The organism is Candidatus Edwardsbacteria bacterium RifOxyA12_full_54_48, assembly GCA_001777915.1.
In the GTDB taxonomy this organism is placed as follows: Bacteria; Edwardsbacteria; AC1; order AC1; family EtOH8; genus UBA2226.
The window spans coordinates 1-57671 of sequence record MFFN01000008.1 but is presented as its reverse complement, the minus strand read 5'-3'; the positions used below and the strand labels follow the sequence as shown (position 1 = coordinate 57671).

General features: G+C 57.5%; 49 protein-coding genes and 2 tRNA genes (1 of these 51 running past the window's edge). 13 read left to right on the top strand and 38 right to left on the bottom strand.

Annotated features, from left to right (window positions below; translation table 11 throughout):
• From A2273_11300 to A2273_11285, 4 genes are all read right to left on the bottom strand, one after another.
• Positions 1-691, bottom strand: partial view of a hypothetical protein gene (locus A2273_11300; protein ID OGF06145.1) — the 5' portion only. 350 nt of this gene lie to the left of the window's left edge; only the first 691 of its 1041 coding nucleotides appear in the window; its start codon is at positions 689-691; the stop codon falls past the left edge of the window.
• The gene (locus tag A2273_11295; protein ID OGF06144.1) at positions 688-1866 is read right to left on the bottom strand and encodes a hypothetical protein; all 1179 of its coding nucleotides are present in this window, start codon (positions 1864-1866) and stop codon (positions 688-690) included. The genes A2273_11300 and A2273_11295 overlap by 4 nt, the downstream gene beginning before the upstream one ends.
• 7 nt (positions 1867-1873) lie before the next feature.
• Entirely contained in the window at positions 1874-2074 is a 201-nt protein-coding gene (locus A2273_11290) for a hypothetical protein (GenBank protein OGF06143.1), read from the bottom strand.
• A gap of 328 nt (positions 2075-2402) precedes the next feature.
• A complete protein-coding gene (locus tag A2273_11285) occupies positions 2403-2603 on the bottom strand; it encodes a hypothetical protein (GenBank protein ID OGF06142.1) in 201 nt (66 codons plus the stop codon).
• Between the two features lie 2 nt (positions 2604-2605).
• On the opposite strand from A2273_11285, the gene A2273_11280 reads away from it, so the two are divergent.
• Genes A2273_11280 through A2273_11260 form a run of 5 tightly spaced genes read left to right on the top strand, consistent with a single transcriptional unit; the run spans position 2606 to position 9238 of the window.
• Positions 2606-4771: a hypothetical protein gene (locus A2273_11280; GenBank protein ID OGF06141.1), complete on the top strand. Its 2166-nt coding sequence runs from the start codon at positions 2606-2608 to the stop codon at positions 4769-4771.
• Complete coding sequence (locus A2273_11275; GenBank protein ID OGF06140.1) at positions 4768-5844, top strand: UDP-N-acetylglucosamine 2-epimerase; 1077 nt, start codon at positions 4768-4770, stop codon at positions 5842-5844. The genes A2273_11280 and A2273_11275 overlap by 4 nt, the downstream gene beginning before the upstream one ends.
• Positions 5841-7118, top strand: a complete 1278-nt coding sequence (locus A2273_11270) for a hypothetical protein (protein OGF06139.1) — start codon at positions 5841-5843, stop codon at positions 7116-7118. Before A2273_11275 ends, A2273_11270 begins: the two co-directional genes overlap by 4 nt.
• A gap of 19 nt (positions 7119-7137) precedes the next feature.
• Positions 7138-8250, top strand: a complete 1113-nt coding sequence (locus tag A2273_11265) for a hypothetical protein (protein ID OGF06138.1) — start codon at positions 7138-7140, stop codon at positions 8248-8250.
• The gene (locus A2273_11260; GenBank protein OGF06137.1) at positions 8243-9238 is read left to right on the top strand and encodes a hypothetical protein; all 996 of its coding nucleotides are present in this window, start codon (positions 8243-8245) and stop codon (positions 9236-9238) included. The genes A2273_11265 and A2273_11260 overlap by 8 nt, the downstream gene beginning before the upstream one ends.
• 2 nt (positions 9239-9240) lie before the next feature.
• Here the strand turns inward: A2273_11260 and A2273_11255 are convergent, their stop codons facing one another.
• Complete coding sequence (locus tag A2273_11255) at positions 9241-9696, bottom strand: SsrA-binding protein (GenBank protein ID OGF06136.1); 456 nt, start codon at positions 9694-9696, stop codon at positions 9241-9243.
• A gap of 52 nt (positions 9697-9748) precedes the next feature.
• Here A2273_11255 and A2273_11250 point away from each other — a divergent pair.
• A tRNA-Leu gene (locus tag A2273_11250) sits at positions 9749-9835 on the top strand.
• A 45-nt stretch (positions 9836-9880) separates the two neighbouring features.
• On the opposite strand, the gene A2273_11245 is transcribed toward A2273_11250, so the two are convergent.
• The 16 genes from A2273_11245 to A2273_11170 all read right to left on the bottom strand — a co-directional run bounded on the left by A2273_11245 (position 9881) and on the right by A2273_11170 (position 27365).
• A complete protein-coding gene (locus A2273_11245) occupies positions 9881-10258 on the bottom strand; it encodes a hypothetical protein (protein ID OGF06135.1) in 378 nt (125 codons plus the stop codon).
• 18 nt (positions 10259-10276) lie between these two features.
• A complete protein-coding gene (locus A2273_11240) occupies positions 10277-11308 on the bottom strand; it encodes a hypothetical protein (GenBank protein OGF06213.1) in 1032 nt (343 codons plus the stop codon).
• 386 nt (positions 11309-11694) lie between these two features.
• Positions 11695-14487, bottom strand: a complete 2793-nt coding sequence (locus A2273_11235) for a hypothetical protein (GenBank protein OGF06134.1) — start codon at positions 14485-14487, stop codon at positions 11695-11697.
• The gene (locus A2273_11230; GenBank protein OGF06133.1) at positions 14487-15203 is read right to left on the bottom strand and encodes a hypothetical protein; all 717 of its coding nucleotides are present in this window, start codon (positions 15201-15203) and stop codon (positions 14487-14489) included. The genes A2273_11235 and A2273_11230 overlap by 1 nt, the downstream gene beginning before the upstream one ends.
• 102 nt (positions 15204-15305) lie before the next feature.
• On the bottom strand, positions 15306-15977 hold the full coding sequence (locus A2273_11225; protein ID OGF06132.1) for a rhomboid family intramembrane serine protease: 672 nt from the start codon (positions 15975-15977) through the stop codon (positions 15306-15308).
• Positions 15978-15993: 16 nt separating this feature from the next.
• Entirely contained in the window at positions 15994-18051 is a 2058-nt protein-coding gene (locus A2273_11220; protein ID OGF06131.1) for a hypothetical protein, read from the bottom strand.
• Between the two features lie 119 nt (positions 18052-18170).
• Entirely contained in the window at positions 18171-18587 is a 417-nt protein-coding gene (locus A2273_11215; protein OGF06130.1) for a hypothetical protein, read from the bottom strand.
• Between the two features lie 81 nt (positions 18588-18668).
• A complete protein-coding gene (locus A2273_11210) occupies positions 18669-19007 on the bottom strand; it encodes a diguanylate cyclase (GenBank protein OGF06129.1) in 339 nt (112 codons plus the stop codon).
• 23 nt (positions 19008-19030) lie between these two features.
• Entirely contained in the window at positions 19031-19723 is a 693-nt protein-coding gene (locus tag A2273_11205; protein ID OGF06128.1) for a hypothetical protein, read from the bottom strand.
• Between the two features lie 54 nt (positions 19724-19777).
• Complete coding sequence (locus tag A2273_11200; protein ID OGF06127.1) at positions 19778-22246, bottom strand: DNA gyrase subunit A; 2469 nt, start codon at positions 22244-22246, stop codon at positions 19778-19780.
• A 16-nt stretch (positions 22247-22262) separates the two neighbouring features.
• The gene (locus tag A2273_11195) at positions 22263-22595 is read right to left on the bottom strand and encodes a hypothetical protein (GenBank protein ID OGF06126.1); all 333 of its coding nucleotides are present in this window, start codon (positions 22593-22595) and stop codon (positions 22263-22265) included.
• 83 nt (positions 22596-22678) lie between these two features.
• Complete coding sequence (locus tag A2273_11190; GenBank protein OGF06125.1) at positions 22679-24580, bottom strand: DNA gyrase subunit B; 1902 nt, start codon at positions 24578-24580, stop codon at positions 22679-22681.
• Between the two features lie 41 nt (positions 24581-24621).
• A complete protein-coding gene (locus A2273_11185; protein ID OGF06124.1) occupies positions 24622-24918 on the bottom strand; it encodes a hypothetical protein in 297 nt (98 codons plus the stop codon).
• 7 nt (positions 24919-24925) lie between these two features.
• The gene (locus A2273_11180; protein ID OGF06123.1) at positions 24926-25672 is read right to left on the bottom strand and encodes a hypothetical protein; all 747 of its coding nucleotides are present in this window, start codon (positions 25670-25672) and stop codon (positions 24926-24928) included.
• Positions 25672-26133, bottom strand: coding sequence for a DNA mismatch repair protein MutT (locus A2273_11175; GenBank protein ID OGF06212.1), 462 nt, complete (start codon positions 26131-26133; stop codon positions 25672-25674). The genes A2273_11180 and A2273_11175 overlap by 1 nt, the downstream gene beginning before the upstream one ends.
• 131 nt (positions 26134-26264) lie before the next feature.
• Positions 26265-27365: a hypothetical protein gene (locus tag A2273_11170; protein ID OGF06122.1), complete on the bottom strand. Its 1101-nt coding sequence runs from the start codon at positions 27363-27365 to the stop codon at positions 26265-26267.
• 339 nt (positions 27366-27704) lie between these two features.
• Here A2273_11170 and A2273_11165 point away from each other — a divergent pair.
• Positions 27705-27781, top strand: a tRNA-Val gene (locus A2273_11165).
• A 247-nt stretch (positions 27782-28028) separates the two neighbouring features.
• On the opposite strand, the gene A2273_11160 is transcribed toward A2273_11165, so the two are convergent.
• The gene (locus A2273_11160) at positions 28029-29111 is read right to left on the bottom strand and encodes a hypothetical protein (GenBank protein OGF06121.1); all 1083 of its coding nucleotides are present in this window, start codon (positions 29109-29111) and stop codon (positions 28029-28031) included.
• Between the two features lie 482 nt (positions 29112-29593).
• Between A2273_11160 and A2273_11155 the strand changes: the two genes are divergently transcribed.
• The 4 genes from A2273_11155 to A2273_11140 all read left to right on the top strand — a co-directional run bounded on the left by A2273_11155 (position 29594) and on the right by A2273_11140 (position 37040).
• Complete coding sequence (locus tag A2273_11155; protein ID OGF06120.1) at positions 29594-31765, top strand: hypothetical protein; 2172 nt, start codon at positions 29594-29596, stop codon at positions 31763-31765.
• A gap of 89 nt (positions 31766-31854) precedes the next feature.
• Positions 31855-32229, top strand: a complete 375-nt coding sequence (locus A2273_11150) for a hypothetical protein (protein ID OGF06119.1) — start codon at positions 31855-31857, stop codon at positions 32227-32229.
• Positions 32230-32248: 19 nt separating this feature from the next.
• A complete protein-coding gene (locus tag A2273_11145) occupies positions 32249-34891 on the top strand; it encodes a hypothetical protein (GenBank protein ID OGF06118.1) in 2643 nt (880 codons plus the stop codon).
• A gap of 55 nt (positions 34892-34946) precedes the next feature.
• Complete coding sequence (locus A2273_11140) at positions 34947-37040, top strand: hypothetical protein (GenBank protein ID OGF06117.1); 2094 nt, start codon at positions 34947-34949, stop codon at positions 37038-37040.
• A gap of 60 nt (positions 37041-37100) precedes the next feature.
• Here the strand turns inward: A2273_11140 and A2273_11135 are convergent, their stop codons facing one another.
• The 9 genes from A2273_11135 to A2273_11095 form a co-directional block, all read right to left on the bottom strand.
• Complete coding sequence (locus A2273_11135) at positions 37101-37805, bottom strand: hypothetical protein (GenBank protein OGF06116.1); 705 nt, start codon at positions 37803-37805, stop codon at positions 37101-37103.
• The gene (locus tag A2273_11130) at positions 37798-38742 is read right to left on the bottom strand and encodes a tRNA dihydrouridine synthase DusB (GenBank protein ID OGF06211.1); all 945 of its coding nucleotides are present in this window, start codon (positions 38740-38742) and stop codon (positions 37798-37800) included. The genes A2273_11135 and A2273_11130 overlap by 8 nt, the downstream gene beginning before the upstream one ends.
• A 74-nt stretch (positions 38743-38816) precedes the next feature.
• The gene (locus tag A2273_11125) at positions 38817-39845 is read right to left on the bottom strand and encodes a hypothetical protein (GenBank protein OGF06115.1); all 1029 of its coding nucleotides are present in this window, start codon (positions 39843-39845) and stop codon (positions 38817-38819) included.
• A 60-nt stretch (positions 39846-39905) separates the two neighbouring features.
• Positions 39906-41222: a glycine dehydrogenase (aminomethyl-transferring) gene (locus A2273_11120; protein ID OGF06114.1), complete on the bottom strand. Its 1317-nt coding sequence runs from the start codon at positions 41220-41222 to the stop codon at positions 39906-39908.
• Between the two features lie 36 nt (positions 41223-41258).
• Positions 41259-41645: a glycine cleavage system protein H gene (locus tag A2273_11115; GenBank protein ID OGF06113.1), complete on the bottom strand. Its 387-nt coding sequence runs from the start codon at positions 41643-41645 to the stop codon at positions 41259-41261.
• A gap of 194 nt (positions 41646-41839) precedes the next feature.
• Entirely contained in the window at positions 41840-42940 is a 1101-nt protein-coding gene (locus A2273_11110) for a glycine cleavage system protein T (protein OGF06112.1), read from the bottom strand.
• A 216-nt stretch (positions 42941-43156) separates the two neighbouring features.
• The gene (locus A2273_11105; protein OGF06111.1) at positions 43157-43540 is read right to left on the bottom strand and encodes a hypothetical protein; all 384 of its coding nucleotides are present in this window, start codon (positions 43538-43540) and stop codon (positions 43157-43159) included.
• Between the two features lie 98 nt (positions 43541-43638).
• On the bottom strand, positions 43639-46551 hold the full coding sequence (locus A2273_11100) for a hypothetical protein (protein ID OGF06110.1): 2913 nt from the start codon (positions 46549-46551) through the stop codon (positions 43639-43641).
• An 82-nt stretch (positions 46552-46633) separates the two neighbouring features.
• On the bottom strand, positions 46634-47407 hold the full coding sequence (locus tag A2273_11095) for a hypothetical protein (GenBank protein ID OGF06109.1): 774 nt from the start codon (positions 47405-47407) through the stop codon (positions 46634-46636).
• A gap of 100 nt (positions 47408-47507) precedes the next feature.
• Here A2273_11095 and A2273_11090 point away from each other — a divergent pair, with 100 nt between their 5' ends.
• Positions 47508-47990, top strand: a complete 483-nt coding sequence (locus A2273_11090; protein OGF06108.1) for a hypothetical protein — start codon at positions 47508-47510, stop codon at positions 47988-47990.
• A 74-nt stretch (positions 47991-48064) separates the two neighbouring features.
• Here the strand turns inward: A2273_11090 and A2273_11085 are convergent, their stop codons facing one another.
• From A2273_11085 to A2273_11070, 4 genes are read right to left on the bottom strand one after another with little or no spacing between them, the layout of a single operon-like run.
• On the bottom strand, positions 48065-49576 hold the full coding sequence (locus A2273_11085; GenBank protein ID OGF06107.1) for a D-alanyl-D-alanine carboxypeptidase/D-alanyl-D-alanine-endopeptidase: 1512 nt from the start codon (positions 49574-49576) through the stop codon (positions 48065-48067).
• Between the two features lie 59 nt (positions 49577-49635).
• The gene (locus A2273_11080) at positions 49636-51057 is read right to left on the bottom strand and encodes a hypothetical protein (GenBank protein OGF06106.1); all 1422 of its coding nucleotides are present in this window, start codon (positions 51055-51057) and stop codon (positions 49636-49638) included.
• A gap of 36 nt (positions 51058-51093) precedes the next feature.
• On the bottom strand, positions 51094-52515 hold the full coding sequence (locus tag A2273_11075; GenBank protein ID OGF06105.1) for a hypothetical protein: 1422 nt from the start codon (positions 52513-52515) through the stop codon (positions 51094-51096).
• 5 nt (positions 52516-52520) lie between these two features.
• Positions 52521-53591 (bottom strand): hypothetical protein, encoded by a 1071-nt coding sequence (locus A2273_11070; GenBank protein OGF06104.1) that lies wholly within the window; start codon positions 53589-53591, stop codon positions 52521-52523.
• Position 53592: 1 nt separating this feature from the next.
• Between A2273_11070 and A2273_11065 the strand changes: the two genes are divergently transcribed.
• Positions 53593-53850, top strand: coding sequence for a hypothetical protein (locus A2273_11065; protein ID OGF06103.1), 258 nt, complete (start codon positions 53593-53595; stop codon positions 53848-53850).
• Here A2273_11065 and A2273_11060 read toward each other — a convergent pair.
• The 3 genes from A2273_11060 to A2273_11050 all read right to left on the bottom strand — a co-directional run bounded on the left by A2273_11060 (position 53834) and on the right by A2273_11050 (position 56732).
• Positions 53834-54928, bottom strand: a complete 1095-nt coding sequence (locus tag A2273_11060) for a 6-phosphofructokinase (GenBank protein ID OGF06102.1) — start codon at positions 54926-54928, stop codon at positions 53834-53836. The two genes, A2273_11065 and A2273_11060, sit on opposite strands and share 17 nt — an antisense overlap.
• Positions 54925-55206: a hypothetical protein gene (locus A2273_11055; protein ID OGF06101.1), complete on the bottom strand. Its 282-nt coding sequence runs from the start codon at positions 55204-55206 to the stop codon at positions 54925-54927. The genes A2273_11060 and A2273_11055 overlap by 4 nt, the downstream gene beginning before the upstream one ends.
• A 380-nt stretch (positions 55207-55586) precedes the next feature.
• Complete coding sequence (locus A2273_11050) at positions 55587-56732, bottom strand: hypothetical protein (protein ID OGF06100.1); 1146 nt, start codon at positions 56730-56732, stop codon at positions 55587-55589.
• Between the last annotated feature and the right edge of the window lie 939 nt (positions 56733-57671).

Below are 57671 nucleotides of genomic sequence, written 5' to 3'. Positions count from 1 at the left end.
GCTCCAGGGCCTTTTTATCCCGGCCGTAATCGGTGTAGATCCACAGCAGGGCGTTCTGCCCCATCACCCGGGAGTAGCGCCCCTTCTCGACGGCGGTGATTATCTCCGAGACCCCCTGTTCCCGGGCATCCCCGATGAAGGGCAGCCACTTTAAAAGGCTGGTGGCCTTGGTCCGGAAATAATGATAGGAGCCTATTCCTATGTATGCATCATATAGCGTTGAGTCTATTTCCCGGGCCTTTTTGAAATCGGCCACCGCCTTCAGGCCGTTCCGGAAGGCCGCCAGGTATTTGCCCTGCCGGGCATCCCAGGCCGCGATGTAGGAGAAACTCCCGCCCCTGACAAAATAAGCCCAGGCATCCCCGGGATCATCGTCCAGGGCCAGGTCGCAGAGCATGATGGCGCTGTCCACGGAATTTTTGTAATACCTGTGCCAGAAATCGCTCTCATAGGCCGACATCCTGGTCTGGTACAGCCCGGCCTTGAAGAAATACCCGGCCGGGTTTTTGGGGTGGTCCCGGATGAAGGAATCGAATATCACCACCGCGCTGTCGTAGTCGCCCTGGTAAAGGATCTCCAGCCCCTGGTCTATCCGGCCGTCGAAGTCTTGGGAGATGCCGGCCCTCAGCTCCGCCGCCGACAACAACAGAGATGCCAGGAATGCAATGATTATGATCTTGATCTTGCTCACAGCAGGTGCCTTCCCAATAATAAGATCCCCGGATCGGACTTGATGACAGTTTTGGCCACATCTATGGGATTTATCCGGGCCGGATCCTTCCCGGCCAGGATATTGACCAGCAGTCTGGCGATCCGGTCCATCTCCTGGTCGGACAGCTTCAAAAACACCTCCCGGACCAAATGATGGAATTTAAGGTCCTTCCACGGCCCGCTCCACCATTCTTTGGGATATTTTTTCAGCAGCGAGAGGTCGTTGGTCTTAAGATATTCTGCCGTCAGCCTTCCGGCCAGCGTGCCCGAGGCCATGGCGATGGCAATGCCGGCCCCCGAAAGGGGATCGGTCAGCCGGGCGGCATCCCCGGCCAGCAGGACGTTGCCCTTGACCATGGGGTGATCGGCCCCCAGGGCCGGGGTGCCTCCCACCATGGCTTCGATCACTTTGGCCCCGGGCAGATTTTTGGCGATGAATTCATCCAGGTATTGCACCGGCTTTTTCTTCCCGGCCAATGAGGCCACTATCCCCAACCCCACATTGGCCAGGCCGCCGCCTTTGGGGAAGATCCACAGATAGCCGCCCGGCGCGATATCCCGGCCCACCCAGAAGCGGACCATGTCCGTCGGACCGTCCACTTGGGACATCAGGTACTGGGCGCAGCTGTGAAATTGTTCCGGCTCCAGCCGGGTGTCCAGCCCGGCCCAGGCCCCCACCAGGGATTCCACCCCGTCGGCCCCGATGATCGCCCGGCATTTTATCTGCCTGGTCTCATGGCCGGATATCAATGTCACCGATTCCGCAAATTCGCCGTTCATTTTGACCGACACCGCCTCGGTGTTGACCATCACCTCGGCCCCGGCGGCCCCGGCCAGCCCGGCCAGGTGGCGGTCGAAGATCTTGCGCTCCAGCACCACCCCCACCCCGGCCCAGGGCACCGCCACCTCGGTCCCGTCCGGGGAATAGAGCACCGCCCCGTTGATGGGGGCCGCCACCCATTTGGGGTCGGGCTCCATGAACAGCCCCAGGCTCCGCAGGCTGGTGGCCTCGGCGCAGCACAGGGGGACGCCGATCTCCCGGTGCTTTTCGGCCAGCAGGACGGAATGCCCGGCCCGGGCGATCTCCCTGGCGGCCAGGGACCCGGCCGGCCCCCCGCCCACCACTATCACGTCGTAAGAATCTGATCTGAACATAGTGCTGTTATGTTATCACAAGTATGTTTTGATTTGCAATAGATAAAAGAAGAAGCCCCGCGGGTAAAAGGATAAGATTGTATAAAGCCCTTTGGCCCTTGATCGGTCCCATTCGGGCAGAGAACAGTCCCTTTCGGCCCTTGATCGGTCCCATTCGGGCAGAGAACGATCCCGTTTGACCCTTGATCGGTCCCGTTTTGCCGTCCATTCGACCCGCCTGCCGGGCATGCAGGTAGGGACACGATGCATCGTGTCCCTACGGTATTTCGTGGGGCATGACCCCCTGGATCCCCGATCAGGTAGGGAATGACACGCCTGATTTTTAACACCAAGAACACCAAGCTCACAAAGATTATCTCCTCAAACCTAACGAAGCCTTGTGTCTCTTTGTGGTCTTTGTGCCCTTTGTGGTTCAAAAGTCTCCGCGTCTCTGCGGTTAAAAAACCTGTGCCTTGTGTGCATTATGTGGCCAATGACCCCCTGGATCCCCAACCCCACCCTCACTCCACTTCGTTTGGCACTATAAAAGGCTTTGCTCAGTGCAGGCTCTCCCCGTGGCGGAGAGGGAAGCCGCAAGGCAGGGAGAGGTCGGGGATGACAATCACGGCGGGTTGACTTCTTGCAATGACTGTACCCTTTTTAAAGTAAAAGCCTTTGTGATCTTTGTGCACTTTGTGGTTAAACACACTGCCGCATTTATGCATTGACTTTGCCCGCCCACTTAAGGTAATATTCATTTATGAAAAAGATCTGCCTTTACATATCATCCCTGCTTATCCTCCCCCTGACGTCCCAGGCCCAGCAGTGGACCAGCCATACCAATTTCAACCATGTTTCCCAGCTGGCCTTCCAGCCGGGAGGCCATATCATCTGGGGAGCCACCCCCGGCGGGATATTCTCCTTTTCATCCACCGATACTGTTTTGATCCAGCACTATACCAACGTGGACGGCCTGCCCTACATCGAGGCTTCTTCGGTAACTTTGGACCAGCACCACCACAAGTGGATCGGCACCCTGGGCGGCGGGCTGGCCAAACTGGATTCGGCCGGCAATGCCTGGACCGTGTTCACCCGGAACGACGGCCTGGCCTCGGACACGGTTCTTTGCACCGCGGCCGGCGGGCAGAACGTTTTTGCCGGCGGGTACGGCTCCCTCTCCTATTACGACGGATACAACTGGTTCTCCCTGCTGGCCCAGCAGGGATATGAACTGGGCAACCGGACCCAGGCCCTGGCGGCCAGGGACGACTCGCTGTGGATCGCCACCGACCAGGGGCTGCGCATTGTAAAAGTATCCCCCCTGTCCTCGATCCGTGATACCAATAACTGGACAACCTTCAGCAATTACGACGGGCTTTCATCTGATGTAAGATGCATCCTGCTGACGGACACCCTGTCGATGATCGGCGCCGCCAACGGGGCGGCCCGGCTGGTGGGCGGGGCCTGGCAGAGGATCCCGGGGCTGGGCGACCAGGTGAGAAGCCTGGCCCGGATGGGGGATTCGCTGTTCCTGGCCACCAACAACGGGGTAAAACTCTGGCATCAGAATGTTTTGAGCGACATCAGCCCCGGATTGTTAAGTTATAATGTGCTTTCGCTGACGGTCGACGAAGGCCAGATACTGTGGGCCGGATGCGACCAGGGGCTTTGCCGTTATGACGCCGGAAGCTGGGATAATTATGTTTTTCCCGGAATTGCCAAAAATTATGTCCAGCACGTTTCGGTCTCCAAAACCAAAACCGTTTGGACCACCGATGGCAATACTTTGATATCTAATTATAAAAATAATTCCTGGAGCGCTTTTACCAACCCCATTCCGGGGATCCCCCTGACCGCTTTAACGGTGGATCAAGATAACAATGCCTGGATCGGCCTGGGCTGGTGGGACGGGCTCAATAATTCGTACCTCCTGAAATACTGCCCCGACAGCCTGGTCAATATCTTCTCCACGCCCCGGGTGCCTGCCGGCTGCGGCGTCTGGACCGGCATGGTCGACCGGGACAACACCAAATATTTCACCGCCTATAATTTTGCCATCTTCTCCGTCTCCCCGGACGATTCGGTCTGGACCAGCTACGTCGATCCCTCGCCCCGCGGGGCCTATAACAATGCCATGTGGATCATCTCCATCGCCAAAGATCTGTCGGGTGGTTTATGGCTGGGATCATATTATAACGATCTCACCTACTTTAAACCGCAGGAAAACACCTGGGAGCATTTTGGCGTCGAGTCGGGCATTCCGGACGTCAATATCCGCCAGATCGCCGTTGACAACAGCAACATCATTTGGCTGGCCACCGGGAACGGCCTTTGCCGTTCGGAATATGATCCGGTTGCCCATACCCTGAGATCGACGGTCTTTCAAACCAGCAGTTCTCCGATTTTGGGGAATGATATCCGGTCGATAGTCATCGACCGCTCTGACAACAAGTGGATCGGGACCGAGCGGGGCCTGTCCCTGCTGACCTGGGACGGGAAGTGGGTGAATTATGACCGGCGCTTCAGCCCTTTGATCAGCAACGATATCCGGCAATTGGCCGTCTGTCCCCATGACCGGTCCGGCGACGACATCTATATCGCCACCGCCCAGGGACTGAGCGTATTAAGATATGATGCTGTCGCACAAAGGCCCGTTGATAATCCCTCTGTCGCCCCCAATCCGTTCAATATGACCCGGGATGGTCATATCTATTTCAGCAACCTGCCGAGCGAGGCACGGATCGATATCTATACCCTGGACGGACGGCCCTGCGGCACTTTTTACGGCCCGCCGGCCCCGGCCCATACCCTAAGCATACGGCCGGATACGGATTTTCCCCGACGGCCGGCCGCCGGCCTCTACCTCTGCCGCATCTCCTCATCCGGACAAAAGCCGGTAATCTGCAAACTGGTGATGATAAGATGAAGTTTTTAACCGTCATCGGGGCCCGCCCCCAGTTCATCAAGGCCGCCCCGCTCTCCCGGGCCCTGAGGGAAAAGCACCGGGAGATCCTGGTGCACACCGGCCAGCATTACGATTACGGTATGTCCCAGCAGTTCTTCAGGGAGCTGCACATTCCCCGGCCGGATTATAACCTGGAGGTGGGCTCCGGCCTGCACGGGGCCCAGACCGCCGCCATGCTGGCCAAGCTGGAGCCGGTGGTCATCCGGCAGAAACCCGATGCCATCATAATCTTCGGCGACACCAATTCCACCCTGGCCGGGGCGCTGATAGCCGCCAAGCTGCATATCCCGCTGGCCCATATCGAGGCCGGCATGCGCAGCTTCAATAGGATGATGCCGGAGGAGGTCAACCGGGTGGTGGCCGATCACCTGTCGAATATGCATTTCTGCTCCACCAACACTGCGGTGAAGAACCTGAAGAAAGAGGGGATAACCAACGGCCTCTACCTGGTGGGCGACATCATGTACGATGCCCTGAAGGATATTCTCCCCACCCAGGACCGGACCGCAAAAATAATCAAGCGGCTGTCGCTGGTGCCGGGAGATTATCTGTTGGTGACCATCCACCGGGCGGAGAATACCGACCACCCCGATAACCTATCGGCCATAATGGAGGCCCTGCTCTCATCCGGCAAAAAGGCGGTCTTCCCGGTCCATCCCCGCACCGAGAAAAAGCTGAAGGAATTTTTGCTGTGGGATAAGTTAAAAAGATCGGATAACATCCTGCTGATCCCTCCCCAGGGGTACAGTGAATCACTGAGTCTGCAGTCGGCCGCCCATGCGGTGGTCACCGATTCCGGAGGCATCCAGAAGGAGGCCTACCTGCTGAAAACCCCCTGTTTGACCGTGCGCCGCGAGACCGAATGGGTGGAGACGGTCAAGACCGGCTGGAATCAGCTGGTGGGGCCGGACAAAAAACGCATCTTAAAAGCCCTGGCCGGGTTGAAGCCGCCGGCCGCCCATCCCGATCTTTACGGCCGGGGCCGGGCCGCCCGGCTGATAGTGGGGCATCTGGAAAGGCACCTGGACAGATGAAACGCCTGCTGATACTCAATTACTATCATCCTCCCCAAGGGGGCGTTCACCGGGTGGTGAAATTCATAAAATACCTGCCCCAGAACGGCTGGCAGCCGGTGGTGATAGCCCCCCATCCCCGGGGCATCTACCGGTATGATGATTCCCTGTCCAATGATCTGCGCCAGGCCCAGGTATTCCGCACCGGTTCTTTGGACCCCATGCATCTTTCCTCTTCCAGGATCGATCCGGAAACCGTCAGCCGCCATCGCGGCTTAATCGAACTGATCAACAACTTCTTTATCCCCGATAATAAGATCGGCTGGGTGCCTTTCGCCGTTCAGGCCGCCCTTAAGATCTTCCGGCAGGAACCTTTCGACGCCATCTTCTCGTCCGCCCCGCCTTTCTCCTCGCACCTGGCCGGCCTGTCCATCAAACGACTGGTCTCCCGGCCTCTGATCTGTGACTTTCGGGACGCCTGGTCCCAGCCCAACACCCTTAACCGGGGATATTCTTCTTTCCGGCTGCATCTTAACCGCCGCCTGGAGGGCCTGGTCGTCAGGCAGGCCGATATGATAACAGCCATCAATGCCCCCATCCTCGAGGGCCTGCAAAACATCGGCCTGAAAAAAGGCAGTGCTAAGGTCGTCCTGCCCCAGGGGTTCGATCCCCTGGATTTCGCATTGAGCGATACCCGGCCAAAATCGGACAAGTTTACAATAGCCTACACCGGCTCTTTGACCAAATATCGGCGGATAGATGTTTTGGTCCGGGCTCTTCGCGAACTGCTGCAAAGCAAGCCGCCCCTGGCCAAAAAGATCAAAATAATCCTGGCCGGGGTATATAAACCGGAAGATCTGGCGATCGCCCGGCAGTTGGGGGTCTCCGAATATTTTGAATTCCGGGGACATCTGGCCCATGACCGGATAATCGAAATACTGGAAGCGGCCACCGTCCTGTGGTTCACGATCGGACGGGAGGAGGGACCGACCGTCTCCACCAGCAAGGTTTACGAATATCTGGGGGCCCGAAAACCGATCCTGGCCTCGATCCCGGATTCCAGCCCCGCCGCCCAATTGATCAGAGAAACCGGCACCGGAACGGTATTGGACCCCGATGATCATCTGGGGCTGGCATATCAGATCGGGCAGCTTTTCCATCAGTGGCAGAACAATCGGCCCGTCTTTCACCCCGATGACAAGGCCCGGCATGGATATGACCGGAGCCTGATCACGCAACAGCTGGCGGCCCACCTCAACCGGCTGGTCTCAAAAAGCCCCGCCCCAAACTTATGATTTTTTAAATTTTGCCTCCATGACAAGAAATCCGCCGCAGTCCGTCCTGTTTCTGTTGCCGTCCGTCAAGATCGGCGGCGGCAACCGGGTTGTTTTCGAACTGGCCAATGGCTTGATTGAAAAATACCCTGTCGAAATATGGCACCCCAGGGGGTCCGGTGAATGTTATTACAAGACTGCCCCCGGGGTGCAGGTCAGAGCCATTGGCCTGGCCGGTGATGATCTTGTCATTCGTGCTGTAAATATAATATTGCTGTTTATTTTAATCAACCTGTCGGCCAACCGATTCAAGCATATAATCTCCACCGGCCAGATCCTGGGTCCTCTTCTGGTATTCATCCCCGGGGCAACTGTTTATAACTTCATTCAGGCGGATGATCTTCTGATATTCAGCGATCTGGCCCTGTTACGCAATAAGTTCATCTATGGCATCTACAAGCTCCTTACCCGCTTAAGCTACCGGTATCCCAACGTCCGTTTTATCTTCAACTCCGGTTACAGCCACCGCCGGTTCCTGGAAAATTCCGGCCGTTCTAATGCGCCCCGGTCGCTGGTCCGCCCCGGGGTGGATCCCGATGTTTTCAATAATGACCGCCGGCAAAAAAAGAAGGACGGGAAGAAGCTCCGTCTGGCATACCTGGCCAGGTTCCATCCCATAAAAGGCCTCCAGACAATGATAACGGCCTTCGCTCTTCTGCCGGAGAATACAAAACAAGAATTGACCGTCACCCTGGTCAGCCCCGACGATCTTACGGCTTACGACATCCCCCGGGAATGGCAGGTGGAAAGCCCCCTAAACGACACGGCCCTGGCTACAATACTTAGATCCAGCGATCTGTTCGTATCCACCAGCCTTAGCGAGGGGTTCGGGCTTCCGGCCCTGGAGGCCATGGCCTGCGGTTGCGCCGTCATCCTGAGCCAGAACGGCGGAAGCACGGAATATGCCCGCCCCGGACAAAACTGCCTGGCCTACCATCCCCGGGACGGCCGTGCCCTGGCCAGGCATATCATCCGGCTGGTGGACGACGAAAAACTCCGCAGGCAAATTTCCCATCAGGCGGTCATGACCGCAGGACATTTCTCCTGGCGGCGTTCGTTGGAAGAATTATCACAGATGCTGGACCATGAATAAATTTGATCTCTCCCATTTATTATCAGACTCGCCCTTCTTAAGGCCCCTGGCTTACCGGGTTCTCTCATCGGGCCGGCTGGGCCGGAATCTTTGGTACCGGCGTCTCTATTCCCGGCGGATAAAGGAGGTGCAGCAAAGAGGGCTGCCCTACCCCGCGACGGTGGCCATCGAAGGCACCAATGCCTGCAATGCGGCCTGCGTCATGTGCGGGCACCGGAGTATGAAACGGGCCCAGGGGGTGATGTCGCTGGAGCTGTATCAGAGGATCCTGGAGCAGCTGCAGGGCTGGCCCATCCGGAGTCTTCTGCTGTCCGGCTTCGGGGAGCCGCTGCTGGATCCCCATCTGGAGGAACGCATCTCCCTGGCAAGATCGAAGGGCTTTGGGAACATCGGCCTGGTCAGCAATGCCTCCCTGCTCTCCCCGGAAAAGGCCCAAAAACTGATCTGGGCCGGCCTGAACCTGATGCATATCAGCCTGGACGGAGCTTCCCCGGAAACCTATCATAAACTGCGCCCCGGGCTTGATTATCATAAAGTGGTGGAGAATATCGGCCATATCCTGTCGCTTTCACCCCGGCCCAAGATCCATCTCCAGGTGGTCACCCTCAGCGATAATAAAGCAGAGATAACCGACCTGCGGCGTTTATGGGAGCGCAAAGCCGACCGCCTGATATTCCGGCAGGCCCAGGACTGGGCCGGCCAGGTGCCCCTCCCGGACCGGGAGCACAGCTCGCACCTGGTGGAACGGGAGCATTGGCCGCCCTGCCGTTACCTCTGGGAGCAACTGAACATCTACTGGGACGGGACAGTGCCGGTCTGCTGCCTGGATTACGAGGCCCGGCAAACCGTAGGGAACGCTCAAACGGATGCTTTGGCCTCCATCTGGCAGGGAGCTGCTTTGGGAGGCCTGCGGCAAAAACATAATGCCGGCCAAAGGGACCAGCTGTCCCTCTGCCGGCACTGCCGTTATTTTTCGGTCTGGTGGTGAGGCTATCCCCGGAACCTCCCCTTGTTGGTGCCCCTCATCTCCCGGTCCACGTCCCGCTTCTTGATGTCCTCCCGCCGGTCATACTGTTTCTTGCCTTTGGCCAGAGCCAGATCGATCTTCACCTTTCCCTTTACAAAATACAGCGACAGCGGGATCAGGGACAGGCTCTTCTCTTTTTGCTGGGCGGTCAATTTCCGGATCTGCTCCCGGTGCAGCAGCAGCTTTCTGGGCCGGGTGGCCTCCAGGTTGTAACGGTTGCCGTGATCATAGGGGGAAACATGCATATTGAACAGGAACAGCTCCCGGCCCTTGACCATGGCAAAACTGTCCTTGAGGTTGGCCTGCCCCTGGCGGATGGACTTGACCTCGGTGCCCCGCAGGACGATCCCGGTCTCCAGCCGGTCGATTATCTCGTAATCATACCGGGCCTTTTTATTTAATATGCTTTCGATCATCATATCATCTTGACAGTGGAGCGTATTTTATATTATAATGACACCTGATGGCAAGGCCGTGGTGGCGGAACTGGTAGACGCGCTAGGCTCAGAACTTAGTGTTCGCAAGGACATGGGGGTTCGACTCCCCCCCTCGGCACCATTTTACCGGCATTTTTAAGCCGCAAACTTAGGTTTGCGGCTTTTTCTATGCCGGCGGGGGTTCATCCTCGGCCAGCGCCTCCCCGGACAGGTATCCGTCTATCAGCTCCCGGGCCTTTTGATACTGGTGTTCCATGACCATCACCCGGCCCCAGCGGGGAAACAGCATCCTGGCCACCCCGTCGTACATGGGTATCTGTTCCGATTTGATGATGTTCCGGATGCCGTTGTCGTTCAAAAGGGACGACAGGGCCAGGGCCGACATCTGGTCCGGGGCGTCATAGACCGCCAGCAGGTCAGAATCCACCTCCTCCCGGTTGTCGGCCTCCGGCGGCAGGGCCGCCATCAGATCGGATCCGCAATCCGAGCAGTTCTTGAATCCTTCACGGTATTCGGTCCGGCAGTTGGGACAGAAAGGCGTCATGGCATCATATCCCTGGAATCATTTATCGGACAGTTTGATCCGGTTCTTTCCCGATTCCTTCACCTGGTACATGGCCTGGTCGGCCTTGGAGAACAGCTCGTCGGTGCTTCCGGCCTGCTCCGGGTAATTGGCGATGCCTATGCTGGCCGTTATCCGGCACGACAGTTTGTGGCCGGTCAGAAACGGCTGGGCCTCGATCTTCCTCCTGATGGTCTCGGCCAGTTCGATGGCCTGCCGGGAATCCTTGCCGGGCAGGACGATCACGTATTCGTCGCCGCCGTAGCGCGAGGCCATGTCCGGCGGGCTGACCTCCCCGGCTATCCGGTCGGCCACCTCCTTCAGGGCGTGCCCGCCCATCAGGTGGCCGTAGGTATCGTCCACCTCTTTCATGTGGTCCAGGTCTATGAATATCAGGGACAGCGGCTGGCCCTTTTTGACCGCCTCATCCAGGGCCTTCTTCAGGAACATGTCGCAGTGCCGGGAATTATACAGCCCGGTCAGGTCGTCGGTGATGGCCAGCCGCCGGGCCTTTTCGTACAGCCGGGCGTTCTCTATGGCTATGGCGGCATGGTCGGTCAGGGTCTGCAGCAGGTCCAGGTCCTTCTGTTCAAAAGAGGCGTCGCCCAGCTTGTTTATTATCTCCACCACTCCGATCAGCCGGCCCCGCGACATCAGGGGAGTGGCGATGATGGATCGGGTGCGGAATCCGGTCTTCTGGTCCAGGCCCTTGAAGAAACGCTGATCCTGGGCGGTATCCGGCACGATCACCGGCCGCTGGTTCTGGGCCACCCAGCCGGCCACCCCCTGCCCCATGCCCAGCCTCATCTCCTTCACCTGCTGGCCCTTCTCCCCGGTGGCCACCTCGAACACCAGTTCGTTGGTCTTTTCGTCCAGCATCAAAATGGACCAGGCCTCGGCCTTGATCAGCTCTTTGACCTTGCCCATCACTATGTCCAGCACCTCTTTGAGATTGAGGGTGGAGTTGAGGGTCTTGGCGATGGTGTTGAAGGTGGACAATTCCCGGATCCGCTGCTTGAGATCCCCCAGCAGCTGGCGATTCTCATTCTGGAGGCGCCGCCTTTCCAGGCCCCGTTCCACCGCCAGCAGCAGTTCCTCGTGCCCGAACGGCTTGTTGATGTAGTCGTACAGTCCGCTCCTAAGCTGCTCCCGATCGTCCTTGTCGACCTTCTTAGATATCGAAAGCACCACCGGAATATCGGGATTGGCCTGCCTCAAATGCTTCAGCAGATGGAGGCTCTTCCGGCTGGCCAGCTCGGCATCCACCAGGATCAGGTCGATGTTGCGGTCCCGGATGATGCTCACCACCTCCTTTTCGTCGGAGGCCAGCACCGATTGGTGGTGATGACCGCTCAGGACATGGACCAGGGTCAGGGCAAAAAGCCGGTCCTGGTCAACGATCAGTATCTCCGCCATGATTACTTACCCCCCTTCTCCTGGGGTTGAACTTCGTATACGAATTTTATCTCGGTCTTGGTCTGGGGATCCATGAACCTGCCGTCGTCCTGCATGGCTGCCTCCTTGTCCCCGGCCTCCATCCGCAGGCTGGCCTCCTTGGAGGTGTTCGACAGCCCCAAGATCTGATATCCGGCCCTCCTGACCGAATAATTCCTGCCCGGGATATAGTAGCTGCCCTCATCGGCAACGGAATCGCATATCTTGAGGCTCTCCCGGAGCTTGCTTTCCCAGCCATCGGTCCCGGTGGTCCTGGTGCACCACAATTTCTCCTGAGGAAGGGAGGTGAACCTCTCGGTGTTGAGCATCATATTGGCGAAAGAGACGTGGTCCAGCATTATCACCGAACGGCTGGGGTCCTTGCCGGTGGCATACAGGCTGGCATTGTTGACCGCCGCCCCGCACAGGTCGGTATCGCCGAACGAATTGAGCGACAGGTTGATCTCTTTGCCGGAGGAGCCGGAGGATATCCCCACCCCTATCCGGAACAGCGATTTGAAAGCCGGCGGCAGGACCGCATAGTTTATCCCTTCGTAGAGTATCTCCCTTTCCTTGGCGTCCCGGAACCAGTCCCGGTAATTGCTGAAATTCTCCTGGATGAACTTCTCGGCCACATTAAGCATCTCGGTGGCGCAGTCCACCGCCTGTTTGGTGGATTCGGTGGCCGGCAGGATGTTCAATTCCGTCCCCGAGCTGATGGAATGCCTCAGTTTGAGCCCCTTGCCGGTGAAGACCTCCTTGTAGCATTTTTCGTAGGTTTCGTGGGCATTGTCCCCGAACCAGGCCAGTCCGCCATCCCCGGTGTCCTTGACAATGAATCCGCCATGCTGTCTGATCACCTGGGTGATCATATAGCCCAGTTTGTTCTTGATCTCCCTTTCCTTGTCGGCGTTCATCAGCTTGGAGCTCATGAAGCTTGATCCCCGGATGTCGTAGACCATCACCGCCACCACCCGGGAGAAATGCTTGTACACCCTATCCCGCACCTCGCCGTCGTTCTTCAGGGCGGCCGAGGACCGGGGCAGGACCGCCCCCTGGGCCACGAAACAATAGCAACGATTGTATCTCTTGAGCCTTTCCGAAAGATAAAAAACTTCGTCGCATAATTCCTGCTGTCTCAAAACCGGAGGATCCTTCACCATCAGGGGCGGCCACAGCCGGACCAGCGAGGCCAGCCGGCGGAAATTCATGATCGGCTCGGCCACCTCCTTGAGGAACTTCCGGTAGTTCTCGATCAACAGCTCCACGTGGAAGGCCCGGTTCCCTCCCTGTTCCTCTATCAGCCCGGAGATGGCCCGGCCGTCGGCCTGGGCCTGCTCCATCTCCAGCAGGACGGCGGCGGCATGGGGGTCGTTGGGGTTGCGCCTGGCCGCCTCCCGATCCAGGGTTTTCACCTTGATGTTGGCCTGCTCCAGCCCCTGCCGGATCATCTCCACCAGGGTCTTGGCCAGGCTATTGGTAAGCCCCTCCCAATCACGTTTTATCGACTGGTCAAGGTTGTTGAAAAATTCCAGATGCTTCAGAATATCGGTGCCGATCTCGCCGGATTGGGAGGTGAGCATTGCCGTCAGGTCCTTCAGAGGCATCCTCTGCAGCGCTTGGCACCTTTCGATGGAGGTCTGGAGGGCTTTCTCCTTGCGTTCCAGATCCTGCAGATACCACAGCTGGCCGGTAAGGTTTCTCTGGAATTGCATCAGGGAATCGGTGACCTTGGCCGCCAGGTTCAGCAGGTTTTCGGAATAGAGCTTGGCGTCCACCACCTTGGACATGTCGCTGTTGTTCAGCATCACCAGTTCCTGGGTCTGCTTTTTGACCCGGCTGGTGTATTTCTGAAGGTCGGCCAGCTCCTGGTTGAGCTTGACCTCCAGCTCGGAGGCTCTCTTGATCAGGACCTTCTGGATCTCCTTGGCGGCCAGCTCGGTGATCTGGGCCAGGCTGCCGGAGATCATATTGGTTATCTCTTCGGGTTTGGCAAAGTTGCTGCTGCCCAGCTTCTCCCACAGCGCCTCTTCATTGGCCTTCAATTGCTCGGTGTACAGCAGGTGGAATAGCTCCGAGATCATCCATTGGGAAAGATTCAGTTCCCTGAGCAGCGGGGCAAAATTTCCGGCCTGGGGATTCTCCAGGTCGAAGGTCACGTTCCAGCCCTGATCCAGCAGTTTCTCAAAAAGTTCGGTGTCGATGGAATGCTTCTGCAGCACCTTGTCCCTGATGGGTCGCAGCAGGGCGGTCAGCTCCAGGTTGAACCTCCGCATCACCTGCGGCTCCTTGCCCCTGACCGCCTCCGACTGCTGATCCCACCATGGTGTCGAAGACTCTGACATCAGCTGGCGGTAGGCCAGTTCGAATATCAGGGCCAGCTCCGGCTGGGCCGAAGTGAAGTTGAGGTAGATCTCCTCCACCGTGCCGTAATAGATGTTCCTCCCGAAATCGCGCCACCGGTCCCAAGCCCTTTCGTTGGGCTGACCATCGGCGTCGTACAGGCAGCATTCCAACAGCATCTGGGCCGCCTGCCCGTGGAACTCCCGGGTGCCCTGGGGCAGCTCCACATAGACCAGCCCCGGGTTCTTGGCCTCCCCGAACACCGAGAGGATCTCGCCGCCCAGCCTTCTCTCTTTAAGGAACCGGGACACCAGGCTTATCTTCTCCCGGGCCTGTTCCGGCTGTCCCAGCGTTTCATCGGTCCGGGAGATATAGCGGCTGCTGGTCTTGATGATCTTCTCGAATTCCGATATCTTGAAACTGGCATTATCCATCAGATGATCTTCTCCCAGCCGGCCAATATCTGTTTGATGTCCGAGGTTAATTTCAGCACCACCGCCTCCATATATTTCTTGGCCCGGGCGGAATTGAACACCGGATAGCCCTTGCCCGGCTGGTTCAATATCATGCTCCGGTAGAAGGGGTGCATGCTGATGCCCTCAAAACGGTGCCCGGCCTCCTCCCGGCGGTAGTCGGACTTTGAGACCAGCGCCGGGTCGATGGCCATCAGGGCCGCCAGCTCGTCGGCCCCGGCATGGCCCGAGCCGTCGAAATATTTGGCCGATGCCTCTTCGGCCGCCATCCACCAGTGGATCACCAGGCAGCCGGCCTTTTTATCCCTCCACAGCCCGGCCCCCAGATCGTCCAGGCTGTCGATGTTTCCGCCATGGCCGTTGAGCACGATGATCTTCTTGAAGCCGGCGTCGGCCAGGCTGAAGGCCGCCTCCCGGACATAGGCCTTAAGGGTCGGGGGGCTGACGGTCAGCGACCCCGGAAAGCCGATCAGGGAATTGGTGACGCCGTAATTGATGGCCGGGGCCACCAGGGCGTTGAGCGGCCGGGAAAGCCGGTCGGCCAGGTAGCCGGGAATTATGGCATCGGTGCCCAGGGCCCCCGGCCCGTGGGCCTCGATGGTCCCCACCGGCAGCAGGACCATATCGGTCTTTCCGGGGACCGTCTTTTGGAACTGCTTCCAGTTCAATCTCTCCATTCGGTGTTCCATGGCTGATTCCTTGCTATGATGTAAGATATAAGTTGACCGCAGGTCTGAATTTTAATTATGTCAGAAACCGGGCCCTTTTGCAACATTTTTTTAAACAAAAGACCCTTTATTTCTCCGGCGGATAAACGGGATGGCCAGCAGCATCCCGGCAAAGAAGCCCCCGATATGGGCGAACCAGGCGATGCCGCCGGACTGCTCGCCCGGCAGGGGCAGGCTGATCAGGCCGAACAACAGCTGCAGCACTATCCAGAAACCCAGCACCAGGACAGCCGGGACCTTGATTATCCGGATGAAGATGCCCAGGGGGATCAGCGTCAGCACCCCGGCCCGGGGGTACAGCAGCAGATAGGCCCCCAGCACCCCGGCCACCGCCCCGGAGGCCCCCACCGTGGGAATGGTCGAATGAGGGTTGAACAAAATATGTCCCCAGGCGGCGGCCAGGCCGCACAGCAGATAAAAGAACAGATATTTGACATGCCCCAAAGCATCCTCCACGTTGTCGCCGAAGATGAAAAGGTACAGCATATTGCCGATGATATGCTCCCAGCCGCCGTGAATGAACATGGAGGAAAAGACGCTCCCCCATCCGGCAATGCCCAGGCTCAGCGCGCTGGCGGGGACCAGACCGAAACGCTGGATGAATTGCGAGACATCCTGGCCCAGGCCGACCTCATAGAGAAAGACCAGCCCGTTGAGGGCGATCATCAGGGTATTGACCGCCGGGAAACCGGATGATGGTATGTCGTCCTTGAGGGGTATCATGGTTTGCCTTTCATGCTCAGCTTAATCCGGAGCGCCGCCGCCAGTACCATTCCCCGGCCAACAGCAGGACCATGATCAGCGGTAACAGCCAGGGGGCCAAAGGTCTTTCTGCCGCCGCCGGTTGCGGTTTGACCTGATCCAGCCAGTCATTATTGCCGGCCACCGAATCGATATCCCAATATCTGCCCTGGGTGATCCGGGATATCTCCCTTAACAATTTCCGGTTCTGGAAGCGCTCCTTTTCCTGGCCCGGGAAGGGCTCCACCCAGAATCGACCGGAGAGGTCGGCCAGTTTTTTACCATCCGCCGAAAGGGCAGATGCATAACCATACTCTCCCGGCGGCAGGGCCCCGGCATCGAATATATAGCGCCCCGGGGCCCAATGGGACATTCTCCGTTTTTGCCGGAGGCCGTTTCTGCCCTTGATCTCAACCGACCACTCCAGGCCCTGGGCCCGGCTGTTTTCCGCCGGCAGGCTTCCCTGGAAAATGATCTTTTCGTCGGGATAGTAAAAGCTTCGGTCGGTGGATAGGGTTATGTTTTGATCCTCCATGCCGGCCAGCCAGCGAAAGCTCCCGGTGATCAATGCGGGATAGACCAGGCTGTCTCCCAGCATCCCCTGGGCGGCCATTTTCCACGGCCCCAGTGATGATGCCGTTATCTGCATTACGCGGCCCCGGCCGAAGTAGCCACGGCCCCAAAAGGGGATGTGCTCTTTGTTGTTTTCAACAGTTCCCAATAGCACCGCATCGGCAGCCAACTGTTTGACCTTCCCCCTGATGTTCAAGGGAGGATATTTTACCATCCGTTTAGCGATCTGTTCGGTCAGGGACTGATCGAACAGGCCGGAAGCCAAGAAATATTTCGTCAGCGAAATCGTTCCCTCACTGAGCCCGCTATTGGACGAAGGCATCAGGGGTGCAATGGCATACAGCTGGCGGCTGCGGAACGCCCAGAGCCAGTCCAGGCCCAGTATCAAAAGTCCGCCTCCTCCGTCCCGCACCCGGGCGGCGATATCGCCCTCCAGACCCCTTTCCAGCATGCTTTCCCGGATGCCCTGCAGAATGATCACATCGGCGGTTTTTATTTTATCAGATGGATCCTGCCGGTCTCCCTCCTGGCTGCCGATGCCCGACCAGCTGTCATCCTTCCACAGATAGGGGTTCAATTCGATATTTTTGGCATTGGCCGCAGTCTGCTGCATGAACCTCAGGTCCCATCCCGGATCGCCTGACAGGTAGAGAACATTGATCCGGTCTTTTTTTACGTTTATTGCCACATTTTTTCGGTCGATGGTATCGCCCCCGGACAGCATGCTGACCGTATAGCGGTTGAGCCCCAAAGCAGAAGGGGCCGCCTCCAGGGTGATCGTTTTCTTGTCGGCAGAATACTCCGCCTGTTGCAGGGTTCTTCCCCGGCCGTCGCTCAGGACTATCTTATCCCTGTCCTTGACGTTGTCCAGCTGCAGCACAATTGCCGCCTTCTGCCCGGGAGAGATGTCCTCCGGTGAATTTATCCGGGATATTGAAGGACGCTGATCATCAGCCTCCGGGCCCAGGCCGATGGCGTATATCGGAATATCCCCGCCGGCTGTCCCGGATGCCGGATCTCCCGGCGCGTTATGATTGCCGTCCGACAACAGCACCACCGCTTTCGGCTTTAAGGAGACCGCCGCTTTGATCATCTTTATCAGATCGGTATTGTCGGAATACTCAACCGGCGGGCCGGGCAAGGCCTCCCGCAGGCCGTTCTGGTCATAAATATATTTTTTTATATCCTGCCGGAAGGATATTTTGCCCAGCAGGTCCATCGCCCTGTCAAAACGTCCGGTCGGACGGCCGTCACGCTGGGCCATGCTGCGGCTGGCATCCACTACCAGGACCATGTTGTTTTCCTGCCTGGCAAAAATATTCAGGCTGAGGGGAATTCCCCACAGGGCCAAAGCGAACAGGATGATGGCCAAAAGCCGTATTCCGGCAAACCCCAGCTGCAGTTTACGGCCGATCCTTTCCTTTTCGCTTGCCAGCGACCAGAAGGACAGGGCCGTTATCAGGATTATCAGGATCAATTTCATGAAAGGATTATACTTATTATTCGGTGATAAAGTCAATAAAGGTGGCCGGGAAAATGATAAAGCCGTCATGTCTCAACAACAGGACGGCTATTAACAGAGCTAACTTGGCTGTAAAAAGTTTATGCCTGGGGAGTGCCCTGGGCCGGGGCCGGAGTGTCCTTGCCCCAGGCCATGATGGCTATTATCACGATATTGGCGATCGGGATCAGCAGCAGCAGGCTCCACCAGCCGGGCTTGCCCAACCTCTCGGCGATCTTCCACCAGATGTAGATCATGGCCACCATCATGACGATCGCCCCCAGCACCGGAATGATGGCCAGCAGTATCGATAAGGTCCACCACCAGGGCAATTTGGCTATCTGGGTCATCAGATACACATTGCCGATCGGAATGAAGCCCAGCCAGCCGTTGGGGGTGTCGGTCTTTTTGGCAATGGCCATCAAGGCAAAGGCCGAGAACAGGTAGGCGGCCAGCCCCACGAACATCCAGACCACGCCCATCGCCGCCAACAGACCGGTGCCGATTTGATCTTCCATTTAACATACCTCCAGTTATGTTTTGGGGAATTGCTTATATCTGAACTATACTACGATGACTTATAAAAAGCAAGCGGAAAATCATTTTCTCTCGAAGTGCGGCATATCGAAGGGTATCTCCAGGGACAATTCCACGAATCCCCGGTATTTGCCATCCCTGAACCAGGGGCTTTGGTGGATCAACTTCTTGATGCCGTTCTTCTCTATGGTGTAGACATTGGTCCGCTGTTCATTCATCAGAGCCATAAGCTTGCTCCTGGCCGGTTCGGGATGGCAGTCCAAAAGGTTCCGGCCGATCAGCTCCCGGCCGCCGTATTTGGCAAAGGTGACAACGGCCTTATCGTTCATGTAAAGGATGATCCCTTCCCGGTCGCAGACCGTGACCGCCCCGCCGAATCCGTCCACCCACTCCCCGGCCATATTTGTCGCTCCATTGCTTAGGGTTAAAATTTCACCTGATTGCGGCCTTGATTCTTGGCCTGGTACATCTTGGCATCGGCCTCGGCCAGCATCTCCCGGTGGCTGGGAAGCCCGACATCATAACACAATCCCAAACTTATGGTGACCCTTAAACCTTCCTGGATCTCCGCCCAGCGATATTCCTCGATGCTCTTCCTTATCCTCTCGCAGACCAGGATCCCTCCGCTGGAGGGGGTCTCCGGCAGCACCAGCACGAATTCCTCCCCGCCGTAACGGGCGACGATGTCCACCCCCCGGCAGTTATCGGTGAATATCTGGGCCACTTTTTTCAGCACCCGGTCGCCCACCTGATGCGAATAGGTATCGTTGATGTTCTTGAAACGGTCGATGTCGGCCATTATCACCGTCAGGTTGCGGCGGTATCTTTTGGCCCGGTCGAACTCGTTCTCCAGCCGCAGGTCCAGATAACGGCGGTTGTAGAGACCTGTCAGACCGTCCTCCTTGGTCTGCTGCTCCAGTTCGGCGGTCTTGGCTCCCAGGTCCTCCAGCAGTTTGGATTTCTGCTGGTTGGCTTCGGCCAGAGAACGGTTCAAATGCTGCAGCTCCCGGCAGGCCTGGGCCAGCTCGTCTATCAGGTCCAGCCGGTCGATGGAACTGAGGTCCTTGTGTCTCAACAGTTCCAGCTTCTGCTCCAGATGCTGGGAAAGATCCTTCATGGCAGGCCGGCTGATATTTTACCGGCCGCTCCTTTAACAGAGCGGCTAAGGTAATTATTCCAAAGCTTCGGGTTCTCCATCCCCGTTCTCCTCGTCATCCTTGGCTGCCAGGCGGGCCACATCCACCACCTTGTCCTTGCCGTCCAGATTTATCAGGCGCACCCCCTGGGTGGCCCGTCCCATCACCCTGACGTTCTTGAGGGCCAGCCTTATCACCTGGCCCTCGGTCGAGATGATCATCAATTCGTCGCTGTCCACCACCTCCTTGACCGCCACCAATTCGCCGGTCTTGTCGGTGAGCTTCATGCTGATGACCCCCTTGCCGCCCCGCCGGGTCACCCGGTAATCGGCGATGTCGCTCCGCTTGCCGTATCCCCGGTCGCAGATGGTCAGCAGGCTGCCCTCCCGCTTGACCACCACCATCCCGATCACGTAATCCTTCTTCTCCAGGGTGATGCCCCGCACCCCGCCTGCGGTCCGGCCCATGGATCGGACGTCAGACTCGTGGAAGCGGCAGGCCTGCCCCTGGCGGGTGACCAGGATGACGTCCTCGGTCCCGTCGGTCAGCTTGGCCTCTATCAGATGATCCGTGTCGTCCACCGAGGCGGCGATGATGCCGGCCTTGCGGGGATTGGAGAATACCGACAGGGCGGTCTTCTTGACCACCCCGCTGCTGGTGGCCATCACCACGAAATGCTGGTCGTCGAATTCCTTGACCGCGATATAAGCGGCGATCTTCTCGTCGGTCTTCAACTCCAGGAGGTTGCTGATCTGCCGGCCCTTGGTGGCCCGGCCGCCCTCCGGGATCTCGTAGACCTTCAGCCAGTAGCAGCGGCCCTTGTCGGTGAAGAACAGGATGTAATGGTGGGTGGAGGCGATGAACATCCCCTCCACGAAATCCTCGTCCTTGGTCTTCATGCCGGTCACCCCCTTGCCTCCCCGGCCCTGCCGCTTGTAGGCCGTGGCCGAAAGGCGCTTGATATACCCGGCATGGCTGATGGTGATCACCATCTCCTCGTCGACTATCAGGTCCTCGATGGAGAATCTCTCCTCGGCCGCGGCGTGGATCTCGGTGCGGCGCTCGTCGCCGTATTTCTTCTTCAGCTCGGCGATCTCCTCCCGGATGACGCCCATCAGCCGGCGCTTGCTGTCCAGGATCCCCTTCAGTTTGGATATCAGTTTGATCAGCTCCTCGTATTCCTCCTCTATCTTCTTGGTCTCCAGGCTGGTCAGCCGCTTGAGGGTCATGTCCAGTATGGCCTGGGCCTGTTCCTCGGAGAGTTTGAACTTTTTCCGGAGCGATTCCTTGGCCGCCTCGACGTTGGCCGATTTCTTGATGATCCTGACCACCTCGTCGATGTTCTCGATGGCGATCTTCAGGCCCTCCAGGATATGGGCCCGTTTTTCGGCCTGGGCCAGTTCGTACCTGGTGCGCCGGGTGACCACATCCACCCGGAAATCGATGAAATGGTTCAGCACCTGATGCAGGTTCAGCACCTTGGGGACCCCGTCCACCAGGGCCAGCATGATCACTCCGAAACTGTTCTGCAGCTGGGTGTGCTGGTACAGCTGGTTGATGGTGACCCGGGGGTCGGCATCCCGCTTCATGGTGATCACCACCCTCATGCCGTCCCGGTCGGATTCGTCGTTGATGTCGGCTATCCCGTCCAGCTTCTTGTCCCGCACCAGCTCGGCCACCTTCCCTATCAGGCTGGCCTTGTTGACCTCGTAGGGCAGCTCGGAGATGATGATGTATTCCTTGCCGCTCTTGGCGGTCTCCACCATCACCTTGCCCCTGATCACCACCTTGCCCCGGCCGGTCAGGTAGGCGTCCCGGATCCCGGAGACCCCCATGATCATGCCGCCGGTGGGAAAATCCGGCCCCTTGACTATCTTCAGCAGTTTCTCCGGCTTCAGCTCCGGCTCGTCGATCAGGGCGGTGACGGCGTCGCACACCTCGCCCAGATTGTGGGGCGGGATATTGGTGGCCATGCCCACCGCGATCCCCGAGGAGCCGTTGACCAGCAGGCCGGGCAACAGCGAGGGCAGCACCGAGGGCTCCTGGAGCGATCCGTCGTAGTTGTCCACGAACTTGACGGTGTCCTTGTCTATATCCTTGAGCACTTCGGCCGATATCCGGGACAGCCTGGCCTCGGTGTAGCGCTGGGCGGCCGGCGGATCGCCGTCCACCGAGCCGAAGTTGCCCTGGCCGTCCACCAGCATGTAGCGCAGCGAGAACTCCTGGGCCATCCGCACCATGGAGTCATAGATGGCCTGATCGCCATGGGGATGGAATTTACCCATCACCTCTCCCACGATGCGGGCGCTCTTCTTGTAGGGCTTGTTATGGGCCATGCCCAGCTCGCTCATGGCGTACAGTATCCGGCGGTGCACCGGCTTCAGGCCGTCCCTGACGTCCGGCAGGGCCCGGCCCACGATCACCGACATGGAGTAGTTCAGGTAGGAGGTCTTCATCTCCTCCTCGATCTCGCAGCCGATTATTCTCTCTCTTTCAAGTGCCATCTATATATCCTTTATATTATTTTTTCTTGGCCCTGTCGATAGGCGGAGTCTTTTTATCCAGCGCCTTCAGGTCCTCGATGGTCATTCGTCCCTGGTCCGGGCAGCTTTCGGCCTCCTCTTTTGGCATCCGGTACAGTTCGATATCCACCCAATGGCCCTTCTGACAGGCCTGGTAGAAGGCCAGGTATTCCTTCTTGTCCGTCAGGTCGGCCGCTATGGCGTATTTGCTTCCCTGGACGATGCCCACCAACACCTCGTCGTTCTTCACATAGAACATCTTTTCGGTGGCCGGTCCGATCCGCTGGGCCCGTTCCAGGACCTTTTTAACCGCATAATATCTGGCGGCCATATTGCCTCCAAATAAGATTCATTTATTTATTCAATGACAAGAGGTCCGGAAAGTTCTTTGAGCCTCTGTAACTCAGTGGTAATCTAGATATCCAGATTTTTGACATACTGGGCGTTCTGCTCGATGAACAGCCGCCGCGGCTCCACCGCATCGCCCATCAGCATGGTGAATATATGGTCGGCCTCCACCGCATCGTCAATATTCACCTTCAACAGGGTCCGCCGTTCGGGATCCATGGTGGTCTTCCATAGCTGTTCCGGGTTCATCTCGCCCAGGCCCTTGTAGCGCTGGATGTTGACGTTATCCTTGCCCAAACGGGTGACCACCTTCTCCAGCTCCTCCTCGTTATAGACGTAATGCTCCTCCTTGGCTTTTCCCACCCGGTACAATGGCGGCTGGGCTATGTAGACATATCCCCTCTCTATCAGGGGGCGCATATAGCGGAAGAAAAAGGTCAGCAGCAGGGTGCGGATATGGGCCCCGTCCACGTCGGCGTCGGTCATGATGATCAGCTTGTGGTAGCGGGACCTCTCCACATCAAAGTCATCCTGCCCGATGCCGGTGCCCATGGCGGTGATGATGGTGCGGATCTCCTCGTTGGCCAGCATCTTGTCCAGCCGGGTCTTCTCCACATTGAGGATCTTGCCCCTCAAGGGCAATATCGCCTGGAAGCGCCGGTCCCGGCCCTGTTTGGCCGAGCCTCCGGCCGAGTCGCCCTCCACCAGGTACAGTTCGCACAGCTGGGGGTCGGTCAGGGAGCAGTCGGCCAGTTTTCCCGGCAGCCCGGATGTTTCCAGGGCGTTCTTGCGCCTGACCAGGTCCCGGGCCTTGCGGGCCGCCAACCGGGAGCGGGCCGACAGTACGCCCTTTTCGCATATTTTATTGGCCACCGAGGAGTTCTCCTCGAAGAAGTTGGACAGCTCCTGGCCCACCAGCGATTCCACGATCCCCTTGACCTCCGAATTCCCCAGCTTGGTTTTGGTCTGCCCCTCGAACTGGGGCTGTTTGACCTTTACCGAGACCACCGCCGTCAGCCCCTCGCGGACGTCGTCCCCGGACAGGGTGAAGTCGTCCTTCTTCAGCAGGTTGTTCTTCTTGATGTAGTCGTTGATGATCCTGGTCAGGGCCGATTTGAAGCCTATCAGATGGGTGCCGCCCTCGATGGTGTTGATGTTGTTGCAGAAGGAGAAGATGTTGTCATCGTAGGAATCGTTGTACTGCAGGGCCACCTCCACCTGCACCCCGTCGCCCTCCTTGGCCACGTAGATGGGCTTGTGCAGCGGGGTCTTGTTCTCGTCCAGGAATTTGACGAAGGAGACGATCCCCCCGTCGTACTTGAAATTGTGGGACTTGCCGCTTCTTTCGTCGGCCAGGTCTATCGACAATCCGCGGTTGAGAAAGGCCAGCTCCCTCAGGCGTCCGGCCAGGGTGTCGAAAACGAAAGCGGTGGCCTTGAAGATCTCCTTGTCGGGCAGGAAATTCACGGTGGAGCCGGTCTTGGTGGTTTTCCCGGTCACCTTGAGTTCGCTCTTGGTGATCCCCCTCTCGTATCTCTGGTGATGCACCTTGCCGTCGCGCAGCACCTCGACCTCCAGCCATTCCGACAGGGCATTTACCACCGACACCCCCACCCCGTGCAGGCCGCCGGAGATGGCGTACGATTTATTATCAAATTTGCCCCCGGCATGCAGCACCGTCAGGGCCACCTCCACCCCGGGCTTTTTCTCGGTGGGGTGCAGGTCCACCGGGAATCCCCGCCCGTCGTCGATCACGGTTATGGAGCCATCCTTGCGAATGAAGACCTGGATATGGGTGCAGAATCCGGCCAGGGCCTCGTCCACCGAATTATCCACCACCTCGTAGACCAGATGGTGAAGCCCCCGGCTGCCGGTGTCGCCGATATACATGGCCGGCCTGCGGCGCACCGCCTCCAGGCCCTTTAAGACCGTTATTTTTTCGCTGGAATAGCTGTCCTTGGCTGTCATATCTCTCCTTATGATATCCGATATTTATGATTTTACTCTTTTTAGAAGGGCCCCACCTTGAAGGTGATATCCTTGACGGCCTCGGCCCCGATCAGCTGGTTTATTTTTCCCTTGAGCCTGACCTTGAGCAGGGTGCATTCCTGCACCCAGGCCGGGCTCTTGGCCTCCACCATCAGCCGGCCCCGGATCACCGAGACCGCCCGGGTGTTGGCGGCGATCTTGGGGCCGGCCGCCTCCGGCCAGGCCGTCAGGGCCCGGGTCTCATCCATCCGCTGGTCTATCTCCAGGGATTTCAGGACCCGGCTCAGGATGTCCCCCACTGTTTCCAGTTTTTTCATTCCGGCCTCACAGATCGCGGGATAGATGGATCATGGCTCCGGCCAGCTTTGACACGGCCTGTTTGAATTTTGGATCCCCCCAGCCCTGAATCCACCCGCTCTCCTGGAGCTGGTCGGAGATCACAAACACCGCCGCCGCCGGAACGCCGTATTCCCCGGCCACGGCAAAAAGACCGGCCCCCTCCATCTCCACGCAGGCCGCCCCCATTTTGCGGTACTCCCGGACCTTGGCTCCGGTCTCCCGATAGGGGGCGTCGGTGCACCAATGGACCGCCAGACGGGGCTCCAGCCCCTGTTCCCTTAAGCGGTCATTCAGCTGGCGGGCAAACCGGCCGTCGGCCGGGATCACCGACTGAAAATCGTGCCCGTAACATACCCCGGTGCCGGTCTCGTTGATGGCTCCGGTGGAGACCACCAGATCCCCGATATTCAGTTCCGGTGATATGGAGCCGGCGATGCCGATATAGACCATCTTTTTCACCCCCAAAGCCAGCAACGTTTCCACCTGGATGGCCATGGCCGGCGATGCTATCCGGCTCTCGACAAAAAGGGTGTCGTGGTGGATATAGGCATCCTTCACCACCCGGTGGCTGAACTCCTGAAGACCCGCCTGATGCTTGATCTGGTGCCACAGATATCGGAAAGACAGCACCGCCGGGCACTCCAGCATGACATCCTGATATGACAAGCCGTCCCCGGAGAGGCTGTCCTCTATAAAGGCCCTGGCCGATGTGATGGAGTTATTCATCTCCATCAGTAGAACTTCACCGAATGGTCTTTCAGCCTGCCTTCCCGGTAGTTGAACTTGGCCGAGAAGAACTTTTCATCCTCCAGCCAGGGCAGGAAGATATGATCGCCCTCCCACAGGTCCAGCTTTAATAGTTCCTGGTCTTTGACCCATTTCAAATAGCCCTCGGCCGAATCCAGCAGTTTCCCCCGGAATCTTTGGGCGGTGAAGACGAACACATACCAATCGTCCCATTGGTCGAACGAGGGAAAGGTCAGGAACCCGTTCAGATGGGGGTCTTTCACCAGCAGGCCGCTTTCCTCCCTCACCTCCCGGATGACGCATTCCTCGGGGGTCTCTCCCGGCTGCATCTTGCCGCCCAGGCCGTTCCATTTGCCGTAATGCAGGTCGTCCTTGCGTTTGATGCGGTGCATCATCAGGGTCCGGCCATCCTTTTTGATGTAGCACAGAGTGGCTAGCTTCATAATAGCAAATAGATCATGGTTATTGGATGACAGGGGCATCCTGTCCAATTTACTTATCAAGGGAAAGAGGTGATCCCGGGGTCCTTTGTGTTTCTGTGTTTAAAAAATCCGTGTTTATCCGTGTGCCAAAAACATCATTCCTGTACAATCAGTCCATCATCCACCCGGAACTTTTTAAAACCGTCCTGCCGGGTGATGTCGTTCTCGTGGGCCGAAGCGATGAACACCTGGCATTCCGGATCGAGCTGATGGATCAGCGATTCGGAACGGCCGCTGTCCAGTTCGGCAAATATCTCGTCCATCAGGATCACCGGTTTTTCCTTAAGCTGGGCGGCCATGATCTCGGCCATGGCCAATTTCAAGGCGATGGCCGCCGTCCGCTGCTGGCCCTGCGAGCCGAACTGGCGGATGCGCATGCCGGCCAGCGATATCTCCAGGTCGTCGCGGTGCGGCCCGAACATGGTGATGCCCCGCCTCCGCTCGAATTCGAATCCGGTGGCCAGGGCCTTGGCAAAGGCCTGCTCGATCGGCTGGCCCGGCTCGAATTTGTATGACAAATGGTAGCGCAGGCCCAGCCGCTCACGCCCGCCGGAGATGCCCACATACCGGCTGCCCGCCATCTCCTTCAGATCGTCGATGACCTCCATCCGTTTCCGGACCAGCTTCATCCCGCAATCCACCAGCTGCTGGTTCCAGGCCTCCAGCGAGGCGGCGTTGCTGCGCCCTTCCTTGATGGCGTACAGCAGCTGGTTGCGCTGCTTAAGTATCCGATTGTAATCCTGCAGATCGGCCAGGTAGGTCCTGGAGAACTGGGAGATGGCCAGATCCATAAAACGGCGGCGCACTCCGGGGCCGGACTTGCATAGATCGTCGTCCTCCGGGGACAGGCTGATCACCGGCATCCGGCCTATCAGCTCCGATAGTTTTTGCTGCAGCTCGCCGTTGATCTTCAGCCGCTTCTCTTCCTTATTATAAGCCGCCTCGACATTGATGTCGCCCTCGGCCGTTTGGGCCCGGCCCTCCAGCCGGAACCAGTCCCGGGTAAATCCTATCATCTGTTCATCCTCGGCCACGCTCCTCATGGAACGCCCGATGCACAGGTAATGGATGGCCTCCAGCAGATTGGTCTTGCCCGATCCGTTGATACCTAAAAAAAGATTCTTTCCCGGCGAAAACTCCAGATCAAAAACAGATAGATTCCTGAAATTGCTTCCCTTGGCCGTCTTAATAAACATTCTACTTCCCTGTTTTCTAATACCCAAAGTGATGTGTTTAAGGGTTGATTATACCACAATATATAGATAAAATGCAAAGGTTTTTTATTGATTTATTAATACCTAAATTATTACCATTCATAGTATTAGATACTGTGATGACAATAATGATACTATCACAACCAGTTTTTCGGCAATTTTTAAATTTTAAGAAGCTCCAAACAAAATTACCTTGAAAAAAAAGTACATTACTGATATACTTATCTGTTGTTAGAATATTGTTGTGATAATAAAATTCTTGCGTCCTTCGAAAGCAATGCAAGATGCTGATCTCAGGATGACGAAGCAATAATATAGGTCGGGCGGTTAGCTCAGCTGGTTAGAGCGCTGGTCTCACATACCAGAGGTCACAAGTTCGAATCTTGTACCGCCCACCATAATTACAAAACACAAAAAGAGGCATCGCTTGATGCCTTTTTTTGTTTTAGACAGGTTCTGCGCCGGCACCATAAATACTCCAGGCTGGACAATAGTTCGCCGCAGGAGGGCGTTACGGTGTCCGCCGTAGCTCGGCTTCGTTGTTTGGCAGCCGGCGGAGAATCCCGCATTACCCACCATAATACTAAAAAGCTTCCCGTTTTTGGGAAGCTTTTTAGTTAGGCCCGGTGATAAATGCCGGCCGGATCAATTGTCTGTGTTATTCGCACCGTTTGCCGTTTGGGGCGCTACCCACTTATAGATCCCCCGCTTGAACCCGGGCTGGCATACATCCACGAACCGGTCCCCGATGGCCATTATTGCCTCCTTGCTGGCCATAAAGGCATCCACCACGGCCGGATCAAAGGCATGGCCGCGGTCGTCCTGGACCATCTTCATCGCCTGTTCTACTGGAACCGCCTCCCGGTAAGGGCGATGGAAACAGAGGGCGTCGAAGACATCTACTACGGCGGTAATCCGCCCGACCAAGGGGATGGCCTCGTTATGCAGCCCCCGGGGATAGCCGCTGCCGTCCCATCTTTCGTGATGGGTGAGCGAAACGTCCTCCGCAATCCGCAATACTTGCGAATCAGACCCGGACAGGATGGCGGCCCCGATCATCGGGTGTTCCCGCATTTTCTGGACCTCCTCCTCGTTGAGTTTGCCCGGCTTTTGCAGGATATGGTCCGGGATGCCGATCTTCCCGATGTCGTGCATGGGCACGGCATAGAGGCACATGTCGGCGAAGCTCTGGGGCTGTCCCATCCGCCGGGCGATGGCCGCTGCGTAATGGCTTACCCGTACGATATGGGCCCCGGTATCCTGGTCCTTGAACTCGGCTGCCTTGGCCAGCCGGTGGATGGTATCCAGTGTGGTCTGTTCGATCCTCTGCAGGGCGTTTTGCAAGGCGCTGGCCTTCTTGGCGATCTCTGATTCCAGTTCTATGCCGTGACGCTGCAATACCCTCTCAGCCCATCTGCGGTCGGTTATGTCTTCGATAGCCAGGAGGATGATCTGCTCAACCCCTGAAGGTCGGCGGATCAGCCGGGCATTCAAAAGCATTACCCGCTGGCCAATGGCAGCAAAATCGTGCTCGACCTCATAATCATCAAATGTTGTCTGCTGGGCCAGGATGGTTTCCAGCATTTCCCTGAGCCTGGGGATATCCCACTGGCGGTCGCCCAGATCATACACCAGCTGGCCCAAGGTTTCCTCGGGTTTTACCTTGAAGACTTCGTAGAAAGAACTATTGGCAGTGACCACCCGTAGGTCGTGATCCAGGGCAAGCAAAGGCTCACGAACGGTATTAATAATACCCTCGGCATATTCGGAAGCCATATCTTCATGCCGTTGCTGTGACTCATTCTGCGGCATTGAATTTAATCCTTCGAATTTTCTGTGAGGTTCATGACAGATAATGAATGTTCAGTTTAGTTTATAATATTTCACCTCATCCGTCAAGTCAAAATTCACCTATCTGTCAAAACAAGGCATTCCAACCATCCCCCGGCGCGAAGCGTGATGGAAAACCAAAATGAATAATTTATTCATTCCAATACTCCCTTTTACTGCTGTAACTATACACATAAAGTGCTAACAAAATCAAGGTTAAAATGATTTATTATTACCTTTAGGGAATAAAACGGTTGGGAAATCGTTCACAACCGCCCACCATCAAAAAGCCGTTCACTGGATGGCTTTTCATTTTTTTATCGTCTGATAGACGTAAAATTTTCTTGACATTAAGAGGTCATTAACGTTATCATTAAACCATGCCCAAAAAAACCAACGACATCGCCTGTTCGATAACAGAATATCTGTCTGGGAAGCAGTACGACTCCGGCGTCAGGTTGCTCATCGAACACAGCCGGGACCTACTTCAGCCGGGCAGGCTTGCGGAACTGAAGAAGCTTTTGGCAATGATCCCCCGGGAGCATTTCCTGCGCCACCCCAAGCTTATCCTGATAGCGGCCAATGCCGATTACCAGAGCGGCGAACTAAAATCAGCCCTGCGTTATCTTACCACCGCCATTCCCGTTTTAAAAAAAGCCCGGGACCGCTCCTCCCTTTCCGCCGCCTACCGCTATCTCTCCTATATTCATCAGGACATGGGACAGAATCAAAAAGCCATATCCGACAGCCGGCAGGGCCTGAAATACCTGGAGAAGAATGACTACCGGGGACGGGCCGGGCTGCTGGCAGCCATGGCCGGGAGTTACTGGAGGCTGCTGGACTACAAAAAGGCCTCTAAAATCTACGCCCAGGTGATGGACATCTATATCAGGGCCGGCGACAAGGAGGGACAGATCCGCACCCTGGCCAATTCATCGGCCATCACCAAGGCTTTGGGCCAGTTGGGAAAAGCCCGGAAGGAAAAAGAAGAGGTTCTGCGTTTTTACCGGGATTCCGACAACCGGCGCAGCTACTGTCTGGCGGCCGTGAACCTTTCGTCCCTTTACTTGGAGATGTTCGAACTGGAGAAAGCCGAATTTCTGCTGACCTCGGCCATACCGGAAATTCAGAAGCTCGGATTGGGGATGGCGCTGGGCCCGGCCAGGGTCTACCTGGGAGAAGTCCAGATGCACCAGGGCCGTTTTCCCGAGGCGGAAAAGACCCTTAAATTCGCATTAGATAAAACCGACAGCGCGGACGAAGCATCGTATCATTTTTCCTGCCTGATAGCCTTAAGCACCCTCTATCGCCTGCAGGGCAACCTTTCCCTTTCCCTGAGATACGCCTTGGAATCCTTGGAACGGACATCCCCGGAGCGCCCGCTGGACACCGCCCAGGCCCATTATAATATATCCCGGGTGTATTTTGCGGCAAGGGATTTTGCCAAAACCCTGCATTACGCCAAAAGATCATCCGCGGCGTATGCCAGAACCGGAATGGCATACCGGCAGTCCCGGGCCTTGCTCAATCTGGCGGAGATCTATCTGGCGCACAATAAACTGCCGGCCTTCGGCCAGGCCTTCTCACAGGGACTGAATATCTGCCGGAAAGGCAATTATGATTTCTTTTTCAATGACCGGTATCCCGACAGTTTTTGGCCTCTGATCCCGGCCTATTTAAAAACAAACGGCTCCTCTAAATACCTGAACAAGCTGGTTGAAATATTCGATCCGTCCAAGACAGCTTCGAACCGTTCCCCGGCCGATCCCAGACCGGCGATCACGACCTTGGGTTCCCTTGGGATTTTACTGGACGGGCAACCGGTGGAGCGCTGGAAAAGGACCGCCTCCCGGCAGGTACTGGGTATTTTATTGTCACGCCATGTTTCCCGGGAGGCGGATCCCCACAATGATTCTGAGCAGTTCATCCCTTCCGAGGTGCTGAGCCTGATGCTGTGGCCCAAAAAAAGCCTGGCTTCGGCGTCAATAAACCTTCAGGTGGCGGTGGCCGAGCTGCGCAGGCTCTTAGAGCCCGGGCTCAAGGGCGGGAAAAATTCACGGCCTATCGAATTTCGGAACGGCTGCTACCGGATAGATATAGATAATATCTCTCTGGATTTTACGGATTTCGTAGCGGCTGTCCGCAAGGGACAGCAGGCGGAGATCACCGGGCAGCCTCCGGCCGCCCTGGAATTCTACCGCCAGGCGGTGGAGATCTACCGCGGCGATTTTCTGCCGGACGTCAAACTGATCGAAATGGAAGGGACCCGGGAGCGGTTGCGTCAATTATATTTTCAGGCGTTGCTTTCCCTGGCAGGTTTATATCTCAAACAAAACCGGCTGGACGATGCGGTAAAATACGCCGCCCTGGCCGTTTCCCGGGAACGCTGCCTGGAAGAGGCTCATCGCATATTGCTGTCGGCTTATCACCGCATGGGGCGAAAGGAGCTTATATCCAAGCAGTTCCAAATCTGCCAAACGGCCTTGCGAAGGGACCTGGGGCTGGATGTCAGTCCCGAGACCATTGCCTTGTATAAGGAGTGTTCAAAGTAGTCATACAGCGGTCATTTTGTAAGCGATTTGTAAGCGGCTTTTGTTAAAATCAGTTTAACCAACAGCCGTTTTTTTAATTTATACTGGACATGAAGAGCATCAAAATAATAAGGGTCAACGCCTTTAAAAATGGCGATCCCGACAAATTGACCATCCAGGGGGTTTGGGGCGGGCGGCTGGATGTTGATTTTGCAAGAACCAACGGGAAGTCTTCTGCTGCAAGCGGCCAAGGATCGGGGGAGATCCTGGCTTATCTTCCGCCCTTTACCAGGAACATAATATTGGAGCCGGACGGCTTTTTGATCAATGCGGCCCCCGAGATTTCCTTTCGGGTGTTCTTGCTGGATGGTAAAAACACCATTTTATTGGCCACCAACCCCAATCGTATCGGGGGAAGCGACATCTGGCAGTGCAAAGTGCCGCCAAATATTTTCAGAAACGTGCATAAAATATTAATAAACTGATTCAAGGGGGTTAAAGCTCATGAAACTTAATTTGTTAATCTCTCTGGCTGTCCTGTTGTTTGCCGAACACCCGGCCCAGGCGGCAACCAGCATAAGCTTTGGCAGCAAGCCGGTCTTCGACGGCGTGATCTCTCCGGGAGAATGGCAGGATGCCACGCTTAAGACCTTCACTACTTCCGGAGGGACCGATTCGGTATGGCTGAAATATTTTCAGGACACCATATTCATGGCGATCAAAAATCCCAATACCGTCGCCACCAGCCTGAACTGGATCCTTTTGGACATCAATTACGATCGTATGACCGCCCCCCAGACCGACGACCATATATTGTCTTGTATCATTGACGGCGGAAGATATGAGAAGATCGGCAACGGCACGGCCTGGGAAGCGGTGCCGATCCAGCCTGTCGGCTGGGCGGACTCGGTCAGCACCGGGACGGGATATTGGACAGCGGAATGGAAAATATTCTATTCCAAACTGGGACTGACTCCGGGAACGGCCGATACCTTCGGCTTTGCCGCTTCGAACTACGTCGATGGCACCGGGTATTGGTGGCCGGCCGGCGTGAATTACAACGTACCGTCAAGCTGGGAAGCGGTCACTTCTGCTGCCGATTGGGGAATGCCCGCCGGCTCGATAACTGATACTATCTTTGATTTCGGCCCGGTGCATACCGGCGATTCCTCCGTCTGCAGCTCTATCTATCTGAAAAATACCGGAAGCTATACCCTCACCGTCATTGATGTTGATGTTACTTCCGGACCCTTCACCCTGCTGACTTCGGTGCCTTTCAATGTGGCTCCCAACGACAGCCAGGCGGTGATCATAAAATTCAAACCCGGCCAGTTCGTCTCCTATACCGACACCCTTACCGTAAGCACCAATGACCCGGCAATTACCGCCAGGCAATGTGTTTTGTCCGGAACCGGCGTCGAGCCAGCCGCCGTTGTCGACGTTCCCTTCGGCGGCAAGCCGGCTTTCGACGGCGTGCTTTCACCCGGCGAGTGGTCGGATGCCGCCTTCATCACCCCGCACACTACCACACTAAATGATACCGTCTGGTTCAAATACAATATGGATACCCTTTACGCTGGGTTCAAGGGAGCCGACAGTTTTGCTGGCAATCAGCAGCAATTGTATTTCGACAACAATTATGACCGGGCCACTCTTCCGATAGAAGACGATCACCGGCTTCGCATTCAAATAGACGGGTATAAAGACGAAGGTGTCGGGGCTGGTTTTGGGTGGGTGGGAGCCGCAATATCCGGTTGGGATGCCATTGGCGGGGCCTCGCCTGGAAGGTGGTGCTCCGAATGGAAGATAGCCCTGTCCAAGCTGGATATCGTACCGGGTACGTCGGACAGCGTCGGAATGTCTGCCGTTGTCTATTCATTCGCACCCGGAGCCGGCGGCAATTGCTGGCCTTCTGCTTTCAACTGGGAAAATCCCAGCACCTGGGGAATGATCAAATCCAGCCAGAAGTGGGGCCTGGCAGCCATTTCGGCAAACGATAACCAGCACGAGTTCGGTTATATCAAGCCGGATGATTCTCTTTCCTGGACGTCCCTTTATCTGAAAAATACCGGCAGTCTGGACCTGGATATCGACAGCCTGCTTTTGGGTTCCGGTAATTTTAGGGTCGATCCCCCGACCGATTCATTGCTGGCCCCCGGAGACAGCCTGGCGGTCGCCGTTTGGTTCAAACCGAACTCCTCCGGGGCCTATCGGGATACCCTGCGCATTTACTCCAATGACCCGGTCAACAATCCAGGCATAATATCTCTGGCCGGAAACGGGGCATATATTATTGACGTGCCCTGGGGCACAATGCCTAAATTTGAAGGGACCATCGAGCCGGCAGAGTGGGCCGACGCCTGTTGCGACAGCTTCTTGCTTGAAGACCAGGCCAAAAAATATCACAACGTGGATTCTTTCTGGGTCAAGTACAACACCGATACCCTTTACTTGGCATTGATAACTCCCAATTATGCTGATTACAAGATAACCAGCCATTCCCTGATCTTCGATCTGAAGTTCGACCGTACTTCGACAGTGCAGGATGATGACCACAGGTTTTTGGTCGTATCTGACGGGGAGCCGGTGGAATTTGTCGGCCTGGCCGGGGTTTGGGATAAGGTCACGCCGGCGGGATGGCGTTCTGATTTTTCGAACAAGGACCATCTTATAACCTTCTATGCCGTTCCCTTCGACCGGCTCGGTCTCAGTATCGGCGCCAATGACACCATCGGCTTCGCGGTGCTGGCCGAAGGCGATGGCGGGATCTACGGCCGTTGGCCGGTGGCCTCCGATTCGGTCGGGCCCGCTACCTGGGGGATTCTGACCTCCAGTGCCGGGTGGACCGGGGTGACCGGCCAGCCGGATGACCAGCCAAAGATAAAGTCTTTCTCCCTGGCCAACGCCTACCCCAATCCGGCCGGCAAACAGGTCAACCTGAGTTATCAACTGCCAGCCCCGGCCAATGTCAGATTGAACATCTACAATATTGCCGGGCAAATGGTGAAATGTTTTGATCAGGGACGCCAATCGGCCGGGGCGTACTCCATCAGATACAACACCGCGGCTTTGCCCAACGGCATCTATTTTTATCAGATTGACGCCGGAACATTCAAGGCCACCAAGAGGATGATGGTCATCAGGTAATAAATGTAACTATCAAGGAAAGAAGCGGAACATGAGAAAATTATTTGTTGCTGTTATGCTGGGAATGGTTTTTTGCGCCATAAGCCTGGCCGACAGCCTGAGCGTCAGGACGGTAGGAATTTACAATGCCCCGGGGTTTGCCCGGGGCGTGGCGGTGTCCGGCAACTATGCCTATGTGGCGGATTCAGACTCCGGTCTGCGGATAATTGACATAAGTAATCCGGCCATCCCAACCGAGGTCGGCTTTTACAATACTCCAGGGAACGCTTGTGACGTGGCAGTTATTGACAGTTTCGCCTATGTGGCTGATGGAGATTTTGGCCTGCGGATTATCAACATCCACGACCCGGCCAATCCGGTTGAAACAGGGTACTATGACCCGGCAACGTGGTGGATGGAGGACGTGGCGGTCTTCGGAAGCTATGCATATATGGCCGGCGGTGGCGGCTTAACGGTCATCAACATCAGCGATCCAACCAACCCAACCCAAACCGGCATATGCGCTACGCCGCAGTATGCCAATGGAGTGGCACTATCCGGCAGTTACCCTTATGCTTATGTGGTCGGGGCCAACTACGGCCTGTGGGTGATCAACATCAGCGTCCCGGCTACGCCCGGCATAGTAGCTTCCTATGACACTCCGATGTTTGCCAATGGGGTGGCCAGCTCGGGCAATTATATTTATGTGGCAGATGCCGGTTCCGGCTTGCGTATATTGCATCTTGATGGAACTCTGCATGAAGACGGTCATTACAGTTCGACCAGCGGTTATTGGAGCGTGGCGGTGTCCGGAAGCCATGCCTATGTAGGGGATTATAGTTACGGCCTGCGGATAATAGATATCAGCAACCCCGCCATACCCGTTGAAGCTGGCTGCTACGGCACCCCAGTTGGTGCTTGGGGCGTGGCGGTGTCCGGCAGTCTTGTTTATGTAGCGAATGGAGATTCCGGCCTGCGGATACTGCAATATCCCATTCCGCCGGTGATGGAGCTGAACGCCGCCCAGCATGATTTTGGCTCCGTGACGATAGGGGATTCGCTGTCCTGGAGCGGTTTATACATCAAAAACATCGGCAGCCTGCCGTTCTCGATCGACAGCCTTAAATTTGCCACCGGTTCTTTCCGGGTTGATCCCATGGCGGATTCGACATTAACTCCGGGCGACAGCCTGCAGATCACCCTGTGGTTCAAGCCGGGCGCCGCCGGCCTGGTCACTGATACCGTTGCAGTTTACTCCGGCGAAGCCGAGAACAGCCCCGTAAAGGCCGGGCTGACGGGAACCGGAATGCCGGTAATAGAAGTAATAGACGTACCCAACGGCACAGTCCCCGTTTTTGAAGGAGCCATAGAACCGGCAGAGTGGGCCGACGCCTATTGCGACACCTTCAGAATACTTAATAAAACTAAAGCCTTTATCCCGGACTCATTCTGGGTAAAATACAACCAGGACACGCTGTATCTGGTTTTGAAAACGCCCAGTTACAGCGCCGCCGGAATCACAGTCCACCATCTGCTTTTTGACACCCTGATGAACAGGACGGAGACATTGGAAAAAGACGATATCCGACTCTCCGTCCATTTTGACGGCCAAGCGGTAGAATATTACGGCGAAAAGAACTGGGAACTGACCGCGGCCTCCCTTTGGCGTTCCGGCTTTTCCGACAAGACAGACCTGATCACTGAATTCGTGGTGCCTTTGGACAAGATGGGAATAACAGCTGGGGCGGCAGATTCGGTGGGATTTTCAGTTTTTGCCGATGGCGACGATCATTTTGGTTCCTGGCCTTCTTATGCCGATTCAGTCCAGCCTCTGACCTGGGCTATTCTGACCTCCAGTGCCGGGTGGACCGGAGTAATGGGTAAGCCGGATGACCAAACTCAGATCAGAAGTTTTTCCTTGGCCAATGCCTACCCCAATCCGGCCGGCAAACAGGTCAACCTGAGTTATCAACTGCCCGCCCCGGCCAATGTCAGATTGAACATCTACAATATTGCCGGGCAAATGGTGAAGTGTTTTGATCAGGGACGCCAATCGGCCGGGGCATACTCCATCAGATACAACACCGCTGCTTTGCCCAACGGCATCTATTTTTATCAGATTGACGCCGGAGCATTCAAGGCCACCAAAAGAATGATGGTCATCAGGTAAAACCATCCCTCAAACAATGAATAAGGGAGAGCTGCGGCTCTCCCTTTTTCGTCTTCACTCTCACTTTAGAAATTTCCAGATAAGATAGATTGTGGCTCCCCAGGCCCCCGGGCCGTGGCACAGCACCGCCGCCCAGATGTTCCCGGTATGCTCGGTCAGCCAGGCCAGGATCAGGCCGCCGGCAAAGACGATCGCCACCAGCGGCAACCCGGCCCAGCCCGGCATCAAAAAGCTTATGGTCACCAGATGGTAAACGGTGAACAGCAGGGCCGATATCAGAATATGCCGCTTGAAACCGGCCCGCCGGGCCAAGAGGCCCTGAAGGCCGGCCCGCCAGTAAAGTTCCTCACCCAGCGGCAGTATCACCGCCACGAAAATGAAGAACTGAAGAAGTCCGGCCGGAAAAGCATTGCTTTGATAGAGTTTTTGGGAACACAATTTAAGCATATTGTCCGGGATCGCTTTACCGAAATAGAAGTTCCCTGCCCAAATGCTGAGCGCCGCCACCGTCCCGGCCGAGATCAGCCCCAGCCCCAGGCTTTTGATTATCTTGCCTGTCGGCAGTTTTGCCCGTTCCTCCAGCCCGTAGGCTTTGACCTGCCAAAAAGCCCCGCCGTAAAACACCACCGAGGAGAGGATGATGGCCAGCCAGGCATCATTCAGCAGCCACAGGGCCAGCCAGTTCACCAGGGCCGGGGTCAGGGTGAGGACCGCCAGCAAAAAGGACAGATCCTTTTTGTCTTTTATTGAAACAGCCTTACTCATCGGTCCTCTTTTCATGGCCGATGCTCTCCAAAAGCTTCAGCACCTCTACCTCGGTCCCGGCATGCATCAGTTCCTGCCGCAGGGCCGCCGCCCCGGGGATCCCTTTGATATACCACCCCAGATGCTTTCGCATCTCCCGGATGCCGCGGAGCTCTCCTTTATCGTCCAGCGACATTTTTATATGTTCTTTGATAACCTCCAGCCGCTCCTGCCAGCCTGCCCCACGGAATTTGTAATTTGAAATTCGTAATTCGCCATCCAGGGCGGCATTGATCTCAGCAAACAAAAACGGATTCCCCAGCGCCGCCCGGCCCACCATCACCAGGTCGCATCCGGTCTGTTCGATCATCCTCCGGGCATCGGCTCCCGAGGTTACATCGCCGTTGCCGATCACCGGTATCTTTGCCTGCTGCTTTATTTTCGAGATGATGGTCCAGTCGGCCTGGCCGGAGAACATCTGGCTCCTGGTCCGGCCGTGGACGGCGATGGCAGCGATACCGCATTGCTCCAGAAGTTTGGCCACCTCCAAAGCGTTCTCCGAGCCCACCTCCCAGCCGCTGCGGATCTTGGCCAGCACCGGTCGTTGGGCGACATTGATCACCGCCCTGGCTATCTGGGCTATCTTCTCCGGAAATTTCAGCAGGGCCGATCCGCCGCCGTTCTTGACTATCTTGGGGGCCGGGCAGCCGAAGTTGAGGTCGTAGTAATCCGGCTGAATGTCCCTTTCCAGCCGCTCCACCGATTCGGCAAAGGCCAAAGGGCGGGTGCCGAAAAGCTGGACGGCGATGGGCCGCTCCTCCTCCCGGAAGGATAACATCCTGATGGTCTTGGAATGTCCGCGGGACAGGGCCTCGGCCGAGATCATCTCGGAATAAACCAGAGCCGCGCCGTAACGGTGGCAGATAAGACGAAAGGCCGAATCGGTAATGCCCGCCATCGGGGCCAACACCGCCCGGCCCTTTAGAATATTTGGATCGAATGTTTTGACCAATTATTTTTTACCGCTAAAAATTAATCCCTGCCCTTTTGCCATTTATTGAAGAATATCCAGGCCAGTATCAAAAACAGTCCGACCAATATTGATACCAGCCGCCGGTCGGCCAGCGACAGCAGCATGGCCAATATCGCCAGAAAAACCGTTATGCCGTACAGGAACATCACCGCCCCCTGGTGGCTGAAGCCGAGGGTCAGCAATGTGTGGTGAACGTGTTCCTTGTCGGCCCGGTAGAACATCTGGCCCCGCCAGGTGCGGCGCAAAACTGCGCTGAAGGTGTCCACGATGGGCACCCCCAGGGCGGCTATGGGTATCAGCAGGGCCACCGTGGCGATGCTCTTCATGGTCCCCAGGGTGGTCATGGCCGCCAGGATGAATCCGATGAAGGTGGCCCCCGAATCCCCCAGGAAGATACGGGCCGGATGGAAATTGAACGGCAGGAAGCCCAGCAGGGCGCCGACGGTGACTATCGCCAGCAGGCCGATCAGCCCCTCCCCGGAGGCCTCGGCCGAAACAAAGATGGTGGCGGCCACGATTATCGAGATGCCGGCCGCCAGCCCGTCCAGCCCGTCGATGAAATTGATGGCGTTGATTATGAACACGATCCACAGGGCCGTAAATGGTATGCTGAAAAGGCCCAGCTCGAAGACGCCCCCCAGCGGGCTGGGCAGGATGGTCACGCAGAAGCCCCCGGCTATAAGAATGCCGGCGGCGGCAAACTGAAAGACCAGCCGCAGGCCCACCGAGGCGTTTTTCAGATCATCATATAACCCCACCCCCAGGATCAGCAGGCCCCCGAAGGTTATAGTGGTGAATTTCCCGGCCCATCCGTGGAATATGCCGGGCCATAATGATTTTATCAGCCAGATGGTGATCAGCACCGCCACTGCCACTGCCGCCCCCCCCAGGCAGGGCATGGCCTTTTGGTGTATCTTTCTCAGGCCGGGCCGGTCGAACACCTTGCCTTTGACCGAAACATACAGGGCCAGCGGTGTCAGCAGCAGGCTCAATACGGCGGCTATGAAAAATGCTGTCAGATAATGCAAAGTGTGATCCTTTTAGATTTAGAAGCCGCCCTCATTCAATGACGGCGGCCGGATTTATTTTTATTTCGAAAGCTCCCGGATCAGAAGATCCAGTTCGTCCTTGGTCCTCTTCTCGGTGACCGAGATCAGAAGATGGCCCTCCAGTTGTTTAAAGAACCGTCCCAGATCCAGCCCGGCCAGGATACCCTTCTGCCTAAGTTCTGCCAGAACCTGAGAAGCCGGCCGGTTGGTCTTATATACGAATTCCTTGAAGAATGGCGCCTTAAAAGCCGGACCCAGCTGCTCCGCCAGGTAATGGCTTTTCTGAAGGCAGAGTTCGGCCGCCTGTTTGATGCCGTCGCGCCCCATCAGGGACAGGTAGACGGTGGCGGCCAGAGCGCACAGGGCCTGGTTGGAGCAAATGTTGGATGAAGCTTTTTCCCGGCGGATATGCTGTTCCCTGGCCTGCATGGTCAGCACCAGGCCTTCCCGGCCCTGGCTGTCGGTGGTCAGACCAACGATCCTTCCCGGCATCAGTCTCAGCAGGGAATTCTTGGCGGCCAGCAACCCCAAGTAGGGGCCGCCCAGCCCCAGGGGAATGCCCAGCGGCTGTCCCTCTCCGGTGGCGATATCGGCGCCGTAGCTGCCGGGGGCTTTTAAAATTCCCAGCGATATCGGGTCGGCCGAGACCACCAATAGCGCGCCTTTCCTGTGGGCGATGTCGGACATCTCTTCGACCGGTTCCAGTGCCCCCAGGAAATTGGGGTGCTGAACAAGGACGGCCGCGGTTTTGTCGTCGATGGTCCTTTCCAACTCCTCCAGGCTGGTGACCCCGTCCTTCCAGGGGATCTCGGCTATCTCAATGTTCAACCCCCGGCAGTAGGTCTTCAGCACCTCGAGATATTCCGGGTGGACGGTGCCGGATATGATCAGCTTTTTGCGCTTGGTGTGGCTGCAGGCCATCAGCCCGGCCTCGGTCAGGGCGGTGGCCCCGTCGTACATCGAGGCGTTGGCCACCTCCATACCGGTCAGGGCCGCTATCAGGCTCTGGAACTCCCAGATCGCCTGGAGGGTGCCCTGGCTGACCTCGGCCTGGTAGGGGGTATAGGCGGTATAGAACTCCGGGCGGGACAGGATGTGGTCCACCGCGGCCGGAATATAATGATCGTAAGCCCCCCCGCCCAGGAAGGATATCATCTCCCCGGCCGGCCTATTGATCTTGGAGATCCCGGTGATCTCACGGGCCGCCTCCATCTCGGACAGCGGGGCCGGCAGGTCCAGCTGGGATTTCAGCAGGATATCCTGGGGGATGTCCGCTATCAGCTCATTGAAATTTTTGACCCCTATCCGGGCCAGCATCTCCTGAACATTCTCCGGGGTATTGGCAATGTATGGCATGGTCTGAAAATTATAAATTACTAATTTGCAATTAGTTTAGTGTCCGTGCTTCTCCATCTTTTCGTAGGCTTCGGCATCCATCAGTTTCCCGGCCTGGGAGATATCGGATAATTTGATCTTGACCATCCAGCCCTTGCCGTAGGCATCCTTGTTGACCAGGTCGGGGGTGCCTTCCAGGTCGCCGTTGATCGCGGCCACCTCGCCGGACAACGGGGCGTTCAGGTCGGATACCGCCTTGACGGCCTCCACCGTGCCGAAGGGCTTGGCCATCTCCACCTTGGAGCCGACGGCCGGCATCTCGACGAAGACGATGTCCCCCAGCTCGCCCTGGGCGAAATCGGTGATGCCGATGGTGGCGGTGTCGCCCTCGATCCGGGCCCACTCATGGCTGGCGGTGTACTTGAGGTCCTTGGGAAAGTTCATGTTGTTTCTCCGTAATTATTTATTTTGATTTTTAGTTTTTTCTTTTCCGCATGTTTCACGGATTTGCACAGATCTATCTTTTAATATCCGTTTAATGTAAATAAAAATTACCAAGCATGATCTGCGCTAATAGTTCGGTTAACACTCACTACAACGTCTGGGGATAAAATCCCTCGGGGAAATAAGATGGTCTTTTATTTCTTGATGCTGCTGTGTTTCCAGAACGGGGTCTCGGCCACCTTGGCCGGTATCATTTTCCCCCGGATCTCCACCTGCAGCTCGGTGCCGGTCTTGGCATATTCGCTCTGGACATAGGCGGTGCCGATGCCCTTGGCCACCGACGGGGAGAACACCCCGCTGGCCACCTCGCCCACCTGGGAGCCGTCCTTGAACACCTTGTAGTGCTGGCGGGGGAAGGCATTGCCTTCAAGTTCGAACCCAATGAGTTTCCGCTTTACGCCATCCGCTTTCTGCTTCAGGAGGACATCCTTGGCGATAAAATCGCCCTCCTTCTTGAGCTTGGTTATCCAGCCCAGGCCGGCCTCCAGCGGGGAGGTGGTCTTATCGATATCGTTGCCGTACAGGCAGTATTTCATTTCCAATCTTAATGAATCCCTGGCGCCCAGGCCGCTGGGCTTGAGATCGAATTCCTTCCCGGCCTTGAAGAGCGCCTCCCATATCTGCCCGGCGTATTTGTTGTCAAAATATAATTCGAAGCCGTCCTCGCCGGTGTAGCCGGTGCGGGAAACGATCATCTCCACCCCGTCGACTTTGCCGACCTTGAACCAGTAGAATTTCATGTCCGACAGCTTCAGGTCGCAGATCTTTTGCAGCAAAGGTTCGGCTTGCGGCCCCTGCAGGGCCAGCTGGGCGATATCGTCGCTGGTGTTCTTCAGACTGACGTTGAATTTCTTGGCCTGCTCCTGCAGCCAGGCGAAATCCTTGTCCAGGTTGGAGGCGTTGACCACCAGAAAATAATGGTCGGGAAAACGGTAGACCAGCAGATCGTCCACAATGCCGCCATCCGGATAGCACATGGCCGAATACTGCACCTGGTCCACCTCCAGGGCGGCCGGATCGTTGACCGTCACATAGGAGACGAACTTCAGGGCATCGGGGCCCCACACTTCGATCTCGCCCATATGGGAGACATCGAACAGTCCGACCTTGGATCGGACATGACGGTGCTCCTCTATTATCCCGGTATACTGCACCGGCATTAAAAAGCCGGCAAAGGGGACCATCTTGCCGCCGGCAGCCACATGTTGATCGTAGAAGGGCGTTCTCTTTTCCATTTTTCTCCTGTTAAGAAATATATTGCGGATTTAATGAACGAATACCAACCCATTTAATAATTTGGCTTTACTACTCTGCTTGGGAGGCCAGCCCAAGCTGGCCTTGATGAATATCCGGCGATACCATTAATGATATCGCTGGTAAACCATCAATGGCCATGAATGACCATACCGTTATGCCAATACAATTAATGCGTTTTTGTTAAATAAAACCTGTTATCCCAGCAGTTCCTTTATCTTTCCCGAAAGCTCGGCAATTTTAAAAGGCTTGGTCATGTAATGATCGGCCCCGGCGGCCAGGCCGGCCTCCAGATCCCTGCCGCCGGTCTTGGCGGTAAGCATTATCACTTTGATATCGCGGGTCTCGGGAGCGGCCTTTATCCTGCGGCATACCTCAATCCCGTCTATCACCGGCATCATTATATCCAGCACCATCAGATCGGGAAGAAGGGATCTGGCGTCCTTAAGGGCCTGGTCGCCGTTGACCGCCTGAAAGACATCATAGCCCTGCCGGGCCAATATCTCGGAGACCATGAACAGCATATTGCTGTCATCGTCGGCCACCAGTATCTTATACCCGTTTTCGGGCCTACTGTCCATGGTTCATCGCCCCTTCCAATAAAACACTGTGATTATAACCGATTTCATATTAAAAGTTAAGCATTTTTTAGCCAAATAAACTCTTTCGGCGAAGCTGGTTATTCGGCCCTAAAGATCATACTGAACCAGGCCCCATCCTCATTTTTTATCTCCAGCTTCCCGTCCAATTGCTGGACCAGGGTGGCCACCAGCTGAAGCCCCAGCGATCCCACCTTTTCGATGTCAAAGCCCTGCGGCAGGCCGACCCCGTTGTCTCTTACGCTCAGGGTCAGGCTGCCGTCGTCCCCGCCCACCAGGGCGATCTTGATCAGGCCCTGCCGCCCTATCTGTTGGTAACTGGGGAAGGCGTATTTCAGGCTGTTGGATACCAGCTCATTGACTATCAGCCCGCAGGGGATGGCGGTATCTATCTTCATCGGCCTATCGATGATATCCAGGGAATAGGACACCTTCTCCCGGTCAAGGCCGTAGCTGTGGAACAGGTCCTCCACCAGGGCCCGGGCGTAGCCGGAGAAGCTCAGGCGGGACAGGGACTCCGCCTGATACAGCCTCTCGTGGATCAGGGACATGGAGCGCACCCGGGTCTGGCACTCCTTGAAAAGCTCCCGCGACCGCTGGTCGGTTATGTATCCCGACTGCAGGTTCAGCAGGCTGGATATCACCTGCAGGTTGTTCTTGACCCGGTGGTGCACCTCCCGCAGCAGCACCTCCTTCTCCTTGAGGGCCGCGGTCATGTTTTCCTGGGATTTTTTATGCTCGGTGATGTCGATGTTGAACTCGGCCGCCAGCCAGGCCCCCGAAGCGTCCTGGAAGGGGATGGTGTGGACCTCCACCCATCGGTTCTCCAGTTTCAGGAACTCCTGGGTCACCACCACCTGTTTCAGCTCCAGGGCGGTTTTGATCCCGCAGCTGGGGCAGACCGCGTCCTGGTTCATGAAATAGCGGTAACATTTCTTTCCGACCGCCTCTCCGTAGGCCTTTTTCCAGTAGGGATCGACATCGATCAAGTTGTAATCCTTGTCGATGATGTCAAAGCCTGTCCTGGTGGCTCCCAGCACGTACTCAAAGCGCTGGTTCAGCTCCCGCAGGCTCTGCTCCGCCTTGCGCCGTTCGGTGATATCCAGGGTGAACCCGGCCAGCATTTTGGGCCGGCCCTCCTGCAGAATGGGGAATTTGATGGTCCGGTAATGCCGGCCGTTGAGCTCCTCATCCAACTCGACCACCTGGCCATCCCTCAGGACCCGCTGGTCGTCCTCCACCATGCTTCGGGCCAGGTCCGAGGGGAACAGCTCGTCCATGGTCCTGCCCAGCAGCTCCTGCAGCGGCCGGCCCAGCAGCTGCTCGTAGTTTTTGCTCAGCCTGAGGGGCCTGATATTCTCGTCCTTGAAGAACACATAGACCGGGCTGTGTCTCAGGAACTGCTCGAACATCTCCTCCATCTGTTTCAGCGAGGCCTGGCTCCTCTCCAGGGCGTCCCGGCTTTCCTGGACCGCCGCCAGCTGGTTCCTCAAATCCTCGTCGGCCTGCCGGAGCTCCAGCTCGGAGGACAGCAGCTTCCGGTTGGCCAGCAGCAATTCCTGGTTGGCAGCCTCCAGCTCCTGCTTCTGGGACCGCAGTACCTCCTGGTCGCGTTTCCTCTCGGTGATGTCCCGGGCGATGGTCTGGAAATATTTCTTTCCCTCCACCTCGATCATTCTGGCGCTGACCTCCGCCGGGAAGGCGGAGCCGTCGCTGCGCTGGTGAACGGTCTCGAACAGCAGGCCGTTCTCGTCCACCGCCTTGCGGTACTGGTCGTCCACCGAGGGCCGGGAATCCGTCTTTCTCAGGCGGTGGATGTCCAGGGTCAGCATCTTCTCCCGGGAATAGCCGTAGACGGCCACCGCCTTGTCGTTGGCCTCCCGGATCTTCAGGTCCTGGTCCAGCAGCAGGATGATGTCATTGGCGTATTTGGTAAGGTACTCGTAATGCTTGGACAGGGCCTGCCGCTCCTGCTCCAGCTCCAGCTGTTTTTCAAAATAGCTCCTCTGCTGGCGGTTCCACAGGGATCCTATTATCCCCCCGGCGGCGATGATCAATGCTATCACGATGAATACGATGAACCAGATATGGGTATAGGCGATGGCCTCGGCCTCCCGCCGGTCGGCCTTGGCGATGATATACCAGGGGGTGGACGGCATATTGTGAAGATAGGCGTATACTTTTTTGCCGCGGTAATCCACCGCCGTAACATTGCCGGTGCTGCCGCCGATGGCCATCACCTCGGGAAGCTCCTTCCGGCTCAGGGGCTGCCTTAATTTGGCGGCCGATCCATTTTGGAACCTCAGCTCGGTGAGGTACAGCACCTCCCCGTTGTCCCTTCTGACCAGGTAGGTCTCGGCGCTTTGGCTGGGCACCGGCCACTGCTGGATCAGGGGGTACAGCAGGTTCTGAGGCTCGATCCGCAGGATGATCAACCCCACCACCGAATCCCGTTGGCGGTTGTAATGGACCACCGGGGCAAAAACGTCCAGGTGCACCGTCCGGCATTTGGTGCAGTAGTAAAAATCGCTGAAACTGGCCTGGCCGCTGGCCGCAACTTTGCCGGCCAGGGCGGCGGTCTCCGGGCCCAGCCGGTGCGTCTCCTGGCCGGTCTGCACCCTGATCCGCCCCCGCCTGTCCAGCAGCAGAACATTCTGGTACTGCTTAAGATCCTGCAGGGAGCGCATCCATTTGAGCCGGTCCAGCCCGATATTTTCGGAGGCGGGCTGCCGGAAAAGCTGCTCCACCCTTTCGCCTATGTAGGGGTTGTCTATTATGTTCTGAGCGTCGGACATCCGTTCGGCCAGCCAGCTGTCGATCTGTTTCTCCTTGAGGCTGGCCACCGACTCCAGCTCCCGGAAGACCTCCTTCTGGTGGTCCCTGAGATGGTAAAATGAATACAGCCAGCCGGCCGCCATGATGCTCAGCGACAGCAGTAAGAATATCAGCAGGGGCTGCCAGGCCGATCTGATAATATGCTTCAGTCTTTTCATTAATCGCTCCGCCATTCTTATAAGGTCCACCCGAAGCAGCACCGGACCGCCCCGGTACCGGGACTTTTATCCGGGGTTGGCTTCAGCCCCGGCCCTTTTCCGACGACTCCAGCTTGAGGAACAATTTTATCAGCCGGGGATCGAACTGTCTGCCGGCGGCCTCCCCCATCTCCTTGAGGGCCTGGGTCCTGGTCTTGGCCGTTTTATAGGGGCGGATGTTCCGCTTGACATCGTAGGCGTCGGCTATGCTCAGCAGCCGCGAGGCCAGCGGTATCTTCTCGCCCCTGAGCCCCCGGGGGTAGCCGGTGCCGTCCCACCATTCGTGGTGGTGCAGGATCTGGTCGGCCACCGCCGTTATCTCCGGGGTGGCCAGGGCGATCCGGTAGCCGATCTCGGAATGCTTTTTGGCCGCCTCCCATTCCTTGGGATTCAGCTTGCCGGGCTTGGAGAGGATGGCGTTGGATATGGCGATCTTCCCCACGTCATGAAAGGAGGCCAGCAGCATCAGGTCGTCTATCTCGGAGTCCTGCAGCTTCAGCTCCAGGGCCATCTTCAGCAGGTATTTCTGCAGGTGCTTGGTGTGCTCCTCGGTCTCGTAGGCCGACTCCCACAGGGTCTTCTCCAGGGAGCTCAGGATCCGGCTGCGGACGGTCTTGCCCTCCATCATCTTGTACTGGTACATCCAGTCCTCGGCTTTTTTCAGCACCCGGTCGATGTCCTGGTTCTTGTCCTGCTTGGTGGCGGTGCCCAGGGCCACGCTCAGCTGGACGGGTTTCTTGGGGCTCCGGCTGCAGGACTGCCTTATCTTTTCGCATATCCGGATGGCGGTGTCGGCCCCGGTCCCGGGCAGCAGCACCGCGAACTCGTCGCCCCCCCCAGCGGGCCACCACGTCGCTCTTGCGGCACTGCTTTTTGATGATCTCGGCGGTCCGGACCAGGAACTTGTCGCCCTGCTGGTGCCCGAAGGCATCGTTGATCAGCTTCAGGCCGTTGACGTCCCCGATGATCAGGCTGATGGGCAAAAACCTCTCGCTGTCCAGCCGGCTCAGCTCCTCCTCGAAGTAGGCCCGGTTGTACAGCCCGGTCAGCTTGTCGTGAAAGCTCAGGTAGTTGATCCTCTCGTCGTTCCGGCTCCGGTCCTCCAGCTCGTCCTTGAGTTTTTGATTCACCTCCTCCAGCTGGCCGGTCCGCTGCGAAATTTTTTGCTCCAGCTCCCGGTTGGTCTGCTCCAGCAGGCATTCGGCCTTCCTCCGCTGGTTCAAAAGCCGCTGGCCCAGTATCCCGAATATGACGAACAGCCCCCCGACGGCCCCCCGGAAATATATCTCCATCGGCTCGGGGTGCAGCACCTGCTGGATCAGGTCTCCCTCCCGGAACAGGTAGGTGTCGATGAAGGTGTCCGCGATCCAGAAAACCGCCGTCCCGATCAGGCCGTATGATATCATGCTGAAGGCGCTGTACCTTTTATCGCAGTCCATGAGGCCTCCTTTTAGTTCATTGTAAAATCACCGATTCAGGGCGCCGCCCTGGCCAGCCGGGCCACGATGGAATCCTGCAGAGCCCGGACGGAATTGGCTTTTGAGGTGTAATTGTTGAACATGATGGCAAAGCAGTATGTTTGGCTGCCGGGGCCGGACACGAATCCCGCCAGCGATGATACTCCGGTCAGGGTCCCGGTCTTGGCCCGGATGACCCCCTTATGCTGGTCCTCCGTCAGCCGCCGGGCCAGGGTGCCGTCGGCCCCGGCGATGGGCAGCGAGGACAGCAGCTCCGGCCGGAGGGCCGGGTCGCGGTAGGCTTCCGATAGCACCGCCACCAGCTGCTCGGCGGTGCACAAATTGTAGCGCGACAGCCCCGAGCCGTCGGCCATCCGGAAGCTTTCCTGGCCGAAGCCCATTTCTTTGAGCATCTCTGTCAACCGGTTGTTCTTTGCCGGGTCAGGGGTGATCGAATCCTGCCCGTTGCCCAGCCGGCGAAAGATCATCTCGGCGGTGAAGTTGTCGCTCTCCTTGTTCATGTGGCGGATTATCTGGTACAGGGGCGGCGAAACATGCCAGCTCAGCTCCGGCTTTTCCGGGGGGGTGGACCCGGCCCTGACCGTCCCGGCTATCCGGATGCCGTTGGCGGCCAATGCCTCCCGGAAGACCGTGCCGCAGTAAAGGGCGGGATTGGTGACCGTCCGGACTAGGTAGCTGAGGCCCTGGTCGGCCGCCATGGTCCCGGTGATTCTGACCAGATCGCCGGCCCCGGTGAAAGAACGGTCGGCCCTGATCCTGGCCTGGCTGCCGGCCTTTACGGTGGTGGCCTGGTTTTCGATGGACAGGTAGGCCGTTCGGGGATTGAGCTCGGCCCGCGGCCTCCGGCCCGGCCGGCTCCCGGGACGCAGCCCTATCTCGAAGGTGTTGCGGTTCAGGGACAGGGCCGATACCGGGGCATTGTAGGCATAGGGCCCCTCGTCCCACATCCAGCCGTAGCCGAAGCTGGTGGTGTCGAAATAGCCGGCATCGGCGATAAGGTTCCCGGTCACCTGTTTCAGCCCCATGGCCCTCAGGCGGTAGGCCAGGGCCTCCAGGTCGGCGACCTTCAGCTCCGGGTCGCCCAAGCCCTTTAGATACAGGTCGCCCTTTATCCTTCCCAAAGCGTCGATGCTGTCGCCGTGGACCGCGGTGCGGAAGCGGTGGTTGATGCCCAGCTGGCGGTAGGCCGCGGCGGTGACGAACAGCTTGTTGACCGAGGCCGGCACCATCAGGCTGGAGCGGTTAAGGGAATATATCTCCCGGTTCGAATCCAATGATATTATATAGACCGCCCGGTTGGCCTGGAACAGCAGGCTGTCGGACAGAATGGTATCGATGGCCCGGCCCAGGGCCTCTCTTTTGATCTGGAAGCTGTCGGCCGCGATGGTAAGGGGTGGCGCCGGCGGGATCAGGGCCCGCCCGCCTCCGCAGCCCGCCCCAGAGGCCAGCGATAGGACCAAAAATATTGTCCGGTAGTACGTTTTGAAACGGCTTCTATTGATGTTCATCGTCAGACCACTCTTGTTTTTATTTATCCAGCGGAGGACAGGATTGTTCGCAGATCTGGTCATTGTTTATCGCCGGCCTTCCTCAGCCAGCCCCGGGCCCCGATCTCGCTGAATATCTCCCTGGCCCGGTCCGAGTACTCCCCGGCCTGTTCCGGTCGGCCCTGGGATTCGAGCGCTTTCCCGTAATAATGACAGGCCTTGGCAACCTCAAACGGTTGCTTCAAGTCCTGATAATTGGTTATAGCCTCACGGAAACCATTCCCGGCGGCATCATGTCTTCCCAGGGCGCTGTCGATCCTGGCCTGCAACAGGACCGTTTGGATATGCCCCTGCTTCGATCCCAGTTTTCCGGACAGCTCAACTGCCCGCGACAAATGCTCCTCGGCCCTGCTTGTAACCTGTTCGGCCAGGGCCATGTCCGCCAGGTTGATGGCCACCCGGAAAAGGATCTCATTCTCTTCTATGGCTGCGGCCGTTTCTGCCGCGGCCTCCAGCAGTTTCCGGGCCCGCTCCCTGTCGCCGGTTTCCATCAGGATGCGGGCCAACGCCACCTGGCTGTATGCCTGCCCGGAGCAGTCGCCCAGCTGTCGCCGGATATCCAGGGCCTGTTCGGTCTGGGCCTGAGCCAGCCGGTGGTCGCCGAACTGGGCCTGCAGTATGGCCGAGTTCTGCAGGATCAGGGCGTAGCCCAGCTGGTCGCCGGTCTCCTGGCGGATCTTCAGTGACCTCCCGTAGCATTCCAGGGTACGCTGGTAATCGCCGAACAGCGAATGGACGTAGCCGATGTTGTTCAGGCAGGTGGCCTGGCCGGTGCGGTCGCCTATTTCCAGCCGGATCGCCAGCGACTGGTTGAAGTGGTCCAGCGCCGATCCCTTGTCCCCCAGCCGGAAAAGGGCGGCCCCGATATTGTCCAGGGTGGTGGCTTCGCCCCTGCGATCGCCCAACCGGCGCCGCAGTTCCAGCGCCTGCCTATGGTGGTCCAGCGCCTGCCGGTTCTCGCCGATCAGCCCTTTTACAAAGCCAATGTTTCCCAGGGTGTAGGACAGACCGTTGGGGTCGTCGATGTTGCGGTGCAGCTCCATGGCTTGGAACAGATACTCCAGGGCCGCCAGGTGCTGACCGCGGTAGGCCATCGACATGGCGATATTGTTCAGGCAGGCCGCCATCCCGCTTTGGTTGCCGCTGTTCCGCTCGAGCTCCAGGGACATTCTGACATAGCTTTCCATTTCCTGGTAGCGGTTGAGCACTGCCTGGGACTGGCTGAGCTGCAGCAGGCATTCCGCCTGGGCTTTCAGGTCATGAAATTCCCGGGCCAGGGCCAGGCCGCGCTCCAGGTCCTGCAGGGCCTGCTGGTTCCGGCCGATCAGTCCCAGGACCTGGGCCCGGTTGTGCAGGATATGGACCGCCCTCAGGGGTACGATCCTATGTTCCTTTCTGGCCGTTCCTTTCATGTCCTTCTGATGGCGGCGGTCTCCGTTCAATGCGGTTGTTTTTCCGGCCGGGCGGATCCCGGGCCATTATACGATGTATTTTTTCTGGCTTCCCTGCTCGAACTTCTCCGCCTCGGCCTTGCGGTTCTCGAACCCCGCCTTGCCCATCAGGCCGTAGGCATAGCGCTTGCCCTCCTCCACCCCCGGCTGGTCCATGGGGTTTATTCCGAACAGTCCGCCGGCGTAGGCGGTGGCGGTCTCCAGCAGGAACACCAGCTGGCCCACCGTCCGGGGGCCTGTCTCCGGGATGATGAAGCTGCAGTTGGGCCGGCCGTTCTTGGACAGGGCCAGGGCGGTGGCCAGGGCCTCGGCATTCAGCAGCTGCCCGAAGCTCTTGCCGCCCAGGTAGGAGATATCGCCGATGGTGGGATAGGCCCGGGGGATGGTTATGTCGTTGCGGAATTTCTCCACCCTCATAAATGTGATCACCTTGTCCCGGGGCCCTTCGATGTACAGTTGCAGCTGGGAGTGCTGGTCGGTGGCCCCCAGGGCCTTGACCGGGGTGGGCCCGGTCTCCACCACCCGGTTCTGGTTGTCCACCCGCTTGCCCAGACTCTCGGCCCATAGCTGCCGGAACCAGTCGGCCATGGGGTACAGGCTGTCGGAATAGGGCATCATAACATTGATCCGGTATCCTTTTTGGTAAAGCAGATACTGGCTTAGGGCGTACAGCCGGGCCGGATTCTTCCAGGGGTTCTCATTAAGGGTCATCTTCCGCATCTGATCGGCGCCCGCCAGCAGGGACTTTACATCCGCCCCGACCATGGCCAGGGGGAACAGCCCCACCGCCGTCAGCACCGAGAACCGCCCGCCCACCCCCGAGGGCACCTCCAGGCTGGACAGCTTCTCCCGGTTCACGATCTGCCGCATGATCCCGCCGGCCGGGTCGGTGGTGACCACCAGGTTCTTCGACCAGTTCTTCCCCAGGCTTTTGATCAACCATTGCCTGATCCACAGGAACTGGGCGCTGGTCTCGGCGGTGGTGCCGGACTTGCTGATCAGGTTGACCAGGGTCTTTTTGGCCTTCAGCAGGGCCAGCACCGCCCTCAGCTTCTCCGGGTCCACATTGTCCAGCACCCACAGCCGGGGCCGCCCCCGGCGGGCCTTTTTGTCCTGCAGGTTATGGGTGGCGGGATTAAGGGCCGAGTGGATGGCGCTGGTGCCCAGGGCCGAGCCTCCTATCCCCAGCACCACCAGGTCGTCATGCTTTCCCTTATATTTTGCCGCCAGCTTCAGGCTGGCTTTTAGATGCCGGTCGGTGGCCGGCAGGTCGAAGAAATCCATCTTCCCGGCCTGGCGCTTGGCGTAGAACCATTGGCTGGCTTGGGCCGCAATTCTTCCGGCCGCCTCCAGTTCGGCCGGGCTGAGGCCGTAATTCCCCAGCCGGTCGGCCATCAGATTGTTGAAATCTAATCTTATGCGGTGGTTCATGGCGATCCTCCTAATCATTTATATCATGGCTGGGCCTGATATTCAAGCCCGGCCGATATGATATTTTGGTTCAGGCCCTGGCCGGAAAGCGGCCGGCTGCTGGCCCCGGAACAGGCCAGCCTCAAGGGGCCCAGGCGGAAGGCCAGCCCTCCGCTTAAGAAATACATATCCTGCAGGTGGGGGTCGTAGCGCCGCAGGAAAGGGTCCAGGGGATGCCGCAGGCTGTAGCTTCCGGCCAGGACATCCAGCCGGCCCCCGATCAGTTCGATCCGGCAGCCCAGGTGGTAGTCCGCCTGCTCCAGGTATCTCGACGACACCAGGTGCCATCCGGTCAGCTCCATTCCGGCCTGGGCCTCAAAGCCCGGCTCCGGGGCGTAGGCGATGCTCAGCCAGCCGACAGGGGGAATGGCCCCGGCCAGCTTCAGCCGATCCTCCGTAGAGTCCCCGTGGAAGGTGGTATAGCAGGACACTTCCGTCTTGCTCCTGAATCCGGCCGAGAAGCAGAGGTCCTGGCCCAGGTCGGCCGACATCCCGGCCGAGAAGCCCGGAGCCGTCCCCCGCCCCTCGGCCAGCGGACCGGCCGGGCCGGCCCATTTAAAATCAAAACTGGTCAGGCTGACGGAGATCCCCAGAGTAAAATGTTTTATGGCCGACAGCGACCAGCCGGCGGCGTATTGATCCAGTGACAGCCCGGCCCGGTCGATTATCTCCGGATCCAGCATATCGGGGAAGCACAGGTCGGCATCCATGGCCCGCCGCCAGCCCAGGGCCAGATCGTTGGCCCTCCATTTTAATCTGGCGGCCGCGGCCGAAGGCAGGGCCGGAGATCCATCGGTGGATACCGACAATGAGCTGCGCCCTCCGGAGAGATCGGAGGCCGACAGGATCAGCTGGTATCGGCCCGGCTCCGTGATCCGGGCCGGATTGCCGAACAGGGCCGCCGCCCCCCGGGCAATATCCAGGCCGTTGCCCCGCCCCAGGGTCAGGGCCCCTATCGGCTGGTAGTAGTTATGCTGGAAGGGCAGGACCAGGAGATAATCGTATGATGCCCCGCTGTTGGCCGCCCGGGCCTGATAAAAGATCCCGGTCCCCATTATGATTGTTATCGCCGAACGCAACAGCCTGGTCATTGAATGTAATTTAACCAACTTTTTATTATTGGAAGAAACCTTTGTGTTCTTCGCGTCTTCCGCTTACGCTTTATACTCGGCTGCCTCGAGTGCCATCCGCTTTCGCTTTCAATTGGCTACCTCGAGTGCCATCCGCTTTCGCTTTCAATTGGCTACCTCGAGTGCCATAGCTTTAGCGGAGGCACTAGCGGTAAAAGGAAAAGATTTCAATCCCCAAAGCTGACCCCCACCGAACGGGCGGCCTTGATGATCTCGGAGTCCGGACTGACCAGCCTTAAACTGCCCACCGCCTCCTGCAGCGGAACCGATTCCACATTGAGCCCCTTGAGGGCCACCATCCGTCCGAACTGCCCGGCCGCCGCCAGCTCCACCGCCTTGACCCCGAAGCGGGTGCCCAGTATCCGGTCGAAGGCCGAGGGGCTGCCGCCCCGCTGCAGGTGCCCCAGCACCGTCACCCGGCACTCGATGCCGGTCCGGTCCTCTATCTGTCCGGCCAGCTGCTGGCCGATGCCGCCCAGCCTCAGCTGGTCGGTGGACTCCTTGATGATCCTCTGGACCACCATCTGGCCGCCCTCCGGCTTGGCCCCCTCGGCCGCCACGATGATGGAGAAGCGCTTGCCCCTGCTGCCCCGCTCCTGCACGGTGTGGCAGATGCTGTCCAGCTGGAACGGGATCTCCGGGATCAGGATGACGTCGCCGCCCCCGGCCACCCCGGAGTACAGGGCGATCCACCCGGCGTAGCGCCCCATGGTCTCCATGATCATCACCCGGTGGTGGGACATGGCGGTGGTGTGCAGCTTGTCCAGGGCCTCGGTGGCGGTGACCAGGGCGGTGTCGAAGCCGAAGGTGACGTCGGTGGCGGCCAGGTCGTTGTCGATGGTCTTGGGCACCCCCACCACATTGACCCCCCGCTCCATCATCTGGGAGGTGATGGCCATGGTGCCGTCCCCGCCCACCGCGATGACGGCCTCTATGTGAAGCTTTTTGATGTTTCCGGCCACCCGGTCGAAAACGTCTATGAACTCCAGGTCGCCGTTCGGCTTATGCACCGGATATTTGAAGGGATTGTCCCGGTTGGAGGTGCCCAGAATGGTCCCGCCGGTGTGCAGGATGCCGGAGACGTCGTTCCATCTCAGCTGGTGGAACCGCCCCTCGATCAGCCCGGCATAGCCGTCCTCGATCCCGATCACCTCCATGTTATAATCGTTGACCGCGGCCTTGGTGACCGCCCGGATCACCGCATTTAAACCGGGGCAGTCGCCCCCGGCGGTCAGCAGTCCGATGCGCTTGATCTTGTTCATGATATTTTTCCAATCGTTTGATTGACAGTTAACCACAAAGACACCAAGGCACAAAGATTTCTTTTGCTAGCTATCGGATAAAGAAAATCATATTCCCTCTCCGCTTCGGGGAGAGCCTGCAATGAGCCTGACCTCTTGTTGCCCAAACCGAAGTGGCAGGGAGGGGTCCGTCTCCTATACCACGGGGCTTTTGAACCACCAAGCGAGGCACTGAGCTTGTCGAAGTGTCGCAGAGGCTTTTGAACCACAAAGAACACAAAAATCACAAAGAAAATCATATTCCCTCTCCGCATCGGGGAGGGGTAGGGGAGGGGTCCGCCCCCTGTAAACTGTAGACTCTCAACTGACGTATGCCCACACATTCAACTTGCCAGGCAGGCCAGCCTTCTCAGTGTGACAGGCCATTAACTTTGGTTATTCAGTAAAGATCCGCGGCAATCTGCGTTGATCAGCGTCCCATTGTTCCCCGTTGAGCTTCTTAACCACAAAGGCACAAAGACACTGGGTTCCTTTTCAGAATTCTACCTTCTGTATTCTAGATTCTATATTCACACATTCAGCCAGCCAGTCAGGTGAGTCTTCTCAGTGTGACAGGCTTTTATTCTTTTAACTTTAAGCTTTGAACTTTATACTGCTGCCCGACCTTTATGACCGCCCCCTAAAAATTCTGCTCCCGGGCCAGCCGGGCGATGAAATCCGCCGCCATATACCCGGCCCTGGGCTGGGCCAGCTTTTTGGCCGCCCGCTTCATCTGCTGCAGGCGCCCCGGTGTGCCCAGCACCATCTCCAGCTTGTAGCTGACATCCACCGGATGCATGGCCTTGACCCCCGCCCCGCCCTCCAGCAGCATGTCGCTGTTCATGTCCTCCTGCCCCGGTATGGGGTTGATCACTATCATCGGCAGTCCCTGGGACATGGCCTCGGCGGTGGTCAGTCCGCCGGGCTTGCTGATCACCAGGTCGCAGGCCGCCATGTACTGGTCCATCCGGTCGGTGTACCCCACCGGCAGGAGGGGGAAAGGCAGGGCCGGCGCCAGGGCCTGGAGTCTCTGCAGCATCTTGCGGTTGTGCCCGGTGATGGCCAGCAGCTGGAATTTTTTCCTGACCCGGACCAGGTCGGCCACGATATGCTCGATGGGGCCCACCCCGAAGCCGCCCGACAGCAGCAAAACGGCCGGCAGGGCCGGCGCCAGGCCCAGCCCCTTTTTCAGCGCCGCAAGATTTTTTTTCTGGGAGAAGACCGGCAGCACCGGAATGCCGAAATCATGGATCCGCTCCGGCCGGATGCCCATGGCGCCCAGGTGGTGCTGGCTGGCCGAATTGGCCACGATGTAATAATCGCATTCCTGGTTGATCCAGTAGGAGTGAAGCCCGTAATCGGTGACCACCGTAACCAGGGGGCAGAAGATCTTCTTCTTCCGCTTCAGCTCGGCCAGCAGCTGGGAGGATAAAAAGTGGGTGGTGACGATCACGTCCCAGGGCGTATCCTGGATGAAGCTGTTGAATTTGAGGGCGTTGATGTTGTCCATGAAGCGGCGCAGAAAGTCCGGCTTCTTCTCCCGCTTCAGCCGGTCGGAGGTGGTGAATATGTAGCCGTACAGCAGGGGCTGCTTGCTGGCCAGGTACAGATAGACGTCCCGGTAGACCTTCTTGTAGAGCATGGTGGAGAACTGCAGGATGTCTATGTGGCTCACCTGGAACTCATCGGGATAGCGCTGGACCGTCCCTAGCCACTGTTGGATGGCCCGGGCGGCGGTGGTGTGGCCGGAGCCGGCCGAGGCCGAGATTATCAGTATCCGTTTCATTGTCTGCCGCTGTTGGTTGATGGTTGTTGGTTAGGGGGCTCTTGAGCCGCAGAGACGCAGAGGCTTTTGAACCGCAGAGACGCAAAGGGCGCCGGGACCTTTCCCACGAAACACACTAAACTGCACGAAATCTTCATTACTTTACTGCTGGTTTAACCACAGAATGCACAGAAAACACAAAGATACTGGGTTCATTACAGTCATTGCGAAAACTCTTCCTGACTACCAGATGATGCAATCCCATATTGTCATCCCCGTCCTCTCCCTGCCTGCCGGCTTCCCTCTCCGCTGCGGGGAGGGAGTGAGGGTGGGGTTGGGGATCCAGGGTTCTTGAGCCGCAGGGACTTTTCCCCACCAAACACACTAAACTACACGAAATCCTTACTACTGGTTTAACCACAGAACGCACAAAACTCACAAAGGGTTTACTTTATTCCGCCCATCGTGTCATTCCCGCGCAGGCGGGAATCCAGGCTTCTTTCCTCTCACCAAGACACAGAGACACCAAGTCTTTACTTCTTTTAAACTTTGCGCTTTAAGCTTTTAAGCTGGGTATTGTCCCCTGTCAACTGTAAACTGTAAACTGGCATCTGCTTTCTACTTTATGAACTTTAAACTGCGTACTTTCCCCGGCTCCTGTCTCCTGTATACTGTCTACTGTAGCCCCCACATTCAACCCGCCAGGCAAGCCAGCCTTCTCAGTGTGACAGGCCATTAACTTTGGTTATTCAGTAAAGATCAGCGTCAATCTGCGTAAATCTGCGTCCCATTGACCCGTTGAGCTTTCGAAACACAAAGCGCACAAAGATCACAAAAGATTTTATTTAATGCCACGTTTCAGTGCTTTCGTCATTCTGGGCCCGGAACCGCCGGGCAGGGTAGGTCTCAACCCAATGCCGGTCGTTTTGGCCGGGCCTAAATGACCGGCCGGGGACGGGG

Excerpts from the sequence above, each read along its gene's own strand:
- A2273_11295 (OGF06144.1), bottom strand. The coding sequence starts at position 1,866 with ATGTTCAGATCAGATTCTTACGACGTGATAGTGGTGGGCGGGGGGCCG.
- A2273_11290 (OGF06143.1), bottom strand. The coding sequence starts at position 2,074 with ATGGACGGCAAAACGGGACCGATCAAGGGTCAAACGGGATCGTTCTCT.
- A2273_11285 (OGF06142.1), bottom strand. The coding sequence starts at position 2,603 with ATGAATATTACCTTAAGTGGGCGGGCAAAGTCAATGCATAAATGCGGC.
- A2273_11280 (OGF06141.1), top strand. The coding sequence starts at position 2,606 with ATGAAAAAGATCTGCCTTTACATATCATCCCTGCTTATCCTCCCCCTG.
- A2273_11275 (OGF06140.1), top strand. The coding sequence starts at position 4,768 with ATGAAGTTTTTAACCGTCATCGGGGCCCGCCCCCAGTTCATCAAGGCC.
- A2273_11270 (OGF06139.1), top strand. The coding sequence starts at position 5,841 with ATGAAACGCCTGCTGATACTCAATTACTATCATCCTCCCCAAGGGGGC.
- A2273_11265 (OGF06138.1), top strand. The coding sequence starts at position 7,138 with ATGACAAGAAATCCGCCGCAGTCCGTCCTGTTTCTGTTGCCGTCCGTC.
- A2273_11260 (OGF06137.1), top strand. The coding sequence starts at position 8,243 with ATGAATAAATTTGATCTCTCCCATTTATTATCAGACTCGCCCTTCTTA.
- A2273_11255 (OGF06136.1), bottom strand. The coding sequence starts at position 9,696 with ATGATGATCGAAAGCATATTAAATAAAAAGGCCCGGTATGATTACGAG.
- A2273_11245 (OGF06135.1), bottom strand. The coding sequence starts at position 10,258 with ATGACGCCTTTCTGTCCCAACTGCCGGACCGAATACCGTGAAGGATTC.
- A2273_11235 (OGF06134.1), bottom strand. The coding sequence starts at position 14,487 with ATGGATAATGCCAGTTTCAAGATATCGGAATTCGAGAAGATCATCAAG.
- A2273_11230 (OGF06133.1), bottom strand. The coding sequence starts at position 15,203 with ATGGAGAGATTGAACTGGAAGCAGTTCCAAAAGACGGTCCCCGGAAAG.
- A2273_11225 (OGF06132.1), bottom strand. The coding sequence starts at position 15,977 with ATGATACCCCTCAAGGACGACATACCATCATCCGGTTTCCCGGCGGTC.
- A2273_11220 (OGF06131.1), bottom strand. The coding sequence starts at position 18,051 with ATGAAATTGATCCTGATAATCCTGATAACGGCCCTGTCCTTCTGGTCG.
- A2273_11215 (OGF06130.1), bottom strand. The coding sequence starts at position 18,587 with ATGGAAGATCAAATCGGCACCGGTCTGTTGGCGGCGATGGGCGTGGTC.
- A2273_11210 (OGF06129.1), bottom strand. The coding sequence starts at position 19,007 with ATGGCCGGGGAGTGGGTGGACGGATTCGGCGGGGCGGTCACGGTCTGC.
- A2273_11205 (OGF06128.1), bottom strand. The coding sequence starts at position 19,723 with ATGAAGGATCTTTCCCAGCATCTGGAGCAGAAGCTGGAACTGTTGAGA.
- A2273_11200 (OGF06127.1), bottom strand. The coding sequence starts at position 22,246 with ATGGCACTTGAAAGAGAGAGAATAATCGGCTGCGAGATCGAGGAGGAG.
- A2273_11195 (OGF06126.1), bottom strand. The coding sequence starts at position 22,595 with ATGGCCGCCAGATATTATGCGGTTAAAAAGGTCCTGGAACGGGCCCAG.
- A2273_11190 (OGF06125.1), bottom strand. The coding sequence starts at position 24,580 with ATGACAGCCAAGGACAGCTATTCCAGCGAAAAAATAACGGTCTTAAAG.
- A2273_11185 (OGF06124.1), bottom strand. The coding sequence starts at position 24,918 with ATGAAAAAACTGGAAACAGTGGGGGACATCCTGAGCCGGGTCCTGAAA.
- A2273_11180 (OGF06123.1), bottom strand. The coding sequence starts at position 25,672 with ATGGAGATGAATAACTCCATCACATCGGCCAGGGCCTTTATAGAGGAC.
- A2273_11170 (OGF06122.1), bottom strand. The coding sequence starts at position 27,365 with ATGTTTATTAAGACGGCCAAGGGAAGCAATTTCAGGAATCTATCTGTT.
- A2273_11155 (OGF06120.1), top strand. The coding sequence starts at position 29,594 with ATGCCCAAAAAAACCAACGACATCGCCTGTTCGATAACAGAATATCTG.
- A2273_11150 (OGF06119.1), top strand. The coding sequence starts at position 31,855 with ATGAAGAGCATCAAAATAATAAGGGTCAACGCCTTTAAAAATGGCGAT.
- A2273_11145 (OGF06118.1), top strand. The coding sequence starts at position 32,249 with ATGAAACTTAATTTGTTAATCTCTCTGGCTGTCCTGTTGTTTGCCGAA.
- A2273_11140 (OGF06117.1), top strand. The coding sequence starts at position 34,947 with ATGCTGGGAATGGTTTTTTGCGCCATAAGCCTGGCCGACAGCCTGAGC.
- A2273_11135 (OGF06116.1), bottom strand. The coding sequence starts at position 37,805 with ATGAGTAAGGCTGTTTCAATAAAAGACAAAAAGGATCTGTCCTTTTTG.
- A2273_11130 (OGF06211.1), bottom strand. The coding sequence starts at position 38,742 with ATGGCGGGCATTACCGATTCGGCCTTTCGTCTTATCTGCCACCGTTAC.
- A2273_11120 (OGF06114.1), bottom strand. The coding sequence starts at position 41,222 with ATGCCATACATTGCCAATACCCCGGAGAATGTTCAGGAGATGCTGGCC.
- A2273_11115 (OGF06113.1), bottom strand. The coding sequence starts at position 41,645 with ATGAACTTTCCCAAGGACCTCAAGTACACCGCCAGCCATGAGTGGGCC.
- A2273_11110 (OGF06112.1), bottom strand. The coding sequence starts at position 42,940 with ATGGAAAAGAGAACGCCCTTCTACGATCAACATGTGGCTGCCGGCGGC.
- A2273_11105 (OGF06111.1), bottom strand. The coding sequence starts at position 43,540 with ATGGACAGTAGGCCCGAAAACGGGTATAAGATACTGGTGGCCGACGAT.
- A2273_11100 (OGF06110.1), bottom strand. The coding sequence starts at position 46,551 with ATGAAAAGACTGAAGCATATTATCAGATCGGCCTGGCAGCCCCTGCTG.
- A2273_11085 (OGF06107.1), bottom strand. The coding sequence starts at position 49,576 with ATGAACATCAATAGAAGCCGTTTCAAAACGTACTACCGGACAATATTT.
- A2273_11075 (OGF06105.1), bottom strand. The coding sequence starts at position 52,515 with ATGATTAGGAGGATCGCCATGAACCACCGCATAAGATTAGATTTCAAC.
- A2273_11070 (OGF06104.1), bottom strand. The coding sequence starts at position 53,591 with ATGGGGACCGGGATCTTTTATCAGGCCCGGGCGGCCAACAGCGGGGCA.
- A2273_11065 (OGF06103.1), top strand. The coding sequence starts at position 53,593 with ATGATTGTTATCGCCGAACGCAACAGCCTGGTCATTGAATGTAATTTA.
- A2273_11060 (OGF06102.1), bottom strand. The coding sequence starts at position 54,928 with ATGAACAAGATCAAGCGCATCGGACTGCTGACCGCCGGGGGCGACTGC.
- A2273_11055 (OGF06101.1), bottom strand. The coding sequence starts at position 55,206 with ATGATTTTCTTTGTGATTTTTGTGTTCTTTGTGGTTCAAAAGCCTCTG.
- A2273_11050 (OGF06100.1), bottom strand. The coding sequence starts at position 56,732 with ATGAAACGGATACTGATAATCTCGGCCTCGGCCGGCTCCGGCCACACC.